Origin of the sequence: Curtobacterium sp. MEB011, assembly GCF_030209655.1 — a bacterium.
GTDB classification, from domain to species: Bacteria; Actinomycetota; Actinomycetes; order Actinomycetales; family Microbacteriaceae; genus Curtobacterium; species Curtobacterium poinsettiae.
This window is the reverse complement of sequence record NZ_JARVRN010000011.1, coordinates 288,358-346,028: the sequence shown is the minus strand read 5'-3', so window position 1 is coordinate 346,028 and position 57,671 is coordinate 288,358. Positions and strand designations below refer to the sequence as shown.

General features: G+C 70.2%; 46 protein-coding genes and 1 tRNA gene (2 of these 47 only partly in view). 10 read left to right on the top strand and 37 right to left on the bottom strand.

Features of this window, described 5'->3' with window-relative positions; translation table 11 throughout:
* A protein-coding gene (gene sufB / locus QRN30_RS14790) for a Fe-S cluster assembly protein SufB (protein WP_284761274.1) crosses the window boundary here: on the bottom strand, positions 1-410 show its beginning. Its footprint begins 1,009 nt before the window's first position; only the first 410 of its 1,419 coding nucleotides appear in the window; its start codon is at positions 408-410; the stop codon falls past the left edge of the window.
* 251 nt (positions 411-661) lie between these two features.
* On the opposite strand from sufB, the gene QRN30_RS14785 reads away from it, so the two are divergent.
* Positions 662-1,636 carry a COX15/CtaA family protein gene (locus QRN30_RS14785; RefSeq protein WP_284761273.1) on the top strand — a complete coding sequence of 325 codons (975 nt, stop codon included), beginning with the start codon at positions 662-664 and terminating at the stop codon, positions 1,634-1,636.
* Between the two features lie 450 nt (positions 1,637-2,086).
* Here the strand turns inward: QRN30_RS14785 and QRN30_RS14780 are convergent, their stop codons facing one another.
* Complete coding sequence (locus tag QRN30_RS14780; protein ID WP_017887264.1) at positions 2,087-3,013, bottom strand: heme o synthase; 927 nt, start codon at positions 3,011-3,013, stop codon at positions 2,087-2,089.
* Positions 3,014-3,437: 424 nt separating this feature from the next.
* Between QRN30_RS14780 and tkt the strand changes: the two genes are divergently transcribed.
* The 6 genes from tkt to pgl all read left to right on the top strand — a co-directional run bounded on the left by tkt (position 3,438) and on the right by pgl (position 11,753).
* On the top strand, positions 3,438-5,531 hold the full coding sequence (gene tkt / locus QRN30_RS14775; RefSeq protein ID WP_284761272.1) for a transketolase: 2,094 nt from the start codon (positions 3,438-3,440) through the stop codon (positions 5,529-5,531).
* A gap of 138 nt (positions 5,532-5,669) precedes the next feature.
* Positions 5,670-6,782 carry a transaldolase gene (tal, locus tag QRN30_RS14770; RefSeq protein ID WP_017887262.1) on the top strand — a complete coding sequence of 371 codons (1,113 nt, stop codon included), beginning with the start codon at positions 5,670-5,672 and terminating at the stop codon, positions 6,780-6,782.
* Positions 6,782-8,380, top strand: coding sequence for a phosphoglucose isomerase-related protein (locus QRN30_RS14765; protein WP_017887261.1), 1,599 nt, complete (start codon positions 6,782-6,784; stop codon positions 8,378-8,380). The genes tal and QRN30_RS14765 overlap by 1 nt, the downstream gene beginning before the upstream one ends.
* 22 nt (positions 8,381-8,402) lie before the next feature.
* Positions 8,403-9,941: a glucose-6-phosphate dehydrogenase gene (zwf, locus tag QRN30_RS14760; RefSeq protein WP_017887260.1), complete on the top strand. Its 1,539-nt coding sequence runs from the start codon at positions 8,403-8,405 to the stop codon at positions 9,939-9,941.
* Positions 9,938-10,882, top strand: coding sequence for a glucose-6-phosphate dehydrogenase assembly protein OpcA (locus QRN30_RS14755; RefSeq protein WP_027465684.1), 945 nt, complete (start codon positions 9,938-9,940; stop codon positions 10,880-10,882). Before zwf ends, QRN30_RS14755 begins: the two co-directional genes overlap by 4 nt.
* Positions 10,883-10,982: 100 nt before the next feature.
* Entirely contained in the window at positions 10,983-11,753 is a 771-nt protein-coding gene (gene pgl / locus QRN30_RS14750; protein WP_042540914.1) for a 6-phosphogluconolactonase, read from the top strand.
* A 299-nt stretch (positions 11,754-12,052) separates the two neighbouring features.
* On the opposite strand, the gene QRN30_RS14745 is transcribed toward pgl, so the two are convergent.
* From QRN30_RS14745 to polA, 15 genes are all read right to left on the bottom strand, one after another.
* Positions 12,053-12,421, bottom strand: coding sequence for an RNA polymerase-binding protein RbpA (locus QRN30_RS14745; RefSeq protein ID WP_027465686.1), 369 nt, complete (start codon positions 12,419-12,421; stop codon positions 12,053-12,055).
* Between the two features lie 3 nt (positions 12,422-12,424).
* Positions 12,425-12,676, bottom strand: coding sequence for a preprotein translocase subunit SecG (gene secG / locus QRN30_RS14740; RefSeq protein ID WP_017887256.1), 252 nt, complete (start codon positions 12,674-12,676; stop codon positions 12,425-12,427).
* Positions 12,677-12,784: 108 nt separating this feature from the next.
* A complete protein-coding gene (gene tpiA, locus QRN30_RS14735; RefSeq protein ID WP_031259782.1) occupies positions 12,785-13,564 on the bottom strand; it encodes a triose-phosphate isomerase in 780 nt (259 codons plus the stop codon).
* Complete coding sequence (locus tag QRN30_RS14730; RefSeq protein ID WP_017887254.1) at positions 13,561-14,778, bottom strand: phosphoglycerate kinase; 1,218 nt, start codon at positions 14,776-14,778, stop codon at positions 13,561-13,563. The genes tpiA and QRN30_RS14730 overlap by 4 nt, the downstream gene beginning before the upstream one ends.
* 3 nt (positions 14,779-14,781) lie before the next feature.
* Positions 14,782-15,786 (bottom strand): type I glyceraldehyde-3-phosphate dehydrogenase, encoded by a 1,005-nt coding sequence (gap, locus tag QRN30_RS14725; RefSeq protein ID WP_017887253.1) that lies wholly within the window; start codon positions 15,784-15,786, stop codon positions 14,782-14,784.
* 269 nt (positions 15,787-16,055) lie between these two features.
* The gene (gene whiA, locus QRN30_RS14720) at positions 16,056-17,036 is read right to left on the bottom strand and encodes a DNA-binding protein WhiA (RefSeq protein WP_017887252.1); all 981 of its coding nucleotides are present in this window, start codon (positions 17,034-17,036) and stop codon (positions 16,056-16,058) included.
* A gap of 74 nt (positions 17,037-17,110) precedes the next feature.
* Positions 17,111-18,010 (bottom strand): RNase adapter RapZ, encoded by a 900-nt coding sequence (gene rapZ, locus QRN30_RS14715; RefSeq protein WP_017887251.1) that lies wholly within the window; start codon positions 18,008-18,010, stop codon positions 17,111-17,113.
* Between the two features lie 103 nt (positions 18,011-18,113).
* Positions 18,114-20,168, bottom strand: a complete 2,055-nt coding sequence (uvrC, locus tag QRN30_RS14710; protein ID WP_042540917.1) for an excinuclease ABC subunit UvrC — start codon at positions 20,166-20,168, stop codon at positions 18,114-18,116.
* Positions 20,169-23,225: an excinuclease ABC subunit UvrA gene (gene uvrA, locus QRN30_RS14705; RefSeq protein ID WP_056068716.1), complete on the bottom strand. Its 3,057-nt coding sequence runs from the start codon at positions 23,223-23,225 to the stop codon at positions 20,169-20,171. It abuts the gene before it with no gap.
* A 48-nt stretch (positions 23,226-23,273) separates the two neighbouring features.
* Positions 23,274-24,191, bottom strand: a complete 918-nt coding sequence (locus tag QRN30_RS14700; RefSeq protein ID WP_284761271.1) for an SDR family NAD(P)-dependent oxidoreductase — start codon at positions 24,189-24,191, stop codon at positions 23,274-23,276.
* Positions 24,181-26,253: an excinuclease ABC subunit UvrB gene (uvrB, locus tag QRN30_RS14695; protein WP_031259778.1), complete on the bottom strand. Its 2,073-nt coding sequence runs from the start codon at positions 26,251-26,253 to the stop codon at positions 24,181-24,183. Before uvrB ends, QRN30_RS14700 begins: the two co-directional genes overlap by 11 nt.
* Before the next feature lie 120 nt (positions 26,254-26,373).
* A complete protein-coding gene (gene coaE, locus QRN30_RS14690; RefSeq protein WP_194590538.1) occupies positions 26,374-26,976 on the bottom strand; it encodes a dephospho-CoA kinase in 603 nt (200 codons plus the stop codon).
* 92 nt (positions 26,977-27,068) lie between these two features.
* Entirely contained in the window at positions 27,069-28,547 is a 1,479-nt protein-coding gene (gene rpsA, locus QRN30_RS14685) for a 30S ribosomal protein S1 (RefSeq protein ID WP_042540921.1), read from the bottom strand.
* A gap of 158 nt (positions 28,548-28,705) precedes the next feature.
* Positions 28,706-30,385 carry a DUF885 domain-containing protein gene (locus tag QRN30_RS14680; protein WP_284761270.1) on the bottom strand — a complete coding sequence of 560 codons (1,680 nt, stop codon included), beginning with the start codon at positions 30,383-30,385 and terminating at the stop codon, positions 28,706-28,708.
* Between the two features lie 127 nt (positions 30,386-30,512).
* Complete coding sequence (polA, locus tag QRN30_RS14675) at positions 30,513-33,155, bottom strand: DNA polymerase I (RefSeq protein WP_250891603.1); 2,643 nt, start codon at positions 33,153-33,155, stop codon at positions 30,513-30,515.
* A gap of 74 nt (positions 33,156-33,229) precedes the next feature.
* On the opposite strand from polA, the gene QRN30_RS14670 reads away from it, so the two are divergent.
* A complete protein-coding gene (locus QRN30_RS14670) occupies positions 33,230-33,652 on the top strand; it encodes a PaaI family thioesterase (RefSeq protein ID WP_017887242.1) in 423 nt (140 codons plus the stop codon).
* Between the two features lie 20 nt (positions 33,653-33,672).
* Here the strand turns inward: QRN30_RS14670 and QRN30_RS14665 are convergent, their stop codons facing one another.
* The 5 genes from QRN30_RS14665 to QRN30_RS14645 form a co-directional block, all read right to left on the bottom strand.
* Entirely contained in the window at positions 33,673-34,143 is a 471-nt protein-coding gene (locus QRN30_RS14665; RefSeq protein ID WP_017887241.1) for a GNAT family N-acetyltransferase, read from the bottom strand.
* 116 nt (positions 34,144-34,259) lie between these two features.
* The gene (locus QRN30_RS14660; protein WP_017887240.1) at positions 34,260-34,865 is read right to left on the bottom strand and encodes an ANTAR domain-containing response regulator; all 606 of its coding nucleotides are present in this window, start codon (positions 34,863-34,865) and stop codon (positions 34,260-34,262) included.
* 72 nt (positions 34,866-34,937) lie between these two features.
* Positions 34,938-35,022: transfer RNA gene (locus QRN30_RS14655), tRNA-Leu, on the bottom strand.
* 12 nt (positions 35,023-35,034) lie between these two features.
* Entirely contained in the window at positions 35,035-36,525 is a 1,491-nt protein-coding gene (locus QRN30_RS14650) for a sensor histidine kinase (RefSeq protein WP_214563369.1), read from the bottom strand.
* Positions 36,522-37,205, bottom strand: coding sequence for a response regulator (locus tag QRN30_RS14645; protein WP_259495636.1), 684 nt, complete (start codon positions 37,203-37,205; stop codon positions 36,522-36,524). Before QRN30_RS14645 ends, QRN30_RS14650 begins: the two co-directional genes overlap by 4 nt.
* 149 nt (positions 37,206-37,354) lie before the next feature.
* Here QRN30_RS14645 and QRN30_RS14640 point away from each other — a divergent pair, with 149 nt between their 5' ends.
* Positions 37,355-37,843 carry a hypothetical protein gene (locus QRN30_RS14640; protein ID WP_284761269.1) on the top strand — a complete coding sequence of 163 codons (489 nt, stop codon included), beginning with the start codon at positions 37,355-37,357 and terminating at the stop codon, positions 37,841-37,843.
* Positions 37,844-37,868: 25 nt separating this feature from the next.
* Here QRN30_RS14640 and QRN30_RS14635 read toward each other — a convergent pair whose 3' ends face one another.
* From QRN30_RS14635 to exaC, 3 genes are read right to left on the bottom strand one after another with little or no spacing between them, the layout of a single operon-like run.
* The gene (locus QRN30_RS14635; protein ID WP_284761268.1) at positions 37,869-39,092 is read right to left on the bottom strand and encodes a GAF domain-containing protein; all 1,224 of its coding nucleotides are present in this window, start codon (positions 39,090-39,092) and stop codon (positions 37,869-37,871) included.
* A 52-nt stretch (positions 39,093-39,144) separates the two neighbouring features.
* Positions 39,145-39,543, bottom strand: coding sequence for a DUF779 domain-containing protein (locus tag QRN30_RS14630; protein ID WP_159558037.1), 399 nt, complete (start codon positions 39,541-39,543; stop codon positions 39,145-39,147).
* On the bottom strand, positions 39,543-41,084 hold the full coding sequence (gene exaC, locus QRN30_RS14625; RefSeq protein ID WP_284761267.1) for an acetaldehyde dehydrogenase ExaC: 1,542 nt from the start codon (positions 41,082-41,084) through the stop codon (positions 39,543-39,545). The genes QRN30_RS14630 and exaC overlap by 1 nt, the downstream gene beginning before the upstream one ends.
* Before the next feature lie 151 nt (positions 41,085-41,235).
* Here exaC and QRN30_RS14620 point away from each other — a divergent pair, with 151 nt between their 5' ends.
* Entirely contained in the window at positions 41,236-41,775 is a 540-nt protein-coding gene (locus QRN30_RS14620; RefSeq protein ID WP_159558035.1) for an HdeD family acid-resistance protein, read from the top strand.
* Here the strand turns inward: QRN30_RS14620 and QRN30_RS14615 are convergent.
* The 12 genes from QRN30_RS14615 to QRN30_RS14560 form a co-directional block, all read right to left on the bottom strand.
* Positions 41,717-43,012 (bottom strand): acyltransferase family protein, encoded by a 1,296-nt coding sequence (locus QRN30_RS14615; RefSeq protein ID WP_082046984.1) that lies wholly within the window; start codon positions 43,010-43,012, stop codon positions 41,717-41,719. The genes QRN30_RS14620 and QRN30_RS14615 overlap by 59 nt on opposite strands.
* Positions 43,013-43,044: 32 nt before the next feature.
* Positions 43,045-44,139 (bottom strand): VIT1/CCC1 transporter family protein, encoded by a 1,095-nt coding sequence (locus tag QRN30_RS14610; RefSeq protein ID WP_031259759.1) that lies wholly within the window; start codon positions 44,137-44,139, stop codon positions 43,045-43,047.
* 130 nt (positions 44,140-44,269) lie between these two features.
* A complete protein-coding gene (gene pyk, locus QRN30_RS14605; protein ID WP_017887208.1) occupies positions 44,270-45,715 on the bottom strand; it encodes a pyruvate kinase in 1,446 nt (481 codons plus the stop codon).
* 233 nt (positions 45,716-45,948) lie between these two features.
* Entirely contained in the window at positions 45,949-47,406 is a 1,458-nt protein-coding gene (locus tag QRN30_RS14600) for a glutamate synthase subunit beta (RefSeq protein ID WP_017887206.1), read from the bottom strand.
* Between the two features lie 53 nt (positions 47,407-47,459).
* The gene (gene gltB, locus QRN30_RS14595) at positions 47,460-52,064 is read right to left on the bottom strand and encodes a glutamate synthase large subunit (RefSeq protein ID WP_502869539.1); all 4,605 of its coding nucleotides are present in this window, start codon (positions 52,062-52,064) and stop codon (positions 47,460-47,462) included.
* A gap of 160 nt (positions 52,065-52,224) precedes the next feature.
* Entirely contained in the window at positions 52,225-53,211 is a 987-nt protein-coding gene (gene lgt, locus QRN30_RS14590; RefSeq protein ID WP_017887204.1) for a prolipoprotein diacylglyceryl transferase, read from the bottom strand.
* Positions 53,212-53,307: 96 nt separating this feature from the next.
* The gene (gene trpA, locus QRN30_RS14585) at positions 53,308-54,102 is read right to left on the bottom strand and encodes a tryptophan synthase subunit alpha (RefSeq protein WP_284761266.1); all 795 of its coding nucleotides are present in this window, start codon (positions 54,100-54,102) and stop codon (positions 53,308-53,310) included.
* Positions 54,099-55,313 carry a tryptophan synthase subunit beta gene (trpB, locus tag QRN30_RS14580; RefSeq protein ID WP_017887202.1) on the bottom strand — a complete coding sequence of 405 codons (1,215 nt, stop codon included), beginning with the start codon at positions 55,311-55,313 and terminating at the stop codon, positions 54,099-54,101. Before trpB ends, trpA begins: the two co-directional genes overlap by 4 nt.
* Positions 55,314-55,441: 128 nt before the next feature.
* Entirely contained in the window at positions 55,442-56,227 is a 786-nt protein-coding gene (gene trpC / locus QRN30_RS14575; RefSeq protein WP_042540281.1) for an indole-3-glycerol phosphate synthase TrpC, read from the bottom strand.
* Positions 56,228-56,246: 19 nt separating this feature from the next.
* Entirely contained in the window at positions 56,247-56,486 is a 240-nt protein-coding gene (locus QRN30_RS14570; protein ID WP_017887200.1) for an HGxxPAAW family protein, read from the bottom strand.
* Positions 56,483-57,181 (bottom strand): Trp biosynthesis-associated membrane protein, encoded by a 699-nt coding sequence (locus tag QRN30_RS14565; RefSeq protein WP_017887199.1) that lies wholly within the window; start codon positions 57,179-57,181, stop codon positions 56,483-56,485. The genes QRN30_RS14570 and QRN30_RS14565 overlap by 4 nt, the downstream gene beginning before the upstream one ends.
* Positions 57,178-57,671, bottom strand: partial view of an anthranilate synthase component I gene (locus QRN30_RS14560; RefSeq protein WP_017887198.1) — the 3' portion only. The gene runs 1,051 nt beyond the window's last position; 494 of the gene's 1,545 nt are visible here — the last part of the coding sequence; the start codon falls outside the window, past its right edge — the gene reads right to left on this strand; its stop codon occupies positions 57,178-57,180. The genes QRN30_RS14565 and QRN30_RS14560 overlap by 4 nt, the downstream gene beginning before the upstream one ends.

Here is a 57,671-nt window from a genome sequence, read left to right as displayed (position 1 = left end):
TGGTACACGACCTCGGACTCGTACTGCGCGGCGACGCCGGCGACCAGGCGCTGGCGCTCGGCCTCGGGGATGCCGAGCTTCTCGTAGGTCGCACGGATGTCCTCGGGGAGGTCTTCCCACGACTGCGCCTGCTTCTCGGTGGAGCGCACGAAGTACTTGATGTTGTCGAAGTCGATGCCCGTCAGGTCGGCACCCCATGTCGGCATCGGCTTGCGGCCGAAGAGCGACAGCCCCTTGAGGCGGTTCTTCAGCATCCAGTCGGGCTCGTCCTTGAGGTTCGAGATGTCGGTGACGACCTCTTCCGAGATCCCACGACGGGCGGAGGACCCTGCCGAGTCGGAGTCGGACCAGCCAAACTCGTATTGGCCGAGCCCTTCGAGCTCGGGACGGTCGATGAGCACGTCGGACATGGTCTCCTCGTTTCCTTCTCGCGGGACAGCGTTACAGGTGTCAACCCGTGGCGTCTGGACGCCATTCCACCGTGGACCGCTGACATGCGGACCCGGTGCTGCTCCCTCGCAACGACTATGGTTCCACGCAGTCCGTGGAGTGATCGGCGATCTCGGCCCATTCGGAGCCGGCGCCTGCCTAGACTTGACTGCTGCTGAACCCTCGAATCCTACAGGTTCACTGCACGGAACAACAGGAAGGCACCACCCTCGTGACACGCGTCGGATCCCCCGTCGAGCAGGATCTCCGGACCGGACGGTGGTGGTCGCTCCCCCGTGCGGTCGACCGCCGCGTCGTCGCACTGGCCTGGGCGTCCTTCGTGGTCGAGGTCGTGCTGATCGGCACAGGCGGCCTGGTCCGCCTCACCGCGTCGGGCCTCGGATGCCCCACCTGGCCCAAGTGCACGGCGGATTCGCTGGTCTCCACGCCGGAGATGGGCGTCCACGGCATCATCGAGTTCGGCAACCGTCTGCTGACCTTCGTGCTCGTGATCGTGGCCGTCGCGATGTTCCTGGCGGTCGTCTGGATGCTCCGCACGCGGCCGGAACTGTTCTGGTTGGCGTTCGCTCAGGGCGTCGCGATCCCGGTGCAGGCCGTGATCGGCGGCATGAGCGTGTGGACGAACCTGAACCCCTTCGTGGTCGGACTGCACTTCGTCGTCTCCGCCGCGCTCACCTCGGTGACCGCTGCCCTGGTCTACCGCACCGTGCACGGCCCCCGCACGGCCGAGCGGCTCGTCCCCGGCTGGTACACCGGCGTCGTCCGCGGCACCGTCGCCGCCGTCGTCGTGACCGTGCTCGTCGGCATCCTGACCACCGGCAGCGGCCCGCACGCCGGCGCTGACGAAGCGGTCGACGGCGGACGCCTGCACCGCACCGGGTTCGACCCCGCGGTCATGGAGCACGTGCACGCCTGGCCGGCGTACGCCCTCTTCGCGCTCACCCTGGTGCTCGTCATCGGAGCCGTCCGCCTGGGCAGGCCGAGCAAGTGGCCGTTGCTGCTGCTCGTCGTCGAGTTCCTGCAGATCGCGGTCGGCCTCACGCAGGCACGCACCGGTCTGCCCGTCGGGCTCGTCGGCACGCACATGGTGCTCGCCGGGCTCCTCGTGGGCGCCGTCACCGCCGTGGTGCTGTCCACGCGGGCATCGGCCGGTCGCGACGCCGTCCGGGAGCCCATCGTCGCCTGACGCCCGGGCGCGTCGCGCGCTCGACACCCGTTCTCCGACACCCCACGAGTCGTTCGACTCGTGGGGTGTCGCGTTTGTGGTGGTCGGCCGGACGCGCCGTCGGACCGAGTCCGCACCACGTGCGGTCCCCAGCCAGTCGGGTCCGCGCCGCGGCAGACGCGCCGCGCGCCGGACGGGAGGCCCGTGGCGGGCCCGCACCGCGCCTCCAGGCCGCCGCGTGCCGAGCACAAGACGCCGGTGTCCTGCCGAGACGCCGCCGAACGCGCGAGACGCCGCCGGATTCGGCGGCGTCTCGTCGGGGTGGCGGCGTCCTGCGGACACGACGGCGTCTTGCCAATACGACGGCGTCAACTGGACACGACGGCGTCGTGGCAACACGACGGCGTCAACCGGACACGACGGCGTCCTGCGGACCGAGCACGCGCCTGCGGCGGCGCCGGCGCGACCGCCCTAGAAGGTGAAGACCTGCGGCAGCAGCGGGTCGATGCCCACCGCGATGAAGAGCAGCGTCAGGTACGTGATCGAGCTGTGGAAGACCCGCATCGGATGCACGTGCTCGACGTGCTGGATAGCCCGCGAGTACAGGCGGTGCGACTCGACGACGAACCAGATGCCACCGGCCAGCGCGACCACCGTGTACAGCGGACCCATGTGCCCGACGGGGATGAGCAGGAGCGAGCAGACGAGCGTCGCCCAGGCGTACAGGACGACCTGCAGGCCGACGACGGTCCGACCACGGACGACGGCGAGCATCGGCACGTCGGCGGCGTCGTAGTCGTCCCGGTACTTCATCGACAGCGGCCAGTAGTGCGGCGGCGTCCAGAGGAAGATCACCATGAACAGGATGACGGGGGTCCACGTCAGCGATCCGGTGACACCCGCCCAGCCGATGAGCACGGGCATGCAGCCGGCCGAGCCACCCCAGACGATGTTCTGCGGCGTGCGGCGTTTGAGCCACAGCGTGTAGACGAACACGTAGATCAGGATCGCGATGACGCTGAGCGCCGCCGCGAGCCAGTTCACCAGGAAGCCGAGCACCGCCGTCGACAGGACGCCGAGGATCCACGAGAACACGAGGGCTTCACGGTCGGAGAGTTCGCCGGTGACCAGCGGCCGGGTGCTCGTCCGCTTCATGAGCCGGTCGATGTCGCGGTCGATGTAGCAGTTGAAGGCAGACGCCGAACCGGCCGACATCGCTCCGCCGAGCATCGTCCAGAAGACGAGCCACAGGTCGGGGACGCCGCGCTCGGCGAGGAACATCGTCGGGGCCGTGGTGACGAGCAGCAGCTCCATCACGCGCGGCTTCGTCAACGAGACGTACGCACGGACCTTGCGGGACAGCGGCGATCGGGGTCGATCGGTGTCGGGCCGGGTCACGGTGGCAGTCGGCAAGGGAACCTCAGTCTGTTCGCATCAGCTCGCACACTCGGTGGACGACTGCGGCGGCGTCCGGGCATGCGCTGACCCGGAATGTCCACGGGTCCCGATCAGTTTACGGGATGGAAGCGCCGCAACGGTGCCCCGCTCCGACATCCCGGCGTGATCCGGACGCGTTCGACACGCCCGGATCGACCGTCGTCGGCCACCCCGGTGTGAACATCGGGGGTCACCTGAACCCCTTCTGAGTACCGGGTCACTATGCTGGACACGCCCTCCCGCAGTGCGCGCCCCGATGACGTCGGCCGCGATGAGCCGGTCGGCCGCCGCTAGACGGCGACACGACTCGGCCCCGGGATGGCCACATGTCCGTGCGATGGCACGAGCCCTCGCACATGTCGCATCAAGAAGGGTCAACATCCAAGTGGCTGAATTCACCTGGGACGCCATCGACCGGAAGGCCGTCGACACGGCCCGCGTTCTCGCCGCCGACTCGGTCGAGGCCGCCGGCAACGGTCACCCCGGCACCGCGATGAGCCTTGCTCCGCTCGCCCACCTGCTCTTCCAGAAGGTGATGCGTCGCGACCCCAGCGACGCCACCTGGATCGGCCGCGACCGCTTCATCCTCTCCGCCGGTCACGCCTCGATCCTCCAGTACGTGCAGTTCTACCTGCACGGCTACGGGCTCGAGCTCGAGGACCTGCAGCACCTGCGCAAGTGGGGCTCGAAGACCCCGGGTCACCCGGAGTACGGCCACACCGACGGTGTCGAGATCACCACGGGCCCGCTCGGCCAGGGCCTCGCGTCCTCGGTCGGCTTCGCCTACGCCCAGCGCTTCGAGCGCGGCCTGTTCGACCCGGAGACCCCGGCCGGCCAGTCGCCGTTCGACCACTTCACCTACGTGATCGCCGGCGACGGTGACATGCAGGAGGGCGTGACCAACGAAGCGGGTTCGCTCGCCGGTCGCCAGCAGCTCGGCAACCTCATCGCGTTCTACGACTCGAACCAGATCTCGATCGAGGACAACACCGACATCGCGTTCTCCGAGAGCGTCCCCGAGCGCTACGAGGCGCTCGGCTGGCACGTCCAGATCGTCGACTGGAAGAAGAACGGCGAGTACTCCGAGGACGCCGAGGAGCTCCACGCCGCGATCGAGGCCGCCAAGCAGGTCACCGACAAGCCGTCGCTCATCGTCCTCAAGACGATCATCGGCTGGCCGTCGCCGACCAAGCAGAACTCGGGCAAGATCCACGGTTCAGCGCTCGGCGCCGACGAGATCAAGGGCCTCAAGGAGATCCTCGGTTTCGACACCGACAAGACCTTCGAGGTCGCTCCCGAGGTCCTCGAGTACACCCGCGGCGCCGTCGCCAAGGGCCAGGCCGAGCACGCCGAGTGGCAGAAGTCCTTCGACGCGTGGGCCGCAGCCAACGCCGACAAGAAGGCACTGTTCGACCGCGTCCAGTCGAAGGAGCTCCCGGAGGGCCTCGAAGCAGCGCTCCCGGTCTTCCCGGCGGACAAGGCCGTCTCGACCCGTGCCGCTTCCGGCAAGGTCATCAACGCCATCGCGCCGCTGATGCCCGAGTTCTGGGGCGGTTCGGCCGACCTCGCCGAGTCGAACCTCACCACGATCGAGGGTGCCAAGTCCTTCGGTCCGGCCGAGGCCTCGACCTCGACGTGGAGCACCGACCCGTACGGCCGCGTGCTGCACTTCGGCATCCGCGAGCACGCCATGGGCTCGATCCTCAACGGCATCGTCCTGCACGGGAACACCCGCCCCTTCGGCGGCACGTTCCTCATCTTCAGCGACTACATGCGTCCGGCGGTCCGTCTCGCCGCGCTCATGCAGGCGCCGGCGATCTACGTCTGGACCCACGACTCCGTCGCCCTCGGCGAGGACGGCCCGACGCACCAGCCGATCGAGCAGGTCTCGTCGCTGCGTGCGATCCCGGGTCTCGACGTCGTCCGTCCGGCCGACGCCAACGAGGTCGCGTACGCGTGGCTCGAGATGCTCAAGCACACCGACCGCCCGGCCGGCATCGCGCTGAGCCGTCAGAACCTGCCGGTGTTCGAGCGTGGCGAAGGCGACGCCTCGGGCGAGGTCTTCGCTTCGGCGAAGAACGTCGCCAAGGGCGCCTACGTCCTGACCGAGGCGCCCAACGGCACCCCGGACGTCATCCTCATCGCGACCGGTTCCGAGGTCCAGATCGCGGTCGAGGCTCGCGAGCAGCTCAAGGCCGAGGGCATCAACGCCCGCGTCGTGAGCGCCCCGTCGATCGAGTGGTTCCGCGCCCAGTCCGAGAACTACCAGGACCAGGTGCTCCCGAAGGACGTCACCGCTCGCGTGTCGGTCGAGGCCGGCATCGCCATGAGCTGGCGCGACATCGTCGGCGACAAGGGCCGCAGCGTCTCGATCGAGCACTTCGGTGCCTCGGCCGACTACCAGACGCTCTTCAAGGAGTTCGGCTTCACGACGGAGCACGTCGTGGCCGCCGCGAAGGAATCGATCGCAGCTTCCTGACCTGCAAGGGCCGGGTCCGGTTTCCGGATCCGGCCCTTCTTCCGGGAGGCCCGGCTCGGTTCCGCCACGGGCCTCCCGTCCCCGAAACCCCGACTCACGGTCCTCACGGACCCGTCGATGAAAGAAGAAGAGAAACACATGGCTGAGAACACCCCCACCGCCGCCCTCTCCGCGGTCGGCGTGAGCATCTGGCTCGACGACCTCTCCCGCGAGCTCCTCGAGACCGGCAAGCTCACCGAGCTCATCGAGCAGAAGAACGTCGTCGGTGTGACGACGAACCCGACGATCTTCGCGTCGGCCCTCGCCAAGGGCGAGCGCTACGACGCGCAGGTCAAGGAGCTCGCCGCTGCGGGCACCGACGTGACCGACGCGATCTTCGCGATCACCACGCAGGACGTCGCGAACGCATCCGACGTCTTCAAGCCGATCTACGACGAGACCAAGGGCTTCGACGGCCGCGTCTCGATCGAGGTCGAGCCGGGTCTGGCGCACGACACCGCCAAGACCATCGAGCAGGCCAAGTTCCTGTTCGAGAAGGTCGGCAAGGAGAACGTCCTCATCAAGATCCCGGCGACGCTCGAGGGTCTCGAGGCGATCACCGAGGTCATCGGCGCGGGCATCTCCGTCAACGTCACGCTGATCTTCTCGCTCGAGCGCTACCGCGCCGTCATCGACGCCTACCTCGGTGGGCTCGAGAAGGCCAAGGCCGCCGGCCACGACCTCTCCAAGATCCACTCGGTCGCGTCGTTCTTCGTGTCGCGCGTCGACTCCGAGATCGACAAGCGCCTGGACGCCGTCGGCACCGACGAGGCCAAGGCCCTGAAGTCGAAGGCCGGCATCGCCAACGCGCAGCTCGCCTACCAGGTCTGGACCGAGGCGTTCGCCTCCGAGCGCGCCCTGGGCCTGCTCGAGTCCGGTGCCAACACGCAGCGTCCGCTCTGGGCCTCGACCGGTGTCAAGGACCCGTCGCTCCCCGACACGCTCTACGTGACCGAGCTCGCCGCCCCGAACACCGTCAACACGATGCCGGGCAAGACGCTCGACGCCACGTTCGACCACGGTGAGATCCACGGCGACGCCATCGCCGGCACCTTCGACCAGGCGCAGCAGGTCCTCGACCAGCTCGCCGCGCAGGGTGTCGACTACGACGAGGTCGTCGCGCTGCTCGAGAAGGAGGGCGTGGACAAGTTCAACGTCTCCTGGGGCGAGCTCGTCGACACCGTCAAGGCAGCGCTCGAGGGCGCCAAGTAGTGACGGTTTCCATCGCAGCCAGCGGCGACGCCGCGCGGGCCATCGAACAGGTGGTCCCGCGGCTCGTCGCTGACCTGGTGGCCTCGGGCATCACCGCCCAGGACGCCGATCTGTGGGGAGCCACCGCCGAGGCCGAGGCGTCGAAGCGCCTCGGTTGGGTGGAGGCCGTCTCGGTCTCCCGCCCGCTCGTCGCCGAGGTGACCGCGCTGCGCGAGTCGCTCCGTGCCGAAGGGGTCGACCACGTCGTCCTCGCCGGCATGGGCGGCTCGTCGCTCGCACCCGAGGTCATCACGCGCACGGCCGGTGTCCCCCTCACGGTCCTCGACTCGACCGATCCCGCGCAGGTCCACGCCGCCGTGACGACCGACCTCGAGCGCACCGTGCTCGTCGTCTCGTCGAAGTCCGGTTCGACGCTCGAGACCGATTCGCAGCGCCGGGTCTACGAGCAGGCGTTCCGCGACGCCGGCATCGACCCGGCCGGCCGCATCGTCGTCGTCACCGACCCGGGCTCCGCGCTCGAGGCAGCCGCGACCGACGCCGGGTACCGCGTCTTCACTGCCGACCCCACCGTCGGCGGCCGCTACTCCGCGCTCACCGCCTTCGGCCTCGTGCCGTCCGGTCTCGCCGGAGCGGACATCGCCGAGCTCCTCGACGAAGCCGACGCCATCTCCGCGCTGCTCTCGGTCGACCTGGACGAGAACCCCGGGCTCGTGCTCGGTGCGGTCCTCGCCGGCACCGAGCCGCTGCGCGACAAGATCGCCATCGTGCCCGACGGCACGCACATCGTCGGTTTCGGCGACTGGGTCGAACAGCTGATCGCGGAGTCGACCGGCAAGGACGGCCGCGGCCTGCTGCCCGTCGTGCTGCACGCGGACTCCCCCGAGGTCACCGCCGGCCTGCCCGACGTCCAGGTCATCCGCCTGGTCGGTTCGCGCGAGGACGAGCGTCACGTGGCCGAGGGCGAGGTCGAGATCACCGGCACGCTCGGTGGCCAGATCCTCGTCTGGGAGTACGCCGTCGCGGTCGCCGGTCGCCTGCTCGGCATCAACCCGTTCGACCAGCCCGACGTCGAGGCCGCCAAGGTCGCGACGCGCGCACTGCTCGATGACCGCCCCGCCGCGGCTGAGCCGGCGTTCTCCGAGGACGGCATCGCCGTCCGCGCGACGCCCGGACTCGCCATCGGTGCGACGCTCTCGGAAGCCGTGTCGGGCCTGGTGTCCGCACTCGACCCGACCGGCTACGTGTCGGTGCAGGCGTACGTCGACCGCACCGCGAACAGCGGCCTCGAGTCGCTGCGCGACGCGATCGCGGCGCGCACGGAACGCCCCGTCACCTTCGGGTACGGCCCGCGGTTCCTGCACTCGACCGGCCAGTACCACAAGGGCGGCCCCGCAACGGGAGTGTTCCTGCAGATCGTGGCCGACGAAGCCGAGGACCTGGCGATCCCGGGTCGGCCGTTCACGTTCGGGCAGCTCCTCCAGGCCCAGGCGGCCGGTGACGCGAGTGTCCTCGCCGAACACGGCCGACCGGTCCTCACCCTCACCACGTCGGACGTCCTCGCCGCCACCGCGGCGATCGCGGCCGCCGTCTCCCCCTGACTCGTAAGGAGTTCACCGACTCATGTCACCGGTGGCAATCACCCCGGAGCACAACCCGCTCCGGCTGCCGACGGATCGTCGACTGAACCGGATCGCGGGACCGAGCACGCTCATCATCTTCGGTGTGACGGGCGACCTGTCACGCAAGAAGCTGATGCCCGCGGTCTACGACCTGGCCAACCGAGGGCTCCTGCCCCCGGGGTTCGCGCTCGTCGGGTTCGCTCGTCGCGACTGGGAGGACCAAGACTTCTCCCAGCTCGTGCACGACGCCGTCAAGGAGCACTCCCGCACCCCGTTCGACGAGGACGTCTGGCGTCAGCTCGAACAGGGCATCCGCTTCGTGCAGGGCTCGTTCGACGACCCCGAGGCGTTCCGCGAGCTCAAGCGCACCGTCGACGACCTCGACGCCGAGCGCGGGACGCTGGGCAACCACGCGTTCTACCTGTCCATCCCACCCAAGATGTTCCCGGTCGTCACCGAGCAGCTCAAGCTGTCCGGGCTGACCGAGAAGCGCGAGGGCTCCTGGAGCCGCGTGGTCGTCGAGAAGCCGTTCGGCTCCGACCTCCGCACCGCGCGCGAGCTCAACGCGATCGTCGAGAGCGTCTTCGCTCCCGACGACGTGTTCCGCATCGACCACTACCTCGGCAAGGAGACCGTCCAGAACCTCCTGACGCTCCGGTTCGCGAACCAGATGTACGAACCCATCTGGAACTCGAACTACGTCGACCACGTGCAGATCACGATGGCCGAGGACATCGGCGTCGCCGGACGAGCCGCGTACTACGACGGCATCGGCGCGGCGCGCGACGTCATCCAGAACCACCTGCTGCAGCTCCTCGCGCTCACCGCGATGGAGGAGCCCGTCTCGTTCAAGGCCGCCGACCTGCGCGCCGAGAAGGAGAAGGTGCTCTCCGCCGTGCGTCTGCCCGAGGACCTCTCCACCGCAACCGCCCGCGGGCAGTACGCCGGTGGGTGGCAGGGCGGCGAGAAGGTGCTCGGCTTCCTCGAGGAAGGCGGCATGGACCCCGAGTCCGGCACCGAGACCTACGCGGCGATCAAGCTCGACATCGCCACGCGTCGCTGGCAGGGCGTCCCGTTCTACCTGCGCGCCGGCAAGCGTCTCGGCCGTCGTGTGACCGAGATCGCGATCGTGTTCAAGCGCGTCCCCGAGGACGTCTACGGCAACTCGCAGTCCCCGCTCGGGCAGAACGCCCTGGTGATCCGCGTCCAGCCGGACGAGGGCGTCACGCTCCGCTTCGGCTCGAAGGTCCCGGGCGTCGGCACCCAGGTGCGCGACGTGACGATGGACTTCGGCTACGGCCACGCGTTCACCGAGGCATCCCCCGAGGCGTACGAGCGACTCATCCTCGACGTGCTCCTCGGTGACCCGCCGCTGTTCCCGCGGCACCAGGAGGTCGAGCTGTCCTGGAAGATCCTCGACCCCATCGAGGAGTTCTGGGCCACGCAGGGCCAGCCCGAGCAGTACCGTCCCGGCACGTGGGGTCCGGCATCCGCCGATGCCCTGCTCGCCCGCGACGGTCGGACCTGGAGGCGTCCGTGAAGATCGACATGCCCGACACCACGGTGTCGAAGATCCAGAAGAAGCTCGTCCGCATCCGCGAAGAGGGCGGCGCCGTCGCCCTCGGCCGGGTGCTGACCCTCATCATCTCGACGGCCCTCGGCCACGAGGAAGAGGCGATCGAGGCGGCGAACGAAGCGTCCCGCGAGCACCCGATGCGCGTGATCATCGTCTCGAAGAACAGCGGTGACACGAAGTCCCCCGGGCGCCTCGACGCGCAGATCCGTGTCGGCAGCGACGCGGGTGCGAGCGAGGTCATCGTCCTCCGTGCGTACGGCGAGACCGCGACCGACGAGGAGAGCCTGGTCACCGGGCTCCTGCTGCCGGACGCACCCGTCGTGGCCTGGTGGCCGCAGACGGCGCCGGAGCAGCCCGCGGCGTCGGCCCTGGGCCGCATCGCGCAGCGCCGGATCACCGACGCTGCCGCGCAGAAGGACCCGAACGGTGCGATCGAGGCCCTCGGCGCGTCCTACGTGCCGGGTGACACCGACTTCGCCTGGACCCGTCTCACCCTGTGGCGGAACCAGCTCGCCGCGGCGCTCGACCAGCCGCCGTACGAGCCGATCACCGCGGTCGAGGTCTCCGGAGCGTCCGACAGCCCGTCGACGATCCTGCTCGCCGCCTGGCTGCAGCTGCAGCTCCAGGTGCCGGTGTCCGTCGTCACGTCGCCCCGTGCGACGGGGTCGAGCGGTATCCACGGCGTGAAGCTCGTCCGCGAGTCCGGGACCATCGAGCTCGAGCGTTCCCTGGTGGACGTCGCCACGCTCTCGATGCCCGGGCAGCCGACGCACGACCTGTCGCTGCCACGCCGCAACCTGCGTGACTGTCTGGCCGAGGAACTCCGTAGACTCGACCCGGACGTCCTCTTCGGAGACGTCGTCAAGCACGGGGTGCCCCAGCTGCGCGAGACCATCGCCCGCTGATCCACACCCCACACGGTCGGGCCGTCTGTCTGGTGCAGGCGGCCCGACCGGACCGAAGGCGGTCGGACGACCGGTCGGCCGCCACGAACACGGGAGTCACGTGACCAACGAACGGCGGGTGCTCGTGCACCCCGACAAGCAGGCCCTCGGCGCTTCGGTCGCCGCACGCTTCATCACCAAGATCATCGACGTGCTCGACGAGCAGGAGCGCGCCGACATCGCGATCAGCGGTGGCTCGGTGTCGTCCCTCGTCCTCGCCGCGATCGGTCAGTCGCCAGCGCGCGAGAGCGTCGACTGGTCGAAGGTGCACGTCTGGTGGGTCGACGAGCGCTGGGTCCCGTCGGACGACGCCGACCGCAACACCACCGGCACGCAGACCGACTTCTTCGACCACGTGGACATCCCCGCGTCGAACATCCACCCGATGCCGGCCTCGGACGGCGGGCTCGACATCGAGGCCGCTGCGAGCCGGTACGAGCGTGAGCTGCAGGACGCCGCGCCCGAGGGTGCCGTTGCTCCGCGTTTCGACATCACCCTGCTGGGTGTCGGCCCGGACGGACACACCGCGTCGCTCTTCCCGGAGTTCCCGCAGCTCACCGTCACCGACCGCGCTGTCGTGTCGGTGGACGACTCCCCCAAGCCGCCGCCGCAGCGCTTGACCGTCACCTACCCGGTGATCAACGCCTCGCAGCGCGTCTGGGTCATCCTGTCCGGCGCCGAGAAGGCGTCGGTGCTGGGGCTCGCACTCGCCGGCGCGTCGGTCGACGACGTCCCCGTCGGAGGCGTGCAGGGCCGCAAGCGCACCGTCTTCTTCGTCGACCAGGACGCCGCCCGCGACGTCCCCGAGAACCTGATCGCGTCGACGTACTAGACGCGCGTTCCTGACGGACAGGAGGCCCGGTGCCAGCTGGCACCGGGCCTCCTGTCCGTCAGTGGTCGCGCCCACCGCGCGCGGTCACGACACCCCGCCGTCGCGATACCGGGCGGTCACGAACTGTCGCCCGCGCGCCGCAGGCGACACAACGTGCAACCCCGGCGCACCGCACGCGGCATGTCGTGACCACTCCACTCGACGAGCCAGCTCTCCCCGCGCGCCCTCCTCCCCCGACGGACGGACGCACGAAGGCCCCCACACCATCCGGTGCGGGGGCCTTCGTCAGTGTGTGGGCGCTACGCCTTCTTCGCCGCGGTGCCGCGACGCTCGCGGAGCTGCTGCAGCGCGTCTTCGAGGAGCTGCGCTGCCTCTTCCTCGGTGCGGCGTTCCTTCACGTACGCGAGGTGGGTCTTGTAGGGCTCCGTCTTGGAGACCACGGGAGGGTTCTCCTTGTCGCGCCCAGCCGGGAGACCACTCGACGGCGAGTCCACCGTCTCGGGGATCTCCTCGTCGGGGAGGTTGGCGGCGAAGTACCGCACGACCTCGTTGCCGAGGGCGTCCCAGTACGAGATCGCCACGCGCTCGGCCTGGACCCCGCGGTCCTGTTCGCCCATCGGTCCCGCGCCGACGCGAGACCCTCGGATTGCACTGCCTCCGCTTGCCATGGATCAGACCCCCGCCGTGAACTTGTTGATGAGACCGAGCACGATGATGGAAACGATCCAGACCAGACCGAGGATCACCGTGATGCGGTTGAGGTTGCGCTCGGCCACGCCGGACGCACCGAGGTTGCTCGTGACCCCACCGCCGAACATGTCGGAGAGGCCACCACCGCGGCCCTTGTGCAGCAGGATGAGGAGCGTGAGCAGGAGGCTCGTGATTGCGAGCAGGACCTGCAGCACGACGGAGAGTATCGCCACGACGTACCTTTCGTGTCAGTCAGCCGTACCAGTGTACCGGCCGCGCGGAGCACGGCCGGTACCTGGACGGGAGTGGTGCGGACGACTGCCCGCGACGACGCCTGTGGACTACAGCCCGACGTGCTGACGGAACCGCGCGATGGCCGCGAACTCCTGCACGTCGAGCGAAGCGCCACCGACGAGCGCGCCGTCGATGTCGGGCTCGCGGAGGAACCCCGCGATGTTGCCGGACTTGACCGAGCCGCCGTAGAGCACCCGGGTGTCCGCAGCGGCCTGGTCGCCCCAGGCAGCAGCGATGCCGCGACGGATGGCCGCACACTCGTCCTGCGCCTGCTCGGCCGTGGCCGCCTGGCCGGACCCGATGGCCCAGACCGGCTCGTACGCCACGACGATGTCGGCCGGCTTGACCGCGTCGAGCACGACGCGGAGCTGCTCGACCGGCACGACACCGGCGCCGCGCTCCTCACGCTGCTCGCCGGTCTCGCCGACGCACACCACGGGGACGAGGCCGTGCTTGACTGCCGCTGCGGTCTTCGCCGCGACGACCTCGTCGGTCTCACCGTGCAGCGTGCGCCGCTCGGAGTGGCCGACGATGACGTACTGGGCGTCGAGCGCCGCCAGGAACGCGCCGGAGACGTCACCGGTGTAGGCACCGGAGTCGAACTGCGACAGGTCTTGCGCACCGAAGTGGATCGGCAGCTTGTCGGCCGAGATGAGCGTCTGCACGCTCCGCAGGTCCGTGAACGGCGGGAACACCGCGACCTCGACGTCGTCGAAGTCGTGCCGGGCGTCCTTGAGGGTCCACGCGAGCTTCTGCACCGTGGCGATGGCCTGGAGGTGGTCCAGGTTCATCTTCCAGTTGCCCGCGATCAACGGAGTCCGGGTCATGCTGTCCACCCCAGTGCTTCGAGACCAGGCAGCGACTTGCCCTCGAGGAACTCGAGGCTCGCACCGCCACCGGTCGAGATGTGGCCGAACTGGTCGTCCGAGAAGCCGAGCGAGCGCACGGCGGCAGCGGAGTCGCCACCACCGACGACGCCGAGGCCGTCGACCTCGGTGAGCGCCTGCGCGACGGTCTTCGTGCCGGCGGCGAAGGCCGGGAACTCGAACACGCCCATCGGGCCGTTCCAGAACACGGTCTTCGAACCCGAGACGGCCGAGGCGAACCGCGCTGCGGTCTCCGGGCCGATGTCGAGGCCGATGCCGTCCGCTCCGAACGACGAGGACTCGATGGCGTCCGCCGCGACGGTCTCGTGGTCGGCGTCGGCCGCGAAGCCGGATGCCACCACGACGTCGGTCGGCAGGTCGATGGTGACGCCGAGCTCCTTCGCACGCGAGAGGTACTCGCGGACGACGTCGAGCTGGTCGGCTTCGAGCAGCGACTTCGCGACCCCGTGGCCCTGGGCCGCGAGGAAGGTGAAGAGCATGCCGCCGCCGATGCACAGCGTGTCGACCTTCGGCAGGATGTGGTCGATGACACCGAGCTTGTCGCTGACCTTCGACCCGCCGAGCACGACCGTGTACGGCCGTTCCGGCGAGGTGGTCAGCCGCTCGAGCACCCGCAGTTCGGTCTCGATGAGCGACCCGGCCGCGCTGGGCAGCGCGGACGCGAGCTCGTAGACCGAGGCCTGCTTGCGGTGTACGACACCGAAGCCGTCGGAGACGAAGGCGTCACCGAGGGCCGCGATGCGGTCCGCGAAGGCGCTCCGCGCGGCGGCGTCCTTCGAGGTCTCCTCCGGGTTGAACCGGAGGTTCTCGAGCAGCAGGACGTCGCCGTCCTCGAGGGCCTCGGCCGCGGCGGTCGCTTCGTCGCCGACGGTCTCGCCGACGAACGTGACCTCTTTGCCGAGCAGCTCGGAGAGCCGCTGGGCGACCGGCGCGAGCGAGAACTCGGGCTTGGGCTCCCCGTCGGGGCGACCCAGGTGCGAGATCACGATGACGCGCGCGCCGGCGTTGACGAGGGTGTTCAGGGTGGTCAGCGACGCCCGCACGCGGCCGTCGTCCGTGATGGTGCCGTCCTTGAGCGGGACGTTCAGGTCACAACGGACGACGACACGCTTGCCGGCGAGGTCGCCGAGGTCCTCGAGGGTGCGGAGGGCCATGTGTTACAGACGCTCGCCGACGTACTCGGTGAGGTCGACGAGGCGGTTCGAGTAGCCCCACTCGTTGTCGTACCACGAGGTGATCTTCACGAGGCCGCCGATGACCTTGGTCAGGCCGGAGTCGTAGATCGAGGAGTGCGGGTCCGTGGTGATGTCGGTCGACACCAGCGGGTCCTCGCTGTAGAGCAGGATGCCCTTGAGGGGACCTTCTGCGGCCTCCTTGTAGGCGGCGTTGATCTCGTCGACGGTGACCTCGGACTTGGTCTCGAGGGTGAGGTCGGTGATCGAGCCGGTGGGGACCGGGACGCGCAGGGCGAAGCCGTCGAGCTTGCCGGCGAGCTCCGGCATGACCTGGCCGATGGCCTTGGCGGCACCGGTCGAGGTCGGGACGATGTTCAGCGCGGCGGCGCGGGCACGACGGGGGTCCTTGTGCGGGCCGTCCTGCAGGTTCTGGTCGGCGGTGTAGGCGTGCACCGTCGTCATGAGGCCACGCTCGATGCCGAACTTGTCGTGGAACACCTTGGCGAGCGGCGCGAGGCTGTTCGTGGTGCAGGACGCGTTCGAGATGATGTGGTGGTTCGCAGCGTCGTACTGGTCCTCGTTCACGCCGAGCACGATGGTGACGTCGTCACCCGAGGCCGGGGCGGAGATGATGACCTTCTTGGCACCGGCGTCGATGTGCTTCTGCGCGTCGGCGGCCTTGGTGAAGAACCCGGTGGACTCGATGACGATGTCGACACCCAGCTCGCCCCAGGGCAGGTTGGCGGGGTCGCGCTCGGCGAGGACCTTGATGGCCTTGCCGTCGACGACGATGTTGTCGCCGTCGAGCTCGACGGAGACGCCGAGACGACCCGTGATGGAGTCGAACTTCAGCAGGTTGGCGAGCGACGCGTTGTCGGTGAGGTCGTTCACCGCCACGATCTCGAGGTCGGAGCCCTTCGCGAGGGCGGCCCGGAAGAAGTTACGGCCGATGCGGCCGAAGCCGTTGATACCGATCTTGACGGTCAATGGATCTCCTGGTGAGTGTGGAGCGCCCAGGGGGCGCTGCTTTCGGGAGTCGCGCACCCTGGCGGGCCCGCGTGTGGTGGACGATACGCCCCGTAACGTCGCCGTAACGACCCTAGCAGTCGGACACTGCGTGCCCGAGCGGGATGACGGTCCGTCCGGACGGTCGCCGACCAGGCCTGGCACGGGTCCGGGAACGGGTGCGGAAACGGACGGGAGGCGCGGTGCCAGCTGGCACCGCGCCTCCCGTCCGCAGGGTCGACAGACCCGTGTCAGACCCCTTCGAGCTCCTCGGGAACACTCGCTTCGGTACCCGGGATGCCGAGGTCGGAGGCCCGCTTGTCGGCCATCGCCAGCAGGCGACGGATGCGACCCGCGATGGCGTCCTTGGTCATGGGCGGGTCCGCGTGCTGGCCGAGCTCGTCGAGCGAGGCGTCGCGGTGCTGCAGGCGCAGCGTGCCGGCGTACTGCAGGTGGTCGGGGACGTCCTCGCCGAGGATCTCGAGCGCGCGCTCGACCCGGGCGCAGGCGGCCACGGCGGCCTGCGCGGAACGGCGCAGGTTCGCGTCGTCGAAGTTGACCAGGCGGTTCGCGGTCGCACGGACCTCGCGGCGCTGGCGCATCTCCTCCCAGTCGGCGGTGGTGCGTGCGGCGCCCATGACGGTCAGCATCTGACCGATGGCCTCACCGTCGCGGATGACGACGCGGTGGACCCCGCGGACCTCGCGGCCCTTGGCGGCGACACCGAGACGCGACGCGGCACCGACGAGGGCCATCGCGGCCTCGTTGCCGGGGCAGGTGACCTCGAGCGCAGCGGCCCGACCGGGGTCGGTCAGGGTGCCGGAGGCGAGGAACGCACCACGCCAGATGGCGGCGAGGTCCTCGCGGTTGCCCGTGGTCAGGCGGTTCGGCAGCCCGCGGACGGGTCGACGACGGGCGTCCATCAGGCCGGTCTGGCGAGCGAGGGTCTCCCCCGCCTCGAGCACGCGGACCAGGTAGCGGGTCCCGCGACGGGAGGATGCGGACGACCCCACCGACGCCTCGCTGCGCACGCCGTACAGCTCGGCGAGGTCCTTGCGGACCCGGTGCACGATGATCCGGGTGTCGAGCTCGACCTCGACCGCGATGCGGCCCGAGATGACGTGCAGACCACCGGCGAACCGGAGGATCGTGGCCAGTTCGGCGGCGCGGACCGTGTTGCGGTTCACGGCGACCCTGGCCAGTTCGTCCTTGACCTCGGCAGTCAACGGCACAGCATCATTCCTAACTTCATTCAGTGGTTCCCGCAGATCCGGCGGCACGGGCGTGGGAGCGGCCGGAGGGACGGTCACTCCCGGCCGAGATCTCGGTTCTTCACACGCACGGCGACGCCTGGCATCCCGCGGAGGAGGTTCGCCAACTCGGCGACGATGGCGACCGAGCGGTGCTTCCCGCCGGTACAGCCGATGGCGATCGTAGCGTGTCTTTTGTTCTCGCGCTGGTACCCCTCGAAGACCGGCTCGAGCACGGAGGCGTAGCGGTCGACGAACGGACGGGCTCCGGCCTGGCCGAGCACGTAGTCCGACACGGGCTGGTCGAGGCCGGTGTGGGGCCGCAGTTCCGGCACCCAGTAGGGGTTCGGCAGGAACCGGACGTCCGCCACCATGTCGGCGTCGGCGGGCAGTCCGTACTTGAACCCGAAGCTCATCAGCGTGACCTGGAGTCCCACGAAGTGCTCGTCGGCGAACTGTTCGATGACGGTGTTCGCGAGTTGGTGGATGTTGAGGTCGGAGGTGTCGATCACCACGTCGGACGCCTCACGCAGGCCGGCGAGACGCGCGCGTTCGCGGGCGATGCCGTCGAGCAGGGTGTCCTCGCCCTGGAGTGGGTGGGGTCGGCGCACCTGCTCGAACCGTCGGACCAGCACGGCGTCGGTCGCCTCGAGGAACAGCACCCGGACCCGCGCGGACGTGCTCGAGCGGACCTGCTCGACCGCGTGCTCGGGGTCGGTGAAGAACCGCCCGCCCCGGACGTCGACCACCGTGGCGATCTTCGGGATCTTCTCGCCCGCACGGTCGGCGAGCTCGGTCAGCGGGGCCAGCATCTGCGTGGGCAGGTTGTCGACGACGTACCAGCCCAGGTCTTCCAGGGCCTTGCCGACCGTGGACCGCCCGGCCCCGGACATGCCGGTGACGATGAGGATGTCGTGCTGCGACGCGTGTGTGGTCGCGGTGGCGCTGTCGGTCATCTGGGAGTGGGCTCCGTCGTGGCGGCCCGGGCGCGTCGCCCGGGGAGGTCTCGGCTGCCGCACCAGGCTACCGCCCGGTGACGGACGGGAGGCGTGGGGTTCGTCACGACGGTCGCTGCGGACCGTCGCTGGTCACCTCGGGGACCCGCACCGGGCCTCCGGGGTGGGTAACGGTCTGCTGGGTGGCTGCGTCCTCGGTCACGGTGTCCGCGATCGCGTCGGCGTCCGGCTCGGGGGCGCTGGACGCGCTCGTGGCCGGTGCGCTCGTCGGCGTCTGGGCCAGCTTCGAGACGACCGCGGCAGCCGTCGCCGGACCGATCCCGTTCACCTCGCCGATGTCCTCGGCCGTGGCTTCACGCAGCCGGGCGACCGATCCGAAGTGCTTCAGCAGGGCGTTCACGCGACTCGGTCCGAGACCGGGGATCTCGGACAGCCGTGAGCGCACGTCGCGCTTGCGCTTGCTGCGCTGGTGGGTGATCGCGAACCGGTGCGCCTCGTCACGGATCCGCTGGATCAGGAACAGCGCCTCGGAGTTGCGGGGCAGGATCACCGGGAAGTCGTCGTCCGGCAGCCAGAGTTCCTCGAGCCGCTTGGCGATGCCGACCAGGGCGATGTCGTGCACGCCGGCTTCGTCCATCGCGCGCTTCGCGGCCTGCACCTGGGGCTGGCCGCCGTCGACGATCAGCAGCTGCGGACGGTAGGCGAACCGCTTCGTCGGCTTCGACCCCTCGACGACCTCGTCCGTCGTGACGTCGGGGACGTCCGGCAGCTCGGCGTCCTCGTCCAGCCGGGCCAGGCGCCGCGACAGCACCTGGTGCATGCTGTCGGTGTCGTCGGTGGTCTCGGCGATCGAGTACCGGCGGTACTGGTCCTTGCGTGGCAGACCGTCCTCGAACACCACCATCGATGCGACGACGTTCGTGCCCTGCAGGTGCGAGATGTCGTAGCACTCCATGCGGAGCGGCGCCTCGGTCATGCCGAGGGCGTCCTGGATGTCGGCGAGTGCTGCGGCCCGGGTGGTGTAGTCGGCGGAGCGCTTGGTCTTGTAGAGCATGAGCGCCTGCCCGGCGTTCTGCGCAGCCGTCCGGGCGAGACCCGCACGGTCGCCGCGCTGGGCGGTGCTGAGCTTCGTGCCACGCCCGTTCCGGCGCTTGCTGAGCCACTCCTGGAGCGCGTCGGCGTCCTCTGGCAGCTCGGGGACGACGACTTCGCGCGGGGGTTCGTCGGTGACGTAGACGCCCTGCACGATCTGCTCGACGAGGTCGCCGGTGGCGATGTCGAGTTCCTTGTCGACCACCCAGCCGCGGACACCGCGGATGCGGCCGCCCCGGACCGAGAACAACTGCACGGCGGCGGCGAGCTCGTCTTCCGCGATGCCGAACAGGTCGAGGTCGACCGAGTCACGGAGCACCACGGCGGACTTCTCGAGCACGGCTTCGAGCGCCTCGACCTGGTCGCGGAACTTCGCGGCCTGCTCGTACTGCATCGCGTCGGCGGAGGCGCCCATGCGCTGCCGGAGCTCGGTGATGACCCGACGGTCGTAGGAGTTCATGAAGCGCACGAACTCCTCGACGAGCGCCCGGTGCTCTTCGATCGTGACCTTCTGCGAGCACGGGCCACCGCACTTGCCGATCTGCCCCGGGAAGCACGGGCGGCCGGTCTGCATCGCCTTCTTGTACGAGGAATCCGAGCACGTCCGGATCGGGAACACCTTGATCATCAGGTCGATGGTGTCGTGCACGGCCCAGATCTTCGGGTACGGACCGAAGTACTTCGCCCCCTTGATCTTGCGGTTGCGCGTCACCATCACCCGCGGCGCTTCGTCACCCAGGGTGACCGCCATGTACGGGTACGACTTGTCGTCGCGGAACTTGACGTTGAAGGGCGGGTCGAACTCCTTGATCCAGGTGTACTCGAGCTGGAGCGCCTCGATCTCGGAACCGACCGTCGTCCACTCGACGCTGCGGGCCGTCAGGACCATCCGCCGGGTGCGCTCGTGCAGCGTCGGGAGCGGGGCGAAGTAGTTGCTCAGCCGGGCGCGGAGGTTCTTCGCCTTGCCGACGTAGAGCACCCGGCCGGCCTCGTCACGCCATCGGTAGACGCCCGGGTCGGTCGGGATCTCCCCCGCCTTCGGACGCCACGGGACGGTGTCCGCCACCTACCGAGCACCCGCCTTCTGCTTGCTCGTCTGCTTGGTCGTGCCCGACTGCTTGCCGCCCTGCTGCTTCTGGGTTGCCTGGCGTGCACCGACGGCCTGCTGCTTGCCGACCCGGGCGTCCTGCGCGTCGAAGATCTCGCGCAGGAAGACACCGGTGTGGCTCTCCGGCACGGTCGCCACGTGCTCCGGGGTGCCCGTCGCCAGGACCGTGCCGCCACCGGAGCCGCCCTCGGGCCCCATGTCGATCAGCCAGTCGGCGGACTTGATGACGTCGAGGTTGTGCTCGATGGTGATGACGGTGTTGCCCTTGTCGACCAGGCTCTGCAGCACGAGGAGGAGCTTGCGGACGTCCTCGAAGTGCAGACCGGTGGTCGGCTCGTCGAGCACGTACACGGTGCGACCGTTCGAGCGACGCTGCAGCTCGGTGGCGAGCTTGACGCGCTGCGCCTCGCCGCCGGAGAGCGTGGTCGCGCTCTGGCCGAGGCGCACGTAGCCGAGGCCCACGTCGACGAGGGTCGCCATGTAGCGGTGGATCGCGGAGATCGGCTCGAAGAACTCGGCCGCCTCGCTGATCGGCATGTCGAGGACCTCGGAGATGTTCTTGCCCTTGTAGTGCACCTGGAGCGTCTCGCGGTTGTAGCGCGCACCACCGCAGACCTCGCACGCGACGTAGACGTCGGGCAGGAAGTTCATCTCGATCTTGATCGTGCCGTCACCGGCGCAGTTCTCGCAGCGACCGCCCTTGACGTTGAAGCTGAATCGACCGGGCTGGTAGCCGCGGGTCTTCGCTTCCTGCGTCTCGGCGAACAGCTGCCGGATGCGGTCGAACACGCCCGTGTAGGTCGCCGGGTTCGACCGCGGCGTGCGGCCGATCGGTGCCTGGTCGACGTGCACGACCTTGTCGAGCTGGTCGAGGCCCTTCACCCGCGTGTGCTTGCCCGCGATGTGCCGCGCACCGTTGAGCTGGTTGGCGAGCACCTTGTACAGGATGTCGTTCACCAGCGTCGACTTGCCGGAACCGCTGACACCCGTGACCGCGGTGAAGACACCGAGGGGGAAGTCCGCGTCGATCGTCTTCAGGTTGTTCGCCCGAGCGCCCTGCACCGTGATGGCGCGCTTGAGGTTGACCTTGCGACGCTCGGCGGGCACCTCGATCGCACGGCGGCCGGCGAGGTAGTCACCCGTGATCGACTCGCGGTTCTCGATGATGCCCTCGTACGAACCGGAGTGCACCACGTTGCCGCCGTTGACGCCGGCGCCGGGGCCGATGTCGACGACCCAGTCGGCCGTGCGGATCGTGTCTTCGTCGTGCTCGACGACGATGAGCGTGTTGCCGAGGTCCTTGAGCTTGACCAGGGTGTCGATGAGTCGACGGTTGTCACGCTGGTGCAGGCCGATGCTCGGCTCGTCGAGCACGTAGAGCACGCCCGTCAGGCCGGAGCCGATCTGCGTCGCCAGACGGATGCGCTGTGCCTCGCCACCGGAGAGGCCACCGGCACCACGCGCCAGGGTGAGGTAGTTCAGACCGACCTCGAGCAGGAACTCGAGACGCGCGCGGATCTCACGCAGCACCGCCGCGGCGATGTGCGCTTCGCGGTCGGTCAGCGTCAGCTCGTCCATGAACGAGTACGCGTTGTCGAGCGACATGTCGGTGACGTCCGCGATGCTGCGGTCGTTCACCGTCACCGCGAGCACCTCGGGCTTGAGGCGGGTTCCCTCGCACACCGGGCACGGGACCTCGCGCAGGTAGCCCTGGAAGCGCTGCCGCTGCGAGTCCGACTCGGCCTCGGCGAACTTGCGCTCGATGTAGGGCATGACGCCTTCGAAGCCACTCGTGTACCGCATCTCGCGGCCGAAGCGGTTGCGCCAGGAGACCGAGACCTGGAAGTCCTTGCCGGTCAGGATCGACGCCTGGACCGCGGGGTCGAGCTGGTTCCACGGGGTGTCGAGCGAGAAGCCGAGCTCCTTGCCGAGGCCGCCGAGCAGCTTCTCGAAGTAGGAGTACAGCCCGCTGGTGCCGGTCCAGGGCAGCAGGACGCCGTCACGCAACGATGCCTCGGGGTCGCCGAGCACCAGGTCGGGGTCGACCGACATGCGCGTGCCGAGGCCGGAGCACTCGGGGCAGGCACCGAACGGGGCGTTGAACGAGAACGTCCGCGGCTCGATCTCGGTGAGCGCCAGGGGGTGGTTGTTCGGGCAGGAGAGGTTCTCGGAGTAGGTCCGGACCGCCCCGGGTCCCTCGTGGTCCACCAGGTCGATGCCGACGGTGCCGTCGGTCAGCCGCAGCGCGGTCTCGAGCGAGTCGGTGAGCCGCCCGAGGATGTCGTCGCTCGACACCAGACGGTCGACGATGACCGAGATGTCGTGCTTGACCTGCTTCTTGAGCTTGGGCGGGTCGCTGAGCTGGATGCGCTCCCCGTCGACGATCGCACGGGCGTAGCCGGACGCTGCGAGCTCCTGGAAGAGGTCGACGAACTCGCCCTTCTTCTTGGAGATGACGGGTGCGAGGACCTGGAACCGGGTACCGGTCTCGAACTGCATGAGCTGGTCGGCGATCTGCTGGACGGTCTGCTTGCTGATCACCTCGCCGCACGTCGGGCAGTGCGGTACCCCGATGCGCGCCCAGAGCAGACGCATGTAGTCGTAGACCTCGGTGATCGTGCCGACCGTCGACCGGGGGTTGCGGTTGGTCGACTTCTGGTCGATCGACACCGCCGGCGAGAGCCCCTCGATGAAGTCGACGTCGGGGCGGTCGACCTGGCCGAGGAACTGGCGCGCGTAGGCGGACAGCGACTCGACGTAGCGGCGCTGCCCCTCGGCGAAGATCGTGTCGAAGGCGAGCGAGGACTTGCCCGAGCCGGACAGGCCGGTGAACACGACGAGCGAGTCGCGCGGGATCTCGAGGTCGACGTCACGGAGGTTGTGCACGCGAGCACCGCGCACGCTGAGCGTGGAGGTGCTGTGCGGTGCGTTCCCGCCGGGGAGGTGGAGGTCAGCGGGCTCGCCGAAGGCGTTCCGGCCCGACGTCGAGGTACCGGGGTCAGAGGTGATGGTCATCGTCGTCGAGTCTACGAAGCGGCACCGACATTCGGCCGGGAAGCAGGGTCAGACGAATGCGTCGAGAGCGAACGCGACCCCGGAAGCGCGCGCACTCGCGGTCCAGAGCTGCGCGGCGACCGTGCGGTCGTGCGCCCGGGGTTCCGCCGCGACCACCGTCGATGCACCGCGGAGCTGTCCCCAGCCGGCCGGACCCCAGTACTCCCCCGAGCGCACGTCCGCACCGACCGCGGCGTGCACGAGCGGCTCCGCACCGACGTCCTTGCCCTGGGCGACGAGGCGCGCAGCCGGGCGGATCCACTCGGGTTCCGGGCGGACCGGGCTGATGTCCGGTCGGACCGGCGACAGCCGGTCGAGTGACAGACCGGGGTGCGCCACGACGCTCGACACGGGCGACCCCGAATCGGCCAGCCGCTCGGCGAGCTCGAACCCGAAGAGCATCACGGCGAGCTTGCTCCGGGCGTACTGGCGATGGTTGGAGTAGCGGCCGACGCCGAGGGGGTCCGTCGGGTCGAGCTGTGCGAACCGGTGCGCGATCGAGCCGAGGTGCACGATCCGGCCGGCGCGTCGTTCGAGCAGGGGCAGCACGAGTCCGGTCCAGGCGAAGTGGCCCAGGTGGTTCGTGCCGATCTGCAGTTCGGTTCCCTGCGCGGTGCTCCGCTGTGTGGACGCGCCGACGACGCCCGCGTTGTTGACGACCGCGTCGACGCCGTCGGGTTCCAGCCGTGCGAGCTCCGCGGCGCCTGCACGCACCGAGTCGAGGTCTGCCAGGTCGAGGTGGACGTGGGCGAGCGACGCACCGTCGACGTGTCGCCGGATGCTGCGCTCGGCAGCCGCAGCCCGACCGCGGTCGCGCGTGGCCAGCACCACCCGGTGTCCGGCCGCGGCCAGTTGTTCGGCGGCGTGGTAGCCGAGGCCGGCGCTCGCACCGGTGACGACGACCGTGCGGGCAGCGTCAGCTGACATGCCCGGCCGACTCCATTTGGCGCAGGGCCTTCTTCAGGTCCTGCACCTCGTCGCGCAGTCGGGCTGCGAGCTCGAACTTCAGCTCGGCCGCCGCCTGCAGCATCTGGTCGTTGAGGTCAGCGATGGTGGCACCGAGCTGCGTCGCGCCCTCGCCCGCGATGCCCCCGCGCTTGAGGTTCGGCGTCGGCGAACGACGGCCGTCCGTACCGGGGCGGCCCTGCAGGAGCGCCTTCGTGTCGTCGTTCTCGCGCTGCAGGACCTCGGTGATGTCGGCGATCTTCTTGCGCAGTGGCTGCGGGTCGATCCCGCGCTCCAGGTTGTACGCCACCTGCTTCTCGCGACGGCGGTCGGTCTCCTCGATCGCGATCTTCATCGAGTCGGTCATCTTGTCGGCGTACATGAGCACCTGGCCCGACACGTTGCGGGCGGCACGACCGATCGTCTGGATGAGCGACGTCGATGAACGGAGGAAGCCTTCCTTGTCCGCGTCGAGGATGGCGACGAGCGACACCTCGGGCAGGTCGAGGCCCTCACGCAGCAGGTTGATGCCGACGAGCACGTCGTACACGCCCTGCCGCAGCTCGGTGAGCAGTTCGACACGCTTCAGGGTGTCGACGTCGGAGTGCAGGTACCGGACCCGCACGCCCGCGTTGCCGAGGAAGTCGGTGAGTTCTTCGGCCATGCGCTTGGTGAGCGTCGTGACGAGGACGCGTTCGTCCTTCTCGACACGCTGCTTGATCTCCTCGAGCAGGTCGTCGATCTGGCCGTCGCTCGGCTTCACCACGATCTCGGGGTCGATGAGGCCGGTCGGGCGGATGATCTGCTCGACCACGCTGTCGGTGACCCCGAGCTCGTAACGGCCGGGGGTGGCCGACAGGTAGACCTTCTGGCCGACGCGCTCCAGGAACTCCTCCCACTTCAGCGGGCGGTTGTCCATCGCGCTCGGCAGACGGAACCCGTGCTCGACGAGGGTGCGCTTGCGCGAGGCGTCGCCTTCGTACATCGCACCGATCTGCGGCACGGTGACGTGCGACTCGTCGATGACGATGAGGAAGTCGTCCGGGAAGTAGTCGATGAGGCAGTGCGGTGCCTCACCCGGGCCGCGGCCGTCCATGTGCCGCGAGTAGTTCTCGATGCCGGAGCAGAACCCGATCTGCTCCATCATCTCGATGTCGAACGTCGTTCGCATGCGGAGCCGCTGGGCCTCGAGCAGCTTGCCCTGGCCCTCGAGCTCGGCGAGCCGTTCCGCGAGTTCTTCCTTGATGGACACGATCGCCCGGTGCATCACGTCGGTGTCGGCGACGTAGTGCGACGCGGGGAAGATCGAGACGGCGGGCAGGTCGTCGATGACGTTGCCCGTCAGCGGGTGCAGCGAGGAGAGCGCTTCGATCTCGTCACCGAACATCTCGATGCGGATGGCGTGCTCTTCGTACATCGGGATGATCTCGATGGTGTCGCCGCGCACCCGGAAGGTCCCGCGCGCGAAGTCGACGTCGTTGCGCTGGTACTGCATGGCGACGAACTTGCGCACGAGCTGGTCACGGGAGATCGTCTGGCCGACGTGGAGTGCGACCGAGGCGTTCATGTACTGCTCGGGGGTGCCGAGGCCGTAGATGCACGAGACGGTGGAGACCACGACGGTGTCGCGCCGGCTGAGCAACGAGTTCGTCGTGGAGTGCCGGAGTCGTTCGACCTCGGCGTTGACCGAGGAGTCCTTCTCGATGAACGTGTCCGTCTGCGGGACGTACGCCTCGGGCTGGTAGTAGTCGTAGTAGGAGACGAAGTACTCGACCGCGTTGTTCGGCATCAGACTGCGGAACTCGTTGGCGAGCTGCGCCGCGAGGGTCTTGTTGTGCGCGAGCACGAGCGTCGGCCGCTGCACCTGCTCGATGAGCCACGCGGTCGTCGCCGACTTGCCCGTACCGGTCGCGCCCAGCAGCACGACGTCGGTCTCACCGGCGTTGATCCGCCCGGCGAGTTCCGCGATGGCCGCGGGCTGGTCGCCACTCGGCGAGTACTCGCTGATGACCTCGAACGGACGCACCGCTCGGGTCGGTTCGATCGCAACACCCATGGGGACAACGCTAGTCGGCACCCCTGACACCGGAGGACGTTGCTCGCCCTGGGCGTACTGTCCCCTCCGACGGCGCCGGACCGGACCGCCCTCCGGGGTGCGCACGGCTCATCCCGTGATCCGGGCCCACACCTCGTCGGCGGAGCGGATCGTCCGCTCGAGGTTCCCGGTCGCGTCGACGACGTGGTCGGCGAGGGCGAGGCGGTCCTCGTCACTCGCCTGGGCTGCGACCCGGCGCTCGGCCTCCTCACGGGGCATCCCACGGTGTTCGACGAGTCGCTCGATGCGCTGCGCCGCGGGGGCGTCCACCACCACGACCGCCTCGAACCGGAGCGGACGGGACCCCCGAGCCTCGGCCAGGAGCGGCACGTCGTAGACCACCACGGCGTCGGGGTCAGCGGACTCGGCTCCGTCGAACGCCTGCTGCGCGAGCCGCCACACCTCGGGGTGCGTGATGGCTTCGAGGTCCTTCCGCGCCGCGGGGTCCGCGAAGACGATCGATCCGAGTGCGGGCCGGTCGAGCGAGCCGTCGGCGGCGATGACCGACGCGCCGAACCGCTCGGCGACCTGTGCCAGGCCCGGGCTTCCCGGTGCCACCGCGTCCCGCGCCAGGCGATCGGCGTCGACGATGACGGCCCCGTGCTCGGCCCAGCGTCGGGAGACGGTCGACTTGCCCGCGGCGATGCCGCCCGTGAGTCCGATGATGTGCACGGCAACAGGGTAACGACCCGGAAGCCCGGAAACGCCGGAAGCCCGGCACCCTGTCAGGGGTGCCGGGCTTCCGGTCGGGACGAACCGCTCGATCAGTTGTTGGTCGAGCTGAGCTTCTCGCGGAGTGCAGCGAGCGACGCGTCGTCGGCCAGGGGGCTTGCGCCACCCGTCTCGCCGGCGAACGACGAGGACGACGACGACGACGAGGAAGCCGTGGCCGGGAGGTCGAAGCCACCCTGCGCCTCGTCGGCGATGGTCTTCGCGACCTGCGCCTTGTGGGCTTCCCAACGACCCTGGGCGGCCGCGTACTGGCCCTCCCACTCGGTGCGCTGCGTGTCGTAGCCCTCGAGCCACTCGTTGGTCTCCGGGTCGAAGCCCTCGGGGTACTTGTAGTCACCCTTGTCGTCGTACTCGGTCGGCATGCCGTAGAGCGCCGGGTCGAACTCGTCGCTCTCCGGGTCCACGCCCTCGTTCGCCTGCTTGAGGCTGAGCGAGATGCGGCGACGGTCGAGGTCGATGTCGATGATCTTGACGAAGACCTCGTCGTTGACCGAGACGACCTGCTCGGCGAGCTCGACGTGCTTGTTCGAGAGCTCCGAGATGTGCACGAGGCCCTCGATGCCGTCGGCAACACGGACGAAGGCACCGAACGGGACGAGCTTCGTGACCTTGCCCGGTGCGATCTGGCCGATCGCGTGGGTGCGGGCGAAGACCTGCCACGGGTCCTCCTGCGTCGCCTTGAGCGAGAGCGACACGCGCTCACGGTCCAGGTCGACCTCGAGGATCTCGACGGTGACTTCCTGACCGACCTCGACGACCTCGCTGGCGTGCTCGATGTGCTTCCAGCTGAGCTCGGAGACGTGGACGAGACCGTCGACGCCACCGAGGTCCACGAACGCACCGAAGTTGACGATCGAGGACACGATGCCCTTGCGGACCTGGCCCTTGTGGAGGTTGTTGAGGAACGTGGTCCGGGACTCGGACTGCGTCTGCTCGAGGAGCGCACGGCGCGACAGGACCACGTTGTTGCGGTTCTTGTCGAGCTCGAGGATCTTGGCCTCGATCTCCTGGCCGAGGTACGGCGTGAGGTCGCGGACACGACGGAGCTCGATGAGCGAGGCGGGGAGGAAGCCACGGAGGCCGATGTCGACGATGAGGCCGCCCTTGACGACCTCGATGACCGTCCCGGTCACGACGCCGTCGGACTCCTTGATCTTCTCGACGTCGCCCCACGCACGCTCGTACTGCGCACGCTTCTTCGACAGGATGAGGCGGCCTTCCTTGTCCTCCTTCTGGAGAACCAGGGCCTCGACCTCGTCGCCGACCTCGACGACCTCGTTGGGGTCGACGTCGTGCTTGATCGAGAGCTCGCGCGAGGGGATGACACCCTCGGTCTTGTAACCGACGTCGAGGAGGACCTCGTCGCGGTCGATCTTCACGACGGTGCCGGAGATGAGATCACCGTCGTTGAAGAACTTCAGGGTCTTCTCGACCTCGGCCAGGAAGTCATCAGCCGAACCGATGTCGTTGATGGCGACCTGCTTAGGAGCCTTGGTCGTAGTGGTTGTCATGTAGAGATTGCTCCGAACGGACATGAGTCGGGCCATGGCGTGCGGGGACTCGGCCCCCGTGGTGCACCGCCGTGGCGATTGATTGAGTGGCGCGGATTGCGCCGCACAAGTCTAACCGCACCGGCCGAAGCCTCACAACCGGGCGGGTCGACGGCGCGTCACCCGACCAGGGCGGTGCGCAGGGTGTCGAGACCGATGCTGCCGAGCGAGAGCGCACGGTGGTGGAAGGCCTTCAGGTCGAAGTCGGCTCCCTCACGCGCGGCGACCTCGTCGCGGATGGACTCCCACACGCGCTGGCCGACCTTGTAGGACGGTGCCTGCCCCGGCCACCCGAAGTAGCGGGCCACCTCGAACCGGACGAACGCCGGGTCCATGTTGACGTTCTTCCCCATGAAGTCGAGCGCGTACTCCCACGTCCAACCGCCGCCGTCGGGGTTCGTCTTCTGCAGGTGCACGCCGATGTCGAGCACGACACGGGCGGCACGCATCCGCTGGCCGTCGAGCATGCCGAGTCGGTCGCCGTCGTCGTCGAGGAACCCGAGCTGTTCCATCAGCCGCTCCGCGTAGAGCGCCCAGCCCTCGACGTGCCCCGAGGAGCCCGACAGCTGCCGGCGCCAGGTGTTCAGCTCGCCGCGGTTGTAGACGCCCTGGCTGATCTGCAGGTGGTGGCCCGGGACGCCCTCGTGGTAGACCGTCGTCTTCTCACGCCAGGTGCCGAACTCGGTGACGCCCTCGGGCACGGACCACCACATGCGACCGGCACGGGAGAAGTCGTCGGACGGGCCGCTGTAGTAGATCCCGCCCTCTTGCGTGGGGGCGATCCGGCACTCCAGGCGACGGATCGGGTCCGGGATGTCGAAGTACGTCCCCGCCATCGCGGCGATCGACGCGTCGCTCGTCTCCTGCATCCACCGCTGCAGGGCGTCGGTGCCGTGCAGGATCCGTGACGGGTCGGTGTCGAGCACCTCGATCGCGCGGGCGACGCTCGCGCCGGACTCGATGCGGTCGGCGATGCGCTCCTGTTCGTCCCGCATGCGGGCGAGTTCCTCGAGGCCCCACTCGTACGTCTCGTCGAGGTCGACGACCGCACCGAGGAACCGGCGGGAGTGGAGCTCGTAGGCTTCGCGACCGACGGCGTCGACCGGGGTGGCCAGCGGCAGCAGCTCGTGCTCCAGGAACTGTCCGAACGAGCGGTATGCCGCCGCGGCGACCTCGGCACCGCGGCGCAGGTCGGCTCGGAGCGTCTCCGGCACGGAGACGTCGCCGTCGAACGCGGCGGAGTCGGCCAGCTGACGGAACATCCCGCCGTCGGCGCCGGTGCGCGCCGCCTGCTCGGCGATGAGCGCGACCTGGCGCTTCGCCGGGGTGACGTCTTCACGCGTGCCCTCGAGCAGCGTCTCGCGGATGCCCTCGAGCGCATCCGGCAGCGCCTGCAGCCGACTCGCGATGTCCTGCCAGTCCGACTCGGTCGCGGTCGGCATCAGGTCGATGATCTCGCGCACCGACTGTGCCGGGCTCGCGATGACGTTCAGGTCGCGGAGGTGCAGCTTGCGCTCGTAGGACTCGACGGTGAGGTCCAGCTCGGCACCCAGATCGGCCTTGGTCACCTGGTCCACGGAGTCGACGGCCGGAGCGGCGTCGAGTGCACGCTTGGCGCTGCGGGCGGCCTCGGCCAGCGCCGCGGCGCCAGCGGGCGAGGTGTCGCCGTACTCCCCCGTGCGCCCCGGCACCCCGATGTACGTGGCGGTCGTCGGGTCGAGGTCGACGAGTGTGGTGACCCAGTCCTCGGCGACACGGTCGACGGCGGACGGCTGGCGGACAGGACGGTCATCGGTCATGCCCTCGACCCTACTCAGGTGGACCACGGCGGACGGCCGCTGCGGATCGACGGACAGGAGGCGCGGTGCCAGCTGGCACCGCGCCTCCTGTCCGTCGCCCGTCACCACCAGGGCCGGCGGCCCCGCGTCAGTGCGCGGCGTCCTCCCAGTTGCGGCCGACGCCGACGGACACGTCGAGCGGCACCGTCAGCTCGGCGGCGTTGCCCATCCGGGTGCGCAGGATCTCCTCGACGCGCTCCTGCTCACCGGGAGCGACCTCGAGGATGAGCTCGTCGTGCACCTGGAGCAGCAGGTGGGACTCCAACTCGCCGTCGCGCAGGTCGTCGGCGACGCCGAGCATCGCGATCTTGATGATGTCGGCCGCGGAACCCTGGATCGGTGCGTTCAGCGCGGCCCGCTCGGCGTTCTCGCGCAGCACCCGGTTCGGGCTCTTCAGGTCGGGGAACGGACGACGGCGACCGAAGATCGTCTCGGTGTAGCCGTCCTCACGCGCCTGCTCGACGACGTTGCGCAGGTAGTCGCGCACGGCGCCGAAGCGGGAGAAGTACTCGGTCATGAGCGTGCGGGCCTCGGACTGCTCGATGCGCAGCTGCTTCGACAACCCGAACGCGCTCAGCCCGTACGCCAGGCCGTAGGACATGGCCTTGACCTTCGTGCGCATCTCGTTGGAGACCTCGGACGGGTCGACACCGAAGACCCGGGCGCCGACGAAGCGGTGCAGGTCCTCGCCCTCGTTGAAGGCCTGGATCAGCCCGGGGTCGCCGGAGAGGTGCGCCATGATCCGCATCTCGATCTGCGAGTAGTCGGCGGTGACGAGCGTCGTGTACGGCTCGGCGACCGCGAACGCCGAGCGGATCCGGCGACCGACGGCGGTCTTCACGGGGATGTTCTGCAGGTTCGGGTCGGTCGACGACACCCGGCCGGTGCTCGTGCCGGTCTGCTCGTACCGGGTGTGGATGCGCCCGTCGACCACGGCGGCGTCGAGGGTGTCGACGATCTGCCGGAGCTTCGTGGCGTCGCGGTGCTGCAGCAGGAGCCCGAGGAACGGGTGCGGGTGCTGTTCCTGCAGGTCGGCCAGGCTCGCGGCGTCGGTCGAGAACCCGGTCTTGGTCTTGCGGGTCTTCGGCATCGCGAGCTCGGTGAACAGGACTTCCTGCAGCTGCTTCGGCGACCCGAGGTTGACCTCGTGCCCGATCTCGGCGAACGCCTGCTGCGCCAGCTCGGCTGCGCGCTCCCCCAGCTCCTTCGACAGGCCCGTGAGCACCGGACGGTCCATACCGACGCCGATGGTCTCCATGCCCGCGAGCACCGAGACGAGCGGCAGCTCGATGTCGTCGAGCACCTGCAGCGAGGACGCGTCGATCCGGGCACGCAGGGCCGTGGTGACGCGGAGCACGAACCAGGCGTGCACCCCGACGTTGACCGGGTCGGTCTCGGGGACGAGCTGGTTCGGGTCGGCCGTCGGCAGTTCTTCGCCGAGCTCCTGGTAGACGAGGTCGGACAGCGGCTGCCCCTGCTTGCCGGGCTGTGCGAGCCACCCCATGATCCGGGCGTCGCCGGCGACGCCGTTCACCACGAAGCCGGCGGTGCCGAGGGCCTTGATCGCGGCCTTGGCGTCGTGGAAGTGCTTCGGTGCGTCGGACGCGAACCAGGCCGAGAGCTGCTCGTAGTCCTGGGCACCGCTGCCACCCGGCACGAGCACGGCGTCGTCGTGGGTCGCGATGCCGATGGCGCTGAGGCGTCCGTCGATGACCTCGACCGCGACGCCGTAGCCGTTCGCCGCCTCGGTCGCGTTCCGGCGTTCGAGCCAGTAGCCGAGCTCTTCGTCGATCAGGGTCTTGACGGGCGGCGGGGTCGGCGCACCGTCGTCGACGGTGCCCTCGGCCGAGGGTTCTGCGGGCTCGCCCGACCCGGCGACCTTGAACACGCGGTCGAGCAGCGTGCGGAACTGCAGCTTGGCGAAGAGCTCGCGCACCGCGTTCTCGTCGACGGGACGGAGTGCGACGTCGGCCGGACCGACGGGCAGTTCGACGTCGGTGACCAGGCGGTTGAGCCGGCGGTTCCGCACGGCACGGTCCCGCTGCTCACGCAGGTTGTTGCCGACGACGCCCTTGATCTCGTCGGCGTGCTCGAGGACACCGTCGAGCGACCCGTACTGGGTGACCCACTTGACCGCGGTCTTCTCGCCGACCTTGTCGATGCCGATCAGGTTGTCGCTGGTCTCGCCGACGAGGGCCGCGATGTCCGGGTACTGGTGCGGCTCGATGCCGTACCGCTCGTAGACCTTGTCGCGGTCGTAGCGGGTGAGTTCGGAGACACCGCGGACCGACGGGTACAGCAGCGTCACGTCGTCGTTGACGAGCTGGATCGAGTCGCGGTCGCCCGAGACCACGTAGACCTTGTACCCCTGGTCGGAGCCCTGCTTGGAGAGGGTCGCGAGGATGTCGTCGGCCTCGTAGTCCTCTTTCGTGACGGTGGTGATGCCCATCGCCTCGAGCGCCTGCTGCAGCAGCGGGATCTGGCCCTTGAACTCCGCCGGGGTCTCGGAGCGGGTGCCCTTGTACTCGGCGTACTCACGCGTGCGGAACGAGAACCGGGAGATGTCGAACGCCACCGCCAGGTGGGTGGGCTTCTCGCGCTGCAGGAGCATCAGCAGCATCGAGATGAAGCCGTGGATCGCGTTGGTGTGCTGCCCCTCGCGGTTCACGAAGCTGTCGACCGGCAGCGCGTAGAAGGCCCGGAAGGCGAGCGAGTGGCCGTCGATGACCATGAGGGTAGGCTTTGCGGAGTCCGACACCCGGACAGCCTACCGACGCCCGCTGACACGGAAGGTCGACGCAGACCGTGACCGACGACACCACCTCGACCACGATCGACCCCCGCCTCGATGACCGCGGCACGGGCGAGCTGGCCGAGAAGATGGGCATGGTCATCACCGAGCTCTCGGCGGAGCGAGCGGTCGGTTCGATCCCCGTCGAGGGCAACCGCCAGCCGGTCGGCCTGCTGCACGGCGGTGCCTACGTCGTCCTCGCGGAGAGCCTCGGGTCGATGGCCGCGAACGTGCACGCCGGGCCCGGCCGCTACGCCGTCGGCATCGAGCTCAGCGCCTCGCACTCCCGGAGTGCCACGAGCGGCCTGGTCACGGGCACGTGCACCGCCATCCACCTGGGCGGCACGCTCACCACCCACGAGATCGTCCTGACCGACGACCAGGGTCGCCGCTGCTCCACCGTCCGGATCACGAACATGATCCGCGAGCGTCGCTGACCGACGGGCCGACCGGCCGCTCAGTCCTCGGGCGGCCGCTGCAGCAGCAGGCGGGCGTCGCCGAAGCCGAGCCGCCGGTAGAGCCGCTCGCCGTCCACGCTCGAGTGCACCGACGTCCGCTCCGCGCCGAGTTCGTCCGCGACCTCGAGCAGGGCCGTGACGAGCCGTCCGGCGACGCCGGAACCGCGCAGCTCCGGGTGCACGTAGACCGTCTGCAGCTCGGCGGCGAACCGGTCGCCGTCCACGTTCGGCGCCGGCGGCCGCGGGTGCACCGCCAACCACGCCATGCCGAGCACGACGCCGTCCCGCTCGGCGACGACGCACCGGTGCGACTCCCGGTGCCGGGCAGCGAACTCCGTCATCGCCCTGCGGTACTCCTCCGGCGTCTGCGCCGGTGAGCGGCCACCCTCGTCCACGCTCCACCGCCACCGCAGGTCGGCCACCGCCGGCATGTCGTCAGGCCGGGAGGCCCGGATCACCACGTCGTCCATGCCTCCAGCCTGCCAGGTGGTCGCGCCCCATGCCCCGCCCTCGGACGCAGGAACGCCGCCGACCCCGGGGGGTCCGACGGCGTTCCGTGAGCGACGGTGCTGTGCTGCGGCGTCCGCTACTTCTTGGCGCTGAGCTGCTCGATGATCGCCTTGGCGACGTCGTGCATGGTCAGGCGGCGGTCCATCGAGGCCTTCTGGATCCAGCGGAACGCCTCGGGCTCGGTGAGGCCCATCTTCTCGTTCAGCAGGCCCTTGGCACGGTCGACGAGCTTGCGGGTCTCGAAGCGCTCGACGAGGTCGGCGACCTCGGCTTCGAGCGTGATGATCTGCTGGTACCGCGAGAGGGCGATCTCGATCGCGGGGAGCAGGTCGTTCGGGGTGAAGGGCTTGACCACGTAGGCCAGTGCGCCGGCCTCGGTGGCACGCTCGACCAGGTCCTTCTGGCTGAACGCGGTCAGCAGGACGACGGGAGCGATGTGGTTCTTGGACAGCTTCTCGGCTGCGGAGATGCCGTCGAGCTGGGGCATCTTGACGTCCATCACGACGAGGTCGGGACGCAGGTCGGTCGCGAGCTGGACGGCGGTCTCGCCGTCTCCGGCTTCACCGACGACGTCGAACCCGTTGTCGCGGAGGATCTCCACGATGTCGAGGCGGATGAGCGACTCGTCCTCGGCGACGACGACGCGACGGGGTGCTGGTGCTGTTGCTTCTGTGTCACTCACGGACGAAAGCCTACTAGACGACGGAACTGCCGCATCCCAGACCACGCAGATCGATCAGACGGATGGGCAGCTTGGTACGAGTGGCGGGACTTGAACCCGCACGCCGTGAGGCAGAGCATTTTGAGTGCCCCGTGTCTGCCGATTCCACCACACTCGCGAGGACTCCAGGCTAGCAGGACGCGCGCACCACCCCGGTCGCCGCCGGGAGCGACAACTCGAACACGGCGCCGCCCAGCGTGCCTTCCTCGCCGTACCGCAGCCCGCCGCCGTGCGCCTCGGCGATGCCCCGTGCGATGGGGAGCCCGAGCCCCGCTCCGCCCGAGCGGGCGTCCCGTGCGGCCTCGAGCCGGACCAACCGGTCGAACACCCGCTCACGGTGTTCCAGGGGGATCCCCGGCCCGTCGTCCTCGACCCGTACCACGGGGCCGGGTCCGCGGTCGTCGAGGCTGACGACGACCCGTCCCGTCGCACCGCCCGCACGTGCCGCGTTGTCGACGAGGTTGCCGAGGACCTGGGCGATCCGCTCGGCGTCGACGTCGGCCTCCACCGGGTGCTCGGGCACGACGACGTCGAGCTCGAGGGTGGGCAGCCGGAGCCGGAGCCGGTCTCCCTCGGCCGCCAGGAACGCCCCGAGCTCGACCACCTGCCGGTCGAGTTCGATCCCGCGGTCGAGCCGGGCCATCGTGAGCATGTCCTCGATGAGCCGAGCTGCCCGGTCGGCCTGCCGGACGACGTGCACGGCCAGCACCTCGCGGGTCCGGTTGTCACCGGCGCCACCCCGCACCAGGGTGTCGGCGGCCGCGCGGACCCCTGCGACGGGTGTCCGCAGTTCGTGCGCGGCGTCGGAGAGGAACGACCGGACGCGGGCCTCTGCGGCGACGGCTTCACGCTCGGCGCCCTCGACCGCGTCGAGCATCTCGTCCAGGGCGACGGCGACGCGACCGATCTCGGTGTCGCGGCGCGAGGGTCGGAGCCGCTGCCCACGGTCACCGCCGGCGATCGACCGCGCGGTCGTCGCCATCTGGTCGAGCGGTCGCAGGGACCGTCGGACGACCAGGACGACGCCGAGGACGGCGATGCCGAGGAACGCCGCCGAGGCACCGCCCATCACCCAGCCGAGCTGCACGAGCGTGTCCTGGACGTCGCGGGTGCCGGCGGTGAGGGTGATCCGGGTGCCGTCGTCGAGCCGGCTCACCAGGGTGAGGACACCGTCGTCCTCGCGAACCGACGACGACGTGATCGTGGCGCCGTCGTCGGCGGGCGCCGGCGTGGCCGGATCGGTGGGTGTCCGTCCGACGCCCCCGCTGCCCCGTGGGACCGTCACGGGGAGGGAACCGGGGTCGGGCGGACCGGCGCGGAGCTGGTCCGGGGTCGGTCCGGCCTCGACGGCGTCCCCGTCCGGCTGGACGATCCGGACCGAGAGTCCCTGCGCGGAGAGCCGGTCGGCCAGGTCCTCGGCGTCGACGGTGCCGACGAGCGCCGCGGCGGCCGACGCACGGTCACGCAGGCGGTCCTCGGCCTGGGCGCGGAGCCGGACGCCGAGCAGCCCCTCGACCGCGATCGTCAGCCCGGCGAGCAGGACGGCGAGCAGGACCACGATGGCGACGACGGTCCGCAGCCGCAGCGAGGTGGTCCGCAGGCGCCCGGCCTCAGCCCTCACGCTGCGGTCCGCTCGTCGCTGAGCCGGTACCCGATGCCCCGGACGGTGTGCACGAGGCGTGGTCCGTGCGCCTCCATCTTCCGCCGGAGGGCGCTGAGGTGGACCTCGACGACGTTCGCCGCGACGTCGTCGTACCCCCACACCTGGGTGGTGATCTGTCCCTTGGACACCGTCCGGCCTCGGCTCTCGGCCAGGAAGCGCAGCAGGCGGAACTCCGTCGCGGTGAGGTCGAGCAGCACCCCGGCGCGGCGGGCGGTGGCGGCGTCCGGGTCGAGCACGAGGTCACCCACCTCGACGACCGAGGGGATCCGGCCACGCCGTCGGAGCACCGCGGTCACGCGGGCGACCAGTTCGGCCATCGCGAACGGCTTCACCACGTAGTCGTCGGCCCCCTCGGCGAAACCGCGCAACCGCTCGTCGAGTTCGTCCCGCGCGGTCATCATGACGACGGCGGCGTCCGTGGCGGAACGCACCCGTCCGGCGAGCACGATGCCGCTCGGTCCGGGCAGCATCCAGTCGAGCAGGACGAGGTCGGGGGCGCTGCGTCGCAGGTCGTCGACGAGGTCCCGTCCGTCCACGGCCTCGGCGACGAGGAAGCCCTCGGCGCGGAGTGTGGTCGCGACCGCGGTGCGGATGGAGTCGTCGTCGTCGACGACCAGGATTCGGGCGGGAGCAGGCACGGCGGACACCGTACGGCGCTCCGACGGCCACCGAGCATGGAGGACGCTGGAGAACCCCTGTGCTTCAGGCATGCTTCAGATTCGGACTCGAGCGTCGTCTGCAGCGGCGGATCACCCGGATCCGCTCGGACAGACGAACGGTGACCACCATGCACGACGAACGAGACGACTCGACCACCACTCCCACCCGACGACGCGGGGCGCTCCTGCGACGGGTCGGCATCGGCACGGCCGCGGCCGCGGTCCTGGTGCTCGGCGGGTTCGGCATCGCCACGGCGAACGCAGCCACGACATCCCCGGCGCAGGGCACCCCGACCGGCGCGCCGACCGGCGCGACCACGCCGGCCCCGGCCCCGGCCCCGGCTCCGGCCGACGGCGACACCGCGACGGTGCCCGCACCGCCCGAGGGCGGGCCCGCGACGGCGCCCGGCTGCACGGCGCTCCCGGACGCGGGTGCGCACGCGACCGTCCCCGCCCCGCCGAGGGGCGCCGACGGGAAGGCGCCGACCCCGCCGAAGGAGGGTGCGAAGCCCTCGGCGCCGACCCCGCCGGAGGACGGCGCGACGGGGAAGGCCACGGCACCCGCCCCGGCAGCTCCCGACGGGACCGCGACCCCTGCGCCGGCCTCCGGTTCCTGATCACCGAGCCGGGGAGCGCGCGCCGTCAGCGATCCCGATCGCGCGGGGCGCGCCTCCCGGCCTGGTCGTCCCGAGCGTCTCCGGAACCCTCGAGCGCCTCGATCGCCGCCACGAGACCGGCCCGTCGCGGCGATCGCCGCGGCAGCACCGCGAGCAGCGCGCGGAGGACGAACGCATCCGTCGCGCCGTCCGGCGTGCGTGCCCACGCGAGCAGGGCGTCGACGCCGCCGTCGGCGACGACGGACTCACGGAACCGCAGCCGCACCAGGTCACGGAGCGCGTCGACGCCGGGTGCGGCCGAGCCCGGCAGGACCGGTCCGGCGTACCGGTCGACGGCCTGGAGGCGCGCCCCGCGTCCGAGCGCGGACAGCACGCCGTCGACGTCGGTCCGGACTCCGACCACCCGGTACGGCCGCGACGTCACCGTCACGCCCGGCGCGTGCTGCGCGAGGACCCGGCGGAGCCGCACCACCTCGGCGCGCAGGGTGACGACCGCGCCCGGGTCGCCGTAGACGGCGGCGGCGAGGTCGGCTGCCGCGAGACCGCCGGGGTGCGCGGCGAGCACGACGAGCAGTTCGGAGTGCCGGGCGGAGAGCTGGAGACGCCGGTCGGCGATCCGGAGCACGGCTGTGTCGGTCCCGAGCACGGTGAGCTCGGCCGCCGGCACGTGGGGTGTCCGCGCGCGCGGTCGGACCGCGGCCAGGGCGAGCTGGGCCTCGGCGGCGGCGACCGTGGCGGCGAGCAGCGACAGCGTGTGCCGCTCGACGGCGCGGTCGTCGCCCGTCAGGTCGAGCACCCCGACGGTGGCGCCACTCGCGTCGTGCACCGGGACCGCCGTGCACGAGAACGGCTTGACGGCGTTCGCGTAGTGCTCGTCGGACCGGATCTGCACCGGACCGTCCAGGCGCAGGGCCGTGCCGGGAGCGCTGGTGCCGACGCGGTCCTCCGACCAGTCGGCCCCGGGGACGAAGCCCATGTCCTCGGCGGCACGTCGGGTGGACCGGGCGCCGTCGACCCAGACGAGGCGACCCGCGGCGTCCCCGACGGCGACGACGCACCCGGCCGAGCGGGAGTCGTCGAGCAGCAGCCGGCGGACCACTGGCAGCAGGGTCGCGAGGGGGCCGTCCTGCCGTGCGGCGTCGAGTTCGTCGTCCCCCAGGGCGAGCACCGGAGCCGCGTCCGGGTCGACCCGGGCGGACCGCTGCCACGACTCGGCGACGAGCGGGCGGAGCCGACCGGGTGCGCGCATGCGTCCTCCGATCGACCCCACCCGCCGCTCCGTCGCGACGCGTGCGGTCAGCCTACGTCCGGGCCACCCTCGGGACCAGGCCGAGATCGGCGAGCTCGGCGTCGTCGAACATCCGCGACCGGGTGAGGAACCGCTTGCCCTCGGGGACCTCGACCGAGAACCCGCCGCCGCGACCGTCCACCACGTCGATCGTCAGGTGCGTGTACTTCCAGTACTCGAACTGCGACACCGACATGGAGACCTCGACCGGCTCGAGGCCGTCCACCTGCAGTGCGCCGAGCAGGACGTCCCCCGGACCGGTCCGGAACATGCCGACGGGGTAGCACATCGGGCTCGAGCCGTCGCAGCAGCCGCCGGACTGGTGGAACATCAGCGGGCCGTGCCGGGCGGTGAGGGTGCGGAGGAGCTCCCCCGCCGCCGGCGTGATCGCGACCCGTGCGGTGTCGGGCATCAGAAGAAGCCCATCGGTCCGTCGGCGTAGGAGACGAGCAGGTTCTTCGTCTGCTGGTAGTGGTCGAGCATCATCTTGTGGTTCTCGCGCCCGATGCCGGACTGCTTGTAGCCGCCGAACGCCGCGCCCGCCGGGTACTGGTGGTAGGTGTTCGACCAGACGCGTCCGGCCTGGATGTCGCGTCCGGCGCGGTACAGGGTCGTGACGTCGCGGCTCCACACGCCGGCGCCGAGCCCGTAGAGGGTGTCGTTGGCCGTGGCGATCGCGTCGTCGTAGCCGCTGAAGGACGTCAGGGCGAGCACCGGGCCGAAGATCTCCTCCTGGAAGATCCGCATCGAGTTGTCGCCCTCGAACACCGTCGGGGTGACGTAGTAGCCGCCGGAGAGCTCGCCGCCCAGGTCGGCCCGTTCGCCGCCGGTCAGGAGCTTCGCGCCCTCCTGCTTGCCGATGTCGATGTAGCTCAGGATCTTCTCGAGCTGGTCGTTCGACGCCTGGGCGCCGATCATCGTCGACAGGTCGAGCGGGTGTCCCTGCTTGACGGCTCGGACGCGGTCCAGGCCGTCGGCGACGAACCCGTCGTAGATCTCCTTCGCCACGAGTGCCCGGGACGGACACGTGCAGACCTCGCCCTGGTTGAGGTTGAAGAACGTGAAGCCCTCGAGCGCCTTGTCGTAGAAGGAGTCCTTGTCGGCCGCCACGTCGGGGAAGAACACGTTCGGGCTCTTGCCGCCGAGCTCGAGCGTCACCGGGATGAGGCTCTGCGAGGCGTACTGCATGATCAGCCGCCCGGTCGTGGTCTCCCCCGTGAAGGCGATCTTCCGGATGTCCGGGTGCTGCGCGAGCGGTGCGCCGACCTCGATGCCGAAGCCGTTGACGACGTTGAGCACGCCCGCGGGCAGCAGGTCGCGGATGAGCTCGACGAGCACGTGGATGGACGCCGGGGTCTGCTCGGCGGGCTTCAGGACGACGCAGTTGCCGGCGGCGAGGGCCGGTGCGAGCTTCCACACCGCCATCAGGATCGGGAAGTTCCAGGGGATGATCTGCCCCACGACGCCGAGCGGTTCGTGGAAGTGGTACGCCACGGTGTCGTGGTCGATCTCGCCGGCGGATCCCTCCTGCGCCCGGATGGCCCCGGCGAAGTACCGGAAGTGGTCGATCGCGAGCGGGATGTCCGCGCCGAGGGTCTCGCGGATGGGCTTGCCGTTCTCCCACGTCTCCGCGACGGCGAGCATCTCGAGGTGCTCCTCCATGCGGTCGGCGATCTTGTTCAGGACGACGGCCCGTTCGGCTGCGCTCGTGCGGCCCCACGACGGGAACGCCTTCCAGCCCGCGGCGACGGCACGGTCGACGTCGGTGGAGTCACCGCGGGCGACCTCGGTGAACACCTTGCCGGTGACGGGGGTGGGGTTCTCGAAGTACTGCCCGCTCGACGACGGGACGTACTCGCCGCCGATGAAGTGGTCGTACCGGGACCGGTACTCGACCAGGGAGCCGGGTTCGCCTGGTGCGGCGTAACTGGTGGGCGAAGGTGCGATGGTCATGGTGGTGCCCTTTCGACGACGCTGTCGGGGCGCACGGGTCGTGTGCCTGCTCCGCACGGTACGGCCGCGGGGGTTGCAGGTGGTTGCACGAGGCCACGGCGCGACGGGTAGCGTGCTGGACACCAGCGCTGGCGATCAGGGAGGAGCGCTCGTGGATTCTCGTGCCGTCAGGACGTTCCGGGTGTTCGTCGTCGTCACGGCCGTGGTCGCCATCGCCCTGGGCATCGTGGCGATCGTCTGGCCCCGTCCGTCGCTCGTGCTCGTGGCACTGCTGTTCGGTGTGTACCTCGTCGTGGCCGGTGCGCTGCGGGTCTTCGCCGCGGTGCGGGGGCACGGCACCCGCCCGGCGTGGCGGTGGACGTCCGGCATCGTCGGTGGCCTGGTCGCGGTCGCGGGGCTGGTGACCCTGCTCGACCCGGCGATCCCGCTCGTGGTCTACGCCGTGCTCGCCGGGGTGGGGTTCCTGATCGAGGGCGTCGCCGCGATCGTCGGTGGGTTCGTCGGCCATCCCGGATCGTCACGGGTGCCGACGGTCGTCAGCGGGGTGCTGTCGATCATCGGCGGGATCGTCGTGCTGATCGTCCCCGGGCTCGCACTGACCGTCTTCATGGTGTTCGCGGGCATCGCGCTCGTCATCGTCGGCGCCGCGGCCCTGCTGCTCCTGCCGCCGCGCGCCGCGCTCCGCCGCTGACCGGCACCGCGGTCGCAGCCGCCGCGTCGGTCGAGGCGACGTGCGGCGTGCCGGGGACCGCTCGACGGCCGAACAGCTCGCCGAGCAGCGCGCGCTGGTGGCTGTTCATGAACGGGCGTTCGACCAGCACCGCGAACACGACGCACACCGCGACGACCGCCGGAGCGACCACGAAGAGCATCAGACCGAACTGCACCGGTGTCGGGAGCCCGAGCGGCAGCAGGAGCAGGTTGCCGAGCGCGAGCAGCGGGCTGTGCACCAGGAACACGCTGTAGGAGACCAGCCCCGACTGCACCAGACGGCGTCCGCCCAGGAACCGCCGGACCCGGTGGGTACCGACACGTCCGGTCCGCTGCCCGTCGGCGAGCACCATGAGGAGCAGCGTGATCCCCAGGCCGGCGACGGTGCCCGTGACGGCGCTGTGGACGATGCCCGGAGCGGCGGCGACCTGCACGAAGGCCGCCGTCAAGACGACGAGGGCGACGAGGAGCACGGAGCGCTGGTGTCGGAACATCCGCTGCAGGGATCGGGGTCGCCGGCGGCGGAGGTCGTCCTCGGACCCGATCACGAGGTGGGCCCCGTACATGCCGACACCGAAGACCCCGAGGAAGTGCGGCGCGGACCAGGCACCGACGCCGGTGGCGATCGACAGCACGGCGAGGGCGAACGACAGGACGATCACGACGACGGGGTGGGTCCGCCGCCAGAGCAGCAGGAGCACGGGCATCAGCAGGGTGAGTTGCATCTCGATCGGCAGGCTCCACAGCGTCCCGTTGATCGACGTGATCCACTCCGGCGACAGGTTGTGCAGCAGGAACACGTGGGTCACGATGCCCTGCAACGTCACCGGGAGCTTGTCGTCCCAGACCGTGCCGTGCGGCTCGTTCATCACCGGGACGAAGGCGATGAGCGCCAGCGCCAGCACGAGCGCCGTCAGGTACGGCGGGACGAGCCGACGGATCCGGCGCTTCGCGTAGGCCCCGTAGGTGGTGCCGAGGCGCAGGTCGTGGCGCCCCGAGACGGCGATCATCATCGTGAAGCCCGAGATCGCGATGAACGCGGGGACGCGCAGGTCACCGGCACTGAGCACCCGGTAGACGACGGGCATCGACGCCGCCACGGACCCGGCGACGCCGGTGAACTGCACCGTGTGGGCGACCACGACGAACGCGGCGAGGATCCCGCGCATCCCGTCGATGTGGGCGAGGTCCAGACGAGGCGCGCGAGCAGTTGACATGCAAACAGCATGTTACATATCGGATATGACCGCTAGGCCGAGCCGGTGCCGAACAGCAGGCCGAGCGCGTAGGTGACGATCGCCGCACCGAACCCGATGGCGAGTTGCCGGAACGCCCGCTTGCCGGGCGAGGCACCGCTCAGCACGCCGACCACGGCACCGGTGCCGAGCAGGGCGATCCCCACCAGCCCGCCGGCGACCGCGATCGCAGCCCAGCCCTGCATGCCGAACAGGAACGGCAGCACCGGGATGACCGCGCCCGAGGCGAAGAAGCAGAAGCTCGACACGGCGGCGCTCAGCCCGGTGCCGACGGCCTCGTGGTCGTCCGCGACCGGGGTCGGACCGGTCGCCGGGCGCCGCTCCCCGATGCCGGACAGCACCTGCGCCGCGTGCTGGGTCGCCTCGGCCTCGGACATCCCGCGCGCGCGGTAGACCAGGGCGAGCTCGTTCGCGTCGACGTCGAGGTCCGACACCGCCCTGCCGGCTTCGGGGTGCGGCGCGGACGCCTCGAGCAGTTCCCGCTGCGACCGGACGGAGACGTACTCCCCCGCACCCATCGACAACGCGCCCGCGAGCAGGCCAGCGATGCCGCTCAGCAGCACGAAGTGCCGGTCGGCCCCGGAGGCGCTGATGCCGATGATGAGCGCCAGGTTGGACACCAGGCCGTCGTTCGCGCCGAACACCGCCGCGCGGAACGTGCCGGACAGCCGCATCCGGCCGCGGTTCGCGAGCCCGCGCACGACCTCGCCGTGGATGCGTTCGTCGGCGGCCATCCGCGCGGTCGCGTCGGAGTCGTCGGCGTAGGGCGAACGGTCCTCGGCGCGCTGCATGAGCGCGAGGACGAAGACCGACCCGAACCGCTTGGCCAGCGCGGCGAGCACCCGGGTCCGGAGGCTGCCCCGCTGCGGCCGGCCGACGTCGTCGCCGAGCAGGTCGAGCCAGTGGTCGGCGTGCCGTCCCTCGGCCTCGGCCAGCGCGGCCAGGATCTCGCGCTCCTCGCCGGAACGGCGCGCGGCGAGGTTGCGGTACACGGCCGCCTCGGCACGTTCGTCGGCCAGGTAACGACGCCAGCGGCGGACGTCGGCGCGCGGCGCCGGGGTGTCGGATCGGAGGCTCACAGCGACCATCCTGCCGCCTGCGGCCGACGTCCGGTCACCACCAGGGCCGTGGAGACGCGGCAGGGCGCGGACCGGAAGCGGTCGGTGCTGCGCGCACCGTGCCTCCCGTCCGCGCCCTGGTGGCGACGGATCCGTCGGATCAGTCCCGGACGTACGCCGGGGCGGCCTCGGCATGGGCGTCGCCCACCCGGTGCACGCGGAGGTCGTTCGTCGAGCCCTCGATGCCGGGAGGGGACCCGGCCGTCACGATGACGCGGTCGCCGGGGGCGGCCAGGCCGTTCTCGAGGAGGACGTCGTCCACCTGCGAGAAGAGCTCGTCGGTGTGGGTCTTGCGCTCCACCAGGAACGAACGGACGCCCCAGGTGAGTGCCATCCGGCGGCGCGTGGCCTCGTTCGGGGTGAAGGCGATGATCGGCAGGCCGTGGCGCAGGCGCGACATGCGTCGGGCCGAGTCGCCGGACTCGGTGAAGACGCAGAGGTACGACGCCTCGGTGAACTCGGCGATCTCGACGGCGGCGAGGGTGATCGCACCGCCGAGGGTGCGCGGCTTGGTGCCGAGCGGCGCGATGCGCTCGAGGCCGTGGTCCTCGGTGGACTCCACGATGCGGGCCATCGTGCGGACGGTCTGCACCGGGTACTCACCGACGCTCGTCTCGCCGGACAGCATGACCGCGTCGGCACCGTCGAGCACGGCGTTCGCGACGTCGGAGGTCTCGGCGCGCGTGGGGATCGGCGACGAGATCATCGACTCGAGCATCTGCGTCGCGACGATGACCGGCTTCGCCATGCGGCGGGACAGCTCGACGGCGCGCTTCTGCACGATCGGGACGGCCTCGAGCGGGAGCTCGACGCCGAGGTCACCGCGGGCGACCATGATGCTGTCGAAGGCGTCGATGATCTCCTCGAGCGCGTCGACGGCCTGGGGCTTCTCGACCTTGGCGATGACCGGCAGGCGCTTGCCCTCTTCGTCCATGATCTCGTGCGCACGCACGACGTCGCTCGCGTTGCGGACGAACGACAGCGCGATGAGGTCGGCACCCTGGCGGATCGCCCAGCGGAGGTCGGCCTCGTCCTTCTCGCTCAGCGCGGGGACGTTGACGGCGACACCGGGCAGGTTGATGCCCTTGTTGTTGGACACCGTGCCGGGGACGACGACCTCGGTGCGGACCCGCACGCCGTCGGTGTCGAGGACACGCAGGCGGACACGGCCGTCGTCGATGAGCAGCGGGTCGCCGGGCTTGACGTCCTGCGGCAGGCCCTTGAACGTCGTGCCGCAGATCTCCTTCGAGCCGGGGACGTCCTCGGTCGTGATGGTGAAGATGTCACCGACCGCCAGGTCGTGCGGGCCGTCGGCGAAGCGGGCCAGACGGATCTTCGGACCCTGCAGGTCGACGAGGATCGCGACGGGCTTGCCGAGCTCTTCGGCGGCACGACGGACGTTGACGTAGTTGGCCTCGTGGACGCTGTAGTCACCGTGGCTGAGGTTGAGGCGGGCGACGTCGACGCCCGCTTCGATGATCTCCTTGACGGTCTCGTAGTCCGACGTTGCCGGTCCGAGCGTCGAAACGATCTTTGCGCGTCTCAATGGATTCCTTCGTGGTGGTGGATGGAGCTTGGGTTTCCGCGCTGTGGGGCCGCGCGGAACGAAGCGAGGCCACCAGCACCCTACCGAGTGCTGGTGGCCTCACGCTCACGGGAGCGTGAGCATCTGGTGGAGACGGTCCGTCTTCTGGCGGCGATCCGTCGTCCGGTGGCGGTCCGACATCTGGTGGCCGTCCGACATCTGGTGGCGGTCCGACATCTCGTGATCGTCCGGCATCAGACGGAGATCGCCCGGTCGGTCGCCTTGACCGGAGCCGGCAGGATGGTGGAGCCCTCGAGGTACTCGTCCACCTGTGCGGCCGCGGCACGGCCCTCGGCGATCGCCCACACGATGAGCGACTGCCCCCGACCCGCGTCGCCCGCGACGAACACGCCGGCCTCGTTGGTCGCGTAGTCGGCACGGCGGTCGAGCGACCCGGAGCCCGTGGTCGGCAGGCCGAGCTGCGGCTCGATCGTGTCCGACTCGGGGCCCGTGAAGCCCATCGCGATGAGGACGAGGTCCGCCGGGATCTCCCGCTCGGTGCCCGCCTTCGGCACCCGTCGGCCGTCGAGGTACTCGGTCTCGGCGACCCGGAGCGCACGGACCTCACCCGCGTCGTTCGACAGGAACTCGACGGTGGAGGCGAGGAAGTGCCGCTCGCCGCCCTCTTCGTGGGCACTCGTGATCTCGAACACGGTCGGGAACATCGGCCACGGCTGGTCGGACGGACGCTCGAGCGGCGGCTGCTTGCCGATCGCCAGGTTCGTCACGCTCAGCGCGCCCTGACGGTGTGCGGTGCCGATGCAGTCCGCACCGGTGTCGCCGCCGCCGATGACGACGACGTGCTTGCCCTCGGCCGTGATCTGGTTGTCGACCGTCGTGCCCGCGTTCGCCTTGTTCTGCTGGACCAGGTAGTCCATCGCGAAGTGCACGCCCTCGAGGTCGCGCCCCGGGATCGGCAGGTCACGGGGCACGGTGGCACCGGTGGCGACCACGACCGCGTCGTAGCGGGACTTCAGGTCGTCCCAGGTGATGTCCTTGCCGATCTCGACACCGGCACGGAACCGGGTGCCCTCGGCCTGCATCTGGGCGAGGCGCGCGTCGATCTGGCGCTTCTCCATCTTGAAGTCCGGGATGCCGTAGCGGAGCAGTCCGCCGATGCGGTCGTCCCGCTCGTAGACGGCGACCGTGTGCCCGGCACGCGTGAGCTGCTGCGCGGCGGCGAGCCCGGCGGGGCCGGAGCCCACCACGGCGACGGTCTTGCCGGTCAGGCGCTCCGGCGGGTGCGGCGTGACCCACCCGTTCTGGAACGCCTGGTCGATGATCGAGACCTCGACCTGCTTGATGGTCACCGGCGGCTGGTTGATGCCGAGCACGCAGGACGACTCGCACGGGGCCGGGCAGAGCCGCCCCGTGAACTCCGGGAAGTTGTTCGTCTCGTGCAGGCGTTCGATCGCCTGACGGCCCTCACCGCGCCAGGTCAGGTCGTTCCACTCCGGGATGAGGTTGCCGAGCGGGCAGCCCTGGTGGCAGAACGGCACGCCGCAGTCCATGCACCGGCCGGCCTGGCGCTTCAGGACACCGGACTCCTGCTGCTCGTAGACCTCTTTCCAGTCCATGAGCCGCACGGGCACGGGGCGCCGGGGCGGGAGTTCGCGTTCCTGGACCTTCAGGAATCCCTTGGGGTCAGCCACCGGTCACCTCCAGGGTTGTGATGGGCTCTGTCGATTCCGGACGTGCGTGACGCTCAGCCACCGGTCACCTCCATGATCCGATTCCAAACGATGTCACCGTCGGGGTCGAGCCCCTCGTCGACGGCCTGTCTGCGCGTCTCGAGCACCGCCGCGTAGTCGCGCGGCAGCACCTTGACGAAGTCGCTCAGGTCCCCGGACGCCAGCAGGTCGGACGCGAGCGTCGACCCCGTCTCGTCGGCGTGCCGGGTGAGCAGGTCGGTGACGATCTCGACGTCGGCACTGTCGAGCGCCTCGAGCCGGAGCTCGCCGGTCGCCAGGGCGTCGGTGTTCACGTGCTCCCGGCGCAGGCCCCGGACGTACGCCGTGCCACCCGACATACCGGCACCGAGGTTCCGGCCGGTCTCGCCGATGATGAGCGCGAGTCCACCCGTCATGTACTCGAGCGCGTGGTCGCCCACACCCTCGACGACCGCCGTGGCACCGGAGTTGCGCACCAGGAACCGCTCGCCCACGATGCCGCGGATGAACATGCTGCCCTGGGTGGCGCCGTACCCGATGACGTTGCCGGCGATGACGTTCTCGGCCGGGTCGAAGCCCGAACCGGCGTCGGGGCGGACGACGATCTGGCCGCCGGACAGGCCCTTGCCGACGTAGTCGTTGCTGTCGCCGATCAGGCGCAGCGTGATGCCCGCCGGCAGGAACGCGCCGAGCGACTGCCCGGCCGAACCGCGCAGCGTGACGTCGATCGAACCGTTGGGCAGCCCGTGTTCCCCGTGTCGCAGGGTCACCTGGTGGCCGAGCATGGTGCCGACGGCGCGCTCGGTGTTCCGGATGGGCAGGTCGAGCGCGATCGACCCGCCGTGGTCGAGCACGTCAGCGGTCTGCTGGATGAGCTGCACGTCGAAGTGCTGGTCCAGCTCGTGGTCCTGCTCGCGGTGGTGGCGGCGCGGCTCCGCGTCGTCGAAGTGCGGTCCCTTGAGCACCGGCGCGAGGTCGAGGCCCGACGCCTTCCAGTGCTCCACGGCGCGGTCCACGTCGAGCGCGTCGGTCTGCCCGATCGCCTCGTCGAGGCTGCGGAAGCCGAGCTCCGCGAGGAGCTCGCGGACCTCTTGTGCGATGAACTCGAAGAAGTTGACGACGAACTCCGGCTTGCCGGAGAAGCGCTTGCGGAGCTCGGGGTTCTGCGTGGCGACGCCCACAGGGCAGGTGTCCAGGTGGCAGACGCGCATCAGGATGCACCCCTCGACCACGAGCGGAGCGGTCGCGAAGCCGTACTCCTCTGCTCCGAGCAACGCGGCCACGACGACGTCGCGGCCCGTCTTCATCTGCCCGTCCACCTGCACGACGACCCGGTCGCGCATGCCGTTCAGCATGAGCGTCTGCTGGGTCTCGGCCAGGCCGATCTCCCACGGGGTGCCGGCGTGCTTGAGCGAGTTCAGCGGGCTGGCGCCGGTGCCGCCGTCGTGGCCGGACACGAGCACGACGTCGGCCAGGGCCTTCGTCACACCGGCCGCGACGGCACCGATGCCGGACTGGCTGACGAGCTTCACGTGGACGCGGGCGGCCGGGTTGGCCCGCTTCACGTCGAAGATCAGCTGCTTGAGGTCCTCGATGGAGTAGATGTCGTGGTGCGGCGGCGGCGAGATCAGGCCGACTCCGGCGGTCGCGTGCCGGGTCCGTGCCACCCACGGGTAGACCTTGGCCGGGGGCAGCTGACCACCCTCGCCGGGCTTCGCACCCTGCGCCATCTTGAGCTGGATGTCGGTGGCGTGCGTCAGGTACATGCTCGTCACGCCGAACCGGCCGGAGGCGACCTGCTTGATGGCGCTGCGGCGCTCGGGGTCGAGCAAGCGGTCGACGTCCTCGCCGCCCTCGCCCGTGTTCGAGCGGCCACCGAGACGGTTCATCGCGATGGCGAGGGTCTCGTGGGCTTCCTTCGAGATGGACCCGTAGGACATGGCGCCCGTGTTGAAGCGCTTGACGATCGACTCGATCGACTCGACCTCGTCGAGCGCGATGGGCTTGCGCGCACCCTGCTTGAAGCGGAACAGCCCGCGGAGCGTCATCAGCTGCTCGGACTGGTCGTCCACGGCGCTCGAGTACTCGCGGAAGATGTCGTACCGGCGGGCACGGGTCGCGTGCTGCAGGCGGAACACCGTGTCCGGGTTGAACAGGTGCGGCGGACCCTGACGGCGCCACTGGTACTCGCCCCCGATCTGCAGCCGCTCGTGCGACAGCACCGCGCCGTCCTGCGGGTACGCCTGGGCGTGCCGCTCGGCGTTCTCCTTGGCGATGACGTCGATGTCGACGCCGCCCAGGATCGACGAGGTGCCCGTGAAGTACTTGTCGACGAACTCCTGGCTGAGCCCGACGGCCTCGAAGGCCTGCGCACCCGCGTAGCTGGACACCGTGGAGATGCCCATCTTCGACATGATCTTCAGCACGCCCTTGCCGAGCGCCTTGATGACGTTCTTGACCGCCTGCTCGGGGGTGATGCCGGGGATCATGCCCGCGCGGACCAGGTTCTCGCAGGTCTCCATCGCCAGGTACGGGTTGATCGCCGACGCGCCGTACCCGATCAGGGTCGCCACGTGGTGGACCTCGCGGACGTCACCGGCCTCGACGATGAGCCCGACCTTCATGCGCTGCTCGGTGCGGATCAGGTGGTGGTGCACCGCCGCGAGGAGCAACAGGCTCGGCACCGGCGCCTGCTCGGCGTTGCCGTCGCGGTCGGACAGCACGATGAACTGCTTGCCGGACTCGATCGCGGCGTCGACCTCGTCGCACACGGCGGCGATGCGCTTCTGCATCGCCTTCTTGCCGGCGTCGACGCGGTACAGCCCCTTGATCGTGACGGTCAGGTGGCGACCCGACTCGGTCTCGAAGTGCTGGACCTTGGCGAGCTGGTCGTTGTCGATCACGGGGAAGTCGAGCGTGATCTGCTTCGCGTGCTCCGGACCGGCGGAGAGCAGGTTGCGCTCCGGACCGAGGCCCATCCCCATCGAGGTGATGACCTGCTCGCGGATCGAGTCGAGCGGCGGGTTCGTCACCTGGGCGAACTGCTGCGTGAAGTAGTCGAAGAGCAGCCGCGGACGCTCCGACAGCACCGCGATCGGGGTGTCCGACCCCATCGCACCGAGCGGTTCGGCACCCGCCGCCGCCATCGGACGGAGCAGGATGCGGACTTCTTCTTCGGTGTAGCCGAACGCCCGCTGACGGCGGGTGACCGAGGCCGGGGTGTGCACGATGTGCTCGCGCTCCGGCAGGTCGTTCAGGTTGATGCGGCCGGCTTCGAGCCAGTCGGCCCACGGACCCGAGGCGGCGAGCTCGCGCTTGACCTCGTCGTCCTCGATGATGCGGCCGGCCTCGGTGTCCACCAGGAACATCCGGCCCGGGCGCAGGCGGCCCTTGCGCACGACCTTGGCGGCCGGCACGTCGATGACCCCGGTCTCGGAGCCCATCACGATGAGCCCGTCGTCGGTGACGAGGAACCGGCCGGGGCGCAGGCCGTTGCGGTCGAGGGTGGCGCCGACGAGCGACCCGTCGGTGAAGGTGATCGCGGCGGGGCCGTCCCACGGCTCCATGAGCATCGAGTGGTACTCGTAGAACGCCCGGAGGTCCGGGTCCATCCCGACCTGGTTCTCCCACGCCTCTGGAACCATCATCGACACGGCGTGCGGCAGCGTCCGACCGGTCAGGGTCAGCAGCTCGAGGACCTCGTCGAACGAGGCCGAGTCACTCGCCCCCGGGCTGACGATGGGGAGCAGCGGGGCCATGTCGCCCAGCAGTTCGCTCTCGAGCTGCGACTGGCGCGCCCGCATCCAGTTGCGGTTGCCGCGCACCGTGTTGATCTCACCGTTGTGGGCGATGGTCCGGAACGGCTGGGCGAGCGGCCACGACGGGAACGTGTTGGTGGAGTAGCGCGAGTGCACGATCGCGAGCTTCGATGTGAAGCGCTCGTCGCTCAGGTCCGGGTAGAACGGCTCGAGCTGGAGCGTCGTGACCATGCCCTTGTAGACCATGGTGCGGCTCGACAGCGACATGAAGTACAGGTCGTTGTCGTGCTCGGCGCGCTTCCGGAGCCGGAACGCCTGCCGGTCGAGGGCGATGCCGCTCCACGATGCCCCGTGCACGTCGTGCCGGATCGAGGCGACGAACAGCTGCTCGAACGCCGGCATCGCGGCGCGGGCGAGCGTGCCGAGGACCTCCGGACGCACCGGGACCTCGCGCCACCCCAGGACCTTCAGGCCCTCTTCGCGGGCGAGTCGTTCGACGGCGCCCTTCACCGTGTGCCGGGCGTCGTCGTCCAGCGGCAGGTAGGCGGTCCCGACGGCGTACTCCCCCGCTGCCGGCAGCTCGAACGGTACGACGTCCCGCAGGAACTCGTCCGGCACCTGGCACAGGATGCCGGCGCCGTCACCGGTGCCCGCGTCGGATCCCACGGCACCGCGGTGCTCGAGGTTCCGGAGCGCACCGAGCGCCGCGTCGACGATGTCGTGCCCCGGCGTGCCGCGCAGGGTCGCGACCATCGCCAGTCCGCAGGCGTCCTTCTCGTTCGCCGGGTCGTACATGCCCGTGGCGTCCGGGATCGCGGAGAAGCGGCGGTGCGGCGGCACGAGGCTCGTCGGTGCCGAGGGCTGGGTTGGCTGGAGCGCCATGGGGAACCGTCCTCACGAGGAAGTGGAACAGGGACAGCGGTGGCCCGGTGGTGCGTTCCGCCCGAGCGGGCGGGACTGGTGCCCGTGCCCGCCGTCAGTGGTCGTTGCCCTGGCGGCCGGCGAGGTTGCTGGGCCCCGCTTGTGGCGGAGACCGTCTGGTTCAGCGGGTGGTCGTGACCGGTTCGTCACTCGTGACGCCGTCTGCTGCGTCGTCGTCGTGCTCCGAGAAGGTGTCTTCGGAGTCTACATCGGAGGTCGGACGGGGCCCGCGACCCGGCAGGTACGGGCTCGGCTCCTTGCCGGTGTGCCGTCGGCTCTGCACCACGAAGATCAGGATGCCGATGACGACCGCGGCGAGGGCCATCCACACGTTCGTGCGGACACCGAAGAAGGTCTCGCTCGTGTCGACGCGGATGGACTCGAGCACCGAGCGGCCCGCGCCGTACCAGATCAGGTACAGGCCGAGGACCTTGCCCCACTGGAGCGTGAACTTGCGGGCCAGGAACAGGATGACGACCACGCCGAGGACGTTCCAGATGATCTCGTACAGGAACGTCGGGTGGAACAGCGTGCCCTCGGGCAGGCCCTTCGGGAACGCGGCGTTGCTGGAGTCGATCTCGAGCCCCCAGGGCAGGCTCGTCGGCATGCCGAAGAGCTCCTGGTTGAAGTAGTTGCCCAGGCGTCCGAAGGCCTGTGCGAGCAGGACGCCCGGCACGACGGCGTCGATGAACGACGTGAACCGGAGACCGACCTGGCGGCACCCGATCCAGGCACCGACCGACCCGAGGATCAGCGCGCCGAAGATGGCCAGCCCGCCCTCCCAGATGTACAGGAACGACAGCGGGTCGATGCCGGGGCCGAAGTAGTCGGACACATGGGTGAACACGTGGAAGAGCCGTCCGCCGATGATGCCGGCGGGCACGGCCCAGATGGCGATGTCGATGATGATCCATCGCTCGACGCCCCGGGCGTTGAGCCGACGGTTTGCGAGGACGACCGCGGCGACGATCCCGACCAGGATGCAGATCGCGTACGCGTGGATGCGGAAGTCGAGGGGCAGCGACCAGCCGAACGCGTCGCGGAGCCAGGCGGTCAGGTCGAAGTACTGCCAGGCGGTGCTCGGGCTCGGGATGCTCAGGAGGGGCATGGAGGTGCTGTCGCCTTTCGGAACTGACGGGGCGCGGTCGACGTGGCGTCGGCCTCGCTCACTGTAGCGCGGGTCGCGGGCCCGACAGGAACTGGACTAGCGGCGGCGGGCGCCGGTGGCGAGGTCGGCGGCCCGGTCGGCCACACCCTGCACACCGAGGTCGGCCAGGGCCCGGACGAACGCGGACCCGACGATCGCACCGTCGGCGTACTCGAGCACCTCGCCGATCTGCTCCGCCGTCGAGATCCCGAGGCCGACACAGGTGCGCTCGACCCCGGCGTCACGCAGGCGCGACACGACGGTGCGTGCGGCGACGTCGACCCCGACCCGGGCACCGGTCACGCCCATCGTCGACACGGCGTAGACGAAGCCACGACTGGACTCCACCGCCTGACGCATGCGCTCGTCCGACGAGGACGGCGCGGCGAGGAAGACCCGGTCGAGGCCGGTGCGCTCGGACGCCTCGGTCCACGCGGTGGCCTCGTCGGGGATGAGGTCGGGCGTGATGAGACCGGCGGCTCCCGCGGCGACGAGGTCGTCGGCGAAACGGTCCACGCCGTAGCGCAGCACCGGGTTCCAGTAGGTCATGACGAGCACCGGCACGTCGGCCCGCTCGGTGATCTGCTGCACGGCGTCGAAGACCTGTGCGACCCGGAAGCCGTTCGCCAGGCTCTCCTCGGCTGCGCGCTGGATGACGGGGCCGTCCATGACCGGGTCGGAGTACGGCAGGCCGAACTCGATGACGTCCACGCCGTTCTCGGCGAGGGCGACGGCTGCGTCGACGCTGGTCTGCAGGTTCGGGTACCCGGCGGGCAGGTACCCGACGACGGCTCCGGCGCGCTCGGCGTTGGCGGCGTCGATCGTCTGGGCGACGGTCTTGTTCGTGGTCACAGCTGCACCGCGTTCTCGTCGAGGATGCCGAAGTAGCGACTGGCGGACGCGACGTCCTTGTCACCGCGGCCGGACAGGTTCACGAGCACGACGCCCTCGGGCCCGAGCTCCTTGCCGAGCTTGATGGCACCGGCCAGGGCGTGCGACGACTCGATCGCCGGGATGATGCCCTCGGTCTGGCTCATCAGGCGGAACGCCTCCATGGCCTCGGTGTCGGTGATCGGCTGGTACTTCGCCCGGCCGATCGACGCCAGGTACGCGTGCTCCGGGCCGACGCTCGGGTAGTCGAGCCCGGCGGAGATGCTGTGGCTCTCGATGGTCTGGCCGTCCTCGTCCTGCATCAGGTAGGACTTCGCTCCCTGCAGCACGCCTTCGCGACCGAGCGTGATGCTCGCCGCGTGCCGACCGGTCTCGACGCCGTCACCACCGGCCTCGAAGCCGTGCAGCGCGACGGACTCGTCGTCGAGGAACGCCTCGAAGATGCCCATCGCGTTCGAGCCGCCGCCGACGCACGCCGCGACGGCGTCCGGCAGCCGACCGATGCGGTCGAGGACCTGCTGGCGCGCTTCCTCGCCGATGACCTTGTGGAACTCGCGCACCATCTCGGGGAACGGGTGCGGACCGGCGACGGTGCCGAGCAGGTAGTGCGTCGACTCGACGTTGGCGACCCAGTCGCGCAGGGCGTCGTTGATGGCGTCCTTGAGGGTGCGCGAACCGGTCTCGACCGGGATCACCTCGGCGCCGAGCAGGCGCATCCGCGCGACGTTGAGCGCCTGGCGCTCGGTGTCGACGGCGCCCATGTAGACGACGCACTCCATGCCGAACAGGGCTGCGGCGGTCGCGGTGGCGACACCGTGCTGCCCGGCCCCGGTCTCGGCGATCAGGCGGGTCTTGCCGAGGCGGCGGGCGACGAGGGCCTGGCCGAGGACGTTGTTGATCTTGTGCGAGCCGGTGTGGTTCAGGTCCTCGCGCTTCAGGATGATCCGGGCGCCACCGGCGTGCTTCGCGAACCGCGGCACCTCGGTGATGATCGACGGACGCCCGGTGTAGTCACGGTGCAGCGCGTCGAGTTCCGCACGGAACGCCGGGTCCGCCCAGGCCTGACGGAAGGCGGCCTCGAGCTCGTCGAGCGCGAGGACGAGGGACTCGGGGACGAAGCGTCCGCCGAAGTCGCCGAAGTAGGGGCCGTGCAGGTCGCGGAGTGAGGTCACGATGTGTCTCCCGGGACGAGTCCGACGCGGCCGGTCGGCCGCGTCGGACGGGTGGAACGTGCGGCCGCGGTCGGCGGCCTCGATGCGTGGAGCGGACCGGGCCGCGGTTCGGCGGCCTGGTGAGCCGGTCAGGCCTGGTCGGCGGCGTCGATGAACGACGCGAGGGTCGCGGCGGGGTCGCTCCCCGTCACGAGCGCCTCGCCGACCAGCACGACGTCGGCGCCCGCTGCACGGTAGTGGGCGACGTCGGCGGGACCGGAGACCGCGGACTCGGCGACGCGCACGACCCCGTCGGGGATGCGGTCGGCGAGCGACCCGAACAGGTCGCGGTCGAGCGAGAAGTCGGTGAGGTCGCGGGCGTTCACGCCGAGGATGCGGGCACCGGCGTCCAGGCCACGCGTGACCTCGTCACCGGAGTGCGCCTCGACCAGGACGCGCATGCCGAGTTCTTCGGCGAGCGTGTGCAGCTCGACCAGGCGGGCCTGCTCGAGCGCCGCCACGATGAGCAGCACGACGTCGGCACCCGACGCCCGGGCCTCGATGACCTGGTACGGGTCGGCGATGAAGTCCTTGCGGAGCACGGGGACCCCGACACGGGCCTTCACGGCTTCGAGGTCGGCGAGGCTGCCGAGGAACTTGCGCCCCTCGGTCAGGACGCTGATCGTCGACGCGCCACCACGTTCGTAGTCGGCGGCGAGGCCCGCGGGGTCGGCGATCGCTGCCATCGCCCCGCGGGACGGGCTGGCGCGCTTCACCTCGGCGATGATCTTCACCCGGTCGCCCGGGCTCAGGAACGCGAGGGCGTCGAGGGGCGACGCCACCCGGTCGAGGTCGCGTTCGACGTCCGTGTACGGGCGATCGACACGACGGGCTGCGGCGTCCTCGAGGGCGCCGGCGACGAGGGTCTCGAGCACGTTCGGCATCGGCAGACCCCTATTCGCCGTGGTGCTTGGGGACGAACTTCGGACCGTCGACGCCGTAGCCGGCCTTCTTCATCACGCCACCGACGATGAGGCCGATGAGGACGACGCCAGCGGAGGCCCAGACGCCCCACGGCTGGTCGAACCAGAAGAACAGCGTGCCTGCCGCGAATCCGATCAGCATGATCACGACGGCGGTCCAGGCGGCCGGCGAGTGGCCTTCGCCGAGTTCTGCGGGCTCAGTGTTGCTCACGGTGCTCCTCGTTCTGCTCCGGCGTCGTCGGTCGAGCGACGCCCTGTCGATCCTACCGTGTCGTCACTCGGCGCCCCCGCGCCCGCGCCGTCCACGGTGGTGGGGTCCACGCCCGCGCTCAGGTCGTCCCAGTCGACGACCGCATCGCGCTCGACGGGTGCCGCGGCCCGCGCCGCGGCGGCGGCTCCGGCGGTCGCGGCTCCGTACTTCCTGCTCGGTCCGGGCCAGGCGCGCTGGACCACGATGACGACGACGCCCAGCAGCACGGCGAGCACGCCGCCCGCGATGCCGACTGCGGGCCACGGGCTCACGCTGACGCTCGACACGACGCTCCGGACGGCGCCGAGGTCGCTCACCCCGGCGACCTCGCCCACGGCGCCGCGTGCAGCGGCGATCGGGTCGGCGGCCGCGGTGATGCCGCTGACGACCACGCCGAGGCCGAGCAGGATCTCCACGGCGGCGAGCACGATGCGCAGCACCCGTCCGGCGATGGTCATCGCGAGGAACAGCGCGAGGCTCGCGATCGCCAGCGCGGTGAACTGCGGCACGACCGCTGCGCCGTCGGCGGCGACCGTCGACGTGACTGCCGCTCCCGCGTGCAGGCGGACGGTGAACCAGGTCTGGGTCCACGCGAGCATGATGATGCCGGCGACCAGGAGTCCGGCGACGACGACGATCGGGCGCGACCGCTTCACGAACGGACCTCGCGCATCCGGTTCGCCGTCGCGACGGCACGCAACGGGGCCGCGGCCTTGTTGACCGCCTCGACGTGCTCGGTCTCCGGGTCGGAGTCGGCCACGAGGCCGGCCCCGGCCTGCACGCGGGCGACGCCGTCCTTGATCAGGGCGGTGCGGATCGCGATCGCCAGGTCGGCGTCCCCGGCGAAGTCGAAGTAGCCCACGACACCGGCGTACGCACCACGCTTGGCGGGCTCGAGCTCGTCGATGATCTGGAGCGCTCGGGGCTTCGGCGCGCCCGAGAGCGTGCCTGCCGGGAACGTCGCCCGGAACACGTCGATGGCCGAGGCCTCGGGACGGATGCGGCCCTCGACGCTCGACACCAGGTGCATGATGTGGCTGAACCGCTCGACCGTCATGAACTCGGTGACGGCGACCGTGCCCGGCTCGCACACCTTCTGCAGGTCGTTGCGGGACAGGTCGACGAGCATCAGGTGCTCCGCGCGCT

What these genes read in the sequence shown, in the direction of transcription:
- QRN30_RS14630 (WP_159558037.1), bottom strand. Translation starts at nt 39,543, where the DNA reads ATGCCCGACACCGCACGGGTCGCGATCACGCCGGCGGCGGGGGAGCTC.
- QRN30_RS14680 (WP_284761270.1), bottom strand. Translation starts at nt 30,385, where the DNA reads ATGACCGATGACCGTCCTGTCCGCCAGCCGTCCGCCGTCGACCGTGTC.
- tpiA (WP_031259782.1), bottom strand. Translation starts at nt 13,564, where the DNA reads ATGACCCGGACTCCGTTGATCGCGGGCAACTGGAAGATGAACCTGGAC.
- zwf (WP_017887260.1), top strand. Translation starts at nt 8,403, where the DNA reads ATGTCACCGGTGGCAATCACCCCGGAGCACAACCCGCTCCGGCTGCCG.
- QRN30_RS14665 (WP_017887241.1), bottom strand. Translation starts at nt 34,143, where the DNA reads ATGGACGACGTGGTGATCCGGGCCTCCCGGCCTGACGACATGCCGGCG.
- QRN30_RS14640 (WP_284761269.1), top strand. Translation starts at nt 37,355, where the DNA reads ATGCACGACGAACGAGACGACTCGACCACCACTCCCACCCGACGACGC.
- tal (WP_017887262.1), top strand. Translation starts at nt 5,670, where the DNA reads ATGGCTGAGAACACCCCCACCGCCGCCCTCTCCGCGGTCGGCGTGAGC.
- QRN30_RS14730 (WP_017887254.1), bottom strand. Translation starts at nt 14,778, where the DNA reads ATGGCCCTCCGCACCCTCGAGGACCTCGGCGACCTCGCCGGCAAGCGT.
- QRN30_RS14615 (WP_082046984.1), bottom strand. Translation starts at nt 43,012, where the DNA reads ATGTCAACTGCTCGCGCGCCTCGTCTGGACCTCGCCCACATCGACGGG.
- rpsA (WP_042540921.1), bottom strand. Translation starts at nt 28,547, where the DNA reads ATGACAACCACTACGACCAAGGCTCCTAAGCAGGTCGCCATCAACGAC.
- polA (WP_250891603.1), bottom strand. Translation starts at nt 33,155, where the DNA reads ATGGTCATCGACGGCCACTCGCTCGCCTTCCGGGCCTTCTACGCGCTG.
- uvrA (WP_056068716.1), bottom strand. Translation starts at nt 23,225, where the DNA reads ATGACCATCACCTCTGACCCCGGTACCTCGACGTCGGGCCGGAACGCC.
- gltB (WP_502869539.1), bottom strand. Translation starts at nt 52,064, where the DNA reads ATGGCGCTCCAGCCAACCCAGCCCTCGGCACCGACGAGCCTCGTGCCG.
- exaC (WP_284761267.1), bottom strand. Translation starts at nt 41,084, where the DNA reads ATGACCATCGCACCTTCGCCCACCAGTTACGCCGCACCAGGCGAACCC.
- QRN30_RS14700 (WP_284761271.1), bottom strand. Translation starts at nt 24,191, where the DNA reads ATGTCAGCTGACGCTGCCCGCACGGTCGTCGTCACCGGTGCGAGCGCC.
- QRN30_RS14635 (WP_284761268.1), bottom strand. Translation starts at nt 39,092, where the DNA reads ATGCGCGCACCCGGTCGGCTCCGCCCGCTCGTCGCCGAGTCGTGGCAG.
- lgt (WP_017887204.1), bottom strand. Translation starts at nt 53,211, where the DNA reads ATGCCCCTCCTGAGCATCCCGAGCCCGAGCACCGCCTGGCAGTACTTC.
- rapZ (WP_017887251.1), bottom strand. Translation starts at nt 18,010, where the DNA reads ATGACCGACAGCGCCACCGCGACCACACACGCGTCGCAGCACGACATC.
- QRN30_RS14610 (WP_031259759.1), bottom strand. Translation starts at nt 44,139, where the DNA reads ATGGTCGCTGTGAGCCTCCGATCCGACACCCCGGCGCCGCGCGCCGAC.
- QRN30_RS14745 (WP_027465686.1), bottom strand. Translation starts at nt 12,421, where the DNA reads ATGGCAAGCGGAGGCAGTGCAATCCGAGGGTCTCGCGTCGGCGCGGGA.